Annotated in this window: 56 protein-coding genes and 1 tRNA gene (2 of these 57 cut by a window edge); 19 read left to right on the top strand and 38 right to left on the bottom strand. The window is 57.9% G+C overall.

Annotation, left to right across the window (positions count from 1 at the left end):
* The 4 genes from soxA to ACXAGA_RS07845 form a co-directional block, all read right to left on the bottom strand.
* Positions 1 to 270, bottom strand: the 5' portion of a protein-coding gene (soxA, locus tag ACXAGA_RS07860) for a sulfur oxidation c-type cytochrome SoxA (protein ID WP_475116937.1). Its footprint begins 579 nt before the window's first position; only the first 270 of its 849 coding nucleotides appear in the window; it begins with the start codon at positions 268 to 270; its stop codon lies off the left edge, out of view.
* A 24-nt stretch (positions 271 to 294) separates the two neighbouring features.
* A complete protein-coding gene (gene soxX / locus ACXAGA_RS07855; RefSeq protein WP_475116936.1) occupies positions 295 to 771 on the bottom strand; it encodes a sulfur oxidation c-type cytochrome SoxX in 477 nt (158 codons plus the stop codon).
* A gap of 355 nt (positions 772 to 1,126) precedes the next feature.
* On the bottom strand, positions 1,127 to 2,335 hold the full coding sequence (locus tag ACXAGA_RS07850; protein ID WP_475116935.1) for an MFS transporter: 1,209 nt from the start codon (positions 2,333 to 2,335) through the stop codon (positions 1,127 to 1,129).
* A complete protein-coding gene (locus ACXAGA_RS07845; protein WP_475116934.1) occupies positions 2,332 to 3,264 on the bottom strand; it encodes an NADP-dependent oxidoreductase in 933 nt (310 codons plus the stop codon). The genes ACXAGA_RS07850 and ACXAGA_RS07845 overlap by 4 nt, the downstream gene beginning before the upstream one ends.
* 321 nt (positions 3,265 to 3,585) lie before the next feature.
* On the opposite strand from ACXAGA_RS07845, the gene ACXAGA_RS07840 reads away from it, so the two are divergent.
* Entirely contained in the window at positions 3,586 to 4,557 is a 972-nt protein-coding gene (locus ACXAGA_RS07840; RefSeq protein WP_475116933.1) for a helix-turn-helix domain-containing protein, read from the top strand.
* A gap of 3 nt (positions 4,558 to 4,560) precedes the next feature.
* Here the strand turns inward: ACXAGA_RS07840 and ACXAGA_RS07835 are convergent, their stop codons facing one another.
* The 20 genes from ACXAGA_RS07835 to ACXAGA_RS07740 all read right to left on the bottom strand — a co-directional run bounded on the left by ACXAGA_RS07835 (position 4,561) and on the right by ACXAGA_RS07740 (position 25,796).
* Entirely contained in the window at positions 4,561 to 5,937 is a 1,377-nt protein-coding gene (locus ACXAGA_RS07835; protein ID WP_475116932.1) for an amidase family protein, read from the bottom strand.
* Positions 5,938 to 6,648, bottom strand: a complete 711-nt coding sequence (locus tag ACXAGA_RS07830) for an ABC transporter ATP-binding protein (RefSeq protein WP_475116931.1) — start codon at positions 6,646 to 6,648, stop codon at positions 5,938 to 5,940.
* The gene (locus ACXAGA_RS07825; RefSeq protein WP_475116930.1) at positions 6,645 to 7,382 is read right to left on the bottom strand and encodes an ATP-binding cassette domain-containing protein; all 738 of its coding nucleotides are present in this window, start codon (positions 7,380 to 7,382) and stop codon (positions 6,645 to 6,647) included. The genes ACXAGA_RS07830 and ACXAGA_RS07825 overlap by 4 nt, the downstream gene beginning before the upstream one ends.
* Positions 7,379 to 8,401: an ABC transporter permease subunit gene (locus ACXAGA_RS07820; protein ID WP_475116929.1), complete on the bottom strand. Its 1,023-nt coding sequence runs from the start codon at positions 8,399 to 8,401 to the stop codon at positions 7,379 to 7,381. Before ACXAGA_RS07820 ends, ACXAGA_RS07825 begins: the two co-directional genes overlap by 4 nt.
* A complete protein-coding gene (locus tag ACXAGA_RS07815) occupies positions 8,398 to 9,264 on the bottom strand; it encodes a branched-chain amino acid ABC transporter permease (RefSeq protein WP_475116928.1) in 867 nt (288 codons plus the stop codon). The genes ACXAGA_RS07820 and ACXAGA_RS07815 overlap by 4 nt, the downstream gene beginning before the upstream one ends.
* A gap of 20 nt (positions 9,265 to 9,284) precedes the next feature.
* Complete coding sequence (locus tag ACXAGA_RS07810) at positions 9,285 to 10,520, bottom strand: ABC transporter substrate-binding protein (RefSeq protein WP_475116927.1); 1,236 nt, start codon at positions 10,518 to 10,520, stop codon at positions 9,285 to 9,287.
* A 106-nt stretch (positions 10,521 to 10,626) separates the two neighbouring features.
* On the bottom strand, positions 10,627 to 13,137 hold the full coding sequence (locus ACXAGA_RS07805; RefSeq protein ID WP_475116926.1) for an ATP-binding cassette domain-containing protein: 2,511 nt from the start codon (positions 13,135 to 13,137) through the stop codon (positions 10,627 to 10,629).
* Positions 13,138 to 13,144: 7 nt separating this feature from the next.
* On the bottom strand, positions 13,145 to 14,089 hold the full coding sequence (locus ACXAGA_RS07800; protein ID WP_475116925.1) for an ABC transporter permease: 945 nt from the start codon (positions 14,087 to 14,089) through the stop codon (positions 13,145 to 13,147).
* A gap of 40 nt (positions 14,090 to 14,129) precedes the next feature.
* The gene (locus ACXAGA_RS07795; protein ID WP_475116924.1) at positions 14,130 to 15,245 is read right to left on the bottom strand and encodes a substrate-binding domain-containing protein; all 1,116 of its coding nucleotides are present in this window, start codon (positions 15,243 to 15,245) and stop codon (positions 14,130 to 14,132) included.
* Positions 15,246 to 15,349: 104 nt separating this feature from the next.
* Positions 15,350 to 16,732, bottom strand: coding sequence for an amidase (locus ACXAGA_RS07790; RefSeq protein ID WP_475116923.1), 1,383 nt, complete (start codon positions 16,730 to 16,732; stop codon positions 15,350 to 15,352).
* Positions 16,733 to 16,741: 9 nt separating this feature from the next.
* Positions 16,742 to 17,449, bottom strand: coding sequence for a cysteine hydrolase family protein (locus ACXAGA_RS07785; protein ID WP_475116922.1), 708 nt, complete (start codon positions 17,447 to 17,449; stop codon positions 16,742 to 16,744).
* Positions 17,450 to 17,559: 110 nt separating this feature from the next.
* Positions 17,560 to 18,036, bottom strand: a complete 477-nt coding sequence (locus ACXAGA_RS07780) for a nitrile hydratase accessory protein (RefSeq protein WP_475116921.1) — start codon at positions 18,034 to 18,036, stop codon at positions 17,560 to 17,562.
* Entirely contained in the window at positions 18,036 to 18,704 is a 669-nt protein-coding gene (gene nthB / locus ACXAGA_RS07775) for a nitrile hydratase subunit beta (RefSeq protein ID WP_475116920.1), read from the bottom strand. Before nthB ends, ACXAGA_RS07780 begins: the two co-directional genes overlap by 1 nt.
* A complete protein-coding gene (gene nthA, locus ACXAGA_RS07770; protein ID WP_475116919.1) occupies positions 18,701 to 19,330 on the bottom strand; it encodes a nitrile hydratase subunit alpha in 630 nt (209 codons plus the stop codon). The genes nthB and nthA overlap by 4 nt, the downstream gene beginning before the upstream one ends.
* Positions 19,331 to 19,449: 119 nt before the next feature.
* Positions 19,450 to 20,127, bottom strand: coding sequence for an energy-coupling factor ABC transporter permease (locus tag ACXAGA_RS07765; protein WP_475116918.1), 678 nt, complete (start codon positions 20,125 to 20,127; stop codon positions 19,450 to 19,452).
* A 276-nt stretch (positions 20,128 to 20,403) separates the two neighbouring features.
* The gene (locus tag ACXAGA_RS07760) at positions 20,404 to 21,378 is read right to left on the bottom strand and encodes a sugar ABC transporter substrate-binding protein (RefSeq protein WP_475116917.1); all 975 of its coding nucleotides are present in this window, start codon (positions 21,376 to 21,378) and stop codon (positions 20,404 to 20,406) included.
* 26 nt (positions 21,379 to 21,404) lie between these two features.
* Positions 21,405 to 22,382: an ABC transporter permease gene (locus ACXAGA_RS07755; RefSeq protein WP_475116916.1), complete on the bottom strand. Its 978-nt coding sequence runs from the start codon at positions 22,380 to 22,382 to the stop codon at positions 21,405 to 21,407.
* A 14-nt stretch (positions 22,383 to 22,396) separates the two neighbouring features.
* Complete coding sequence (locus ACXAGA_RS07750; RefSeq protein WP_475116915.1) at positions 22,397 to 23,389, bottom strand: ABC transporter permease; 993 nt, start codon at positions 23,387 to 23,389, stop codon at positions 22,397 to 22,399.
* Positions 23,386 to 24,912, bottom strand: a complete 1,527-nt coding sequence (locus tag ACXAGA_RS07745) for a sugar ABC transporter ATP-binding protein (RefSeq protein WP_475116914.1) — start codon at positions 24,910 to 24,912, stop codon at positions 23,386 to 23,388. Before ACXAGA_RS07745 ends, ACXAGA_RS07750 begins: the two co-directional genes overlap by 4 nt.
* Positions 24,909 to 25,796, bottom strand: a complete 888-nt coding sequence (locus ACXAGA_RS07740; RefSeq protein ID WP_475116913.1) for an arginase family protein — start codon at positions 25,794 to 25,796, stop codon at positions 24,909 to 24,911. Before ACXAGA_RS07740 ends, ACXAGA_RS07745 begins: the two co-directional genes overlap by 4 nt.
* 333 nt (positions 25,797 to 26,129) lie before the next feature.
* On the opposite strand from ACXAGA_RS07740, the gene ACXAGA_RS07735 reads away from it, so the two are divergent.
* Positions 26,130 to 27,056: a helix-turn-helix domain-containing protein gene (locus ACXAGA_RS07735; protein ID WP_475116912.1), complete on the top strand. Its 927-nt coding sequence runs from the start codon at positions 26,130 to 26,132 to the stop codon at positions 27,054 to 27,056.
* Positions 27,057 to 27,156: 100 nt separating this feature from the next.
* The gene (locus ACXAGA_RS07730; protein ID WP_475116911.1) at positions 27,157 to 27,501 is read left to right on the top strand and encodes an EthD domain-containing protein; all 345 of its coding nucleotides are present in this window, start codon (positions 27,157 to 27,159) and stop codon (positions 27,499 to 27,501) included.
* Positions 27,502 to 27,552: 51 nt separating this feature from the next.
* Here ACXAGA_RS07730 and ACXAGA_RS07725 read toward each other — a convergent pair whose 3' ends face one another.
* On the bottom strand, positions 27,553 to 28,920 hold the full coding sequence (locus ACXAGA_RS07725) for an aminotransferase-like domain-containing protein (protein WP_475116910.1): 1,368 nt from the start codon (positions 28,918 to 28,920) through the stop codon (positions 27,553 to 27,555).
* Between the two features lie 273 nt (positions 28,921 to 29,193).
* Here ACXAGA_RS07725 and ACXAGA_RS07720 point away from each other — a divergent pair, with 273 nt between their 5' ends.
* The 9 genes from ACXAGA_RS07720 to ACXAGA_RS07680 all read left to right on the top strand — a co-directional run bounded on the left by ACXAGA_RS07720 (position 29,194) and on the right by ACXAGA_RS07680 (position 37,581).
* Positions 29,194 to 29,676: an MSMEG_0572/Sll0783 family nitrogen starvation response protein gene (locus tag ACXAGA_RS07720; protein WP_475116909.1), complete on the top strand. Its 483-nt coding sequence runs from the start codon at positions 29,194 to 29,196 to the stop codon at positions 29,674 to 29,676.
* A gap of 95 nt (positions 29,677 to 29,771) precedes the next feature.
* Positions 29,772 to 30,767 carry a Nit6803 family nitrilase gene (locus tag ACXAGA_RS07715; protein ID WP_475116908.1) on the top strand — a complete coding sequence of 332 codons (996 nt, stop codon included), beginning with the start codon at positions 29,772 to 29,774 and terminating at the stop codon, positions 30,765 to 30,767.
* Entirely contained in the window at positions 30,760 to 31,896 is a 1,137-nt protein-coding gene (locus ACXAGA_RS07710; protein ID WP_475116907.1) for an MSMEG_0568 family radical SAM protein, read from the top strand. The genes ACXAGA_RS07715 and ACXAGA_RS07710 overlap by 8 nt, the downstream gene beginning before the upstream one ends.
* Positions 31,893 to 32,444 carry an MSMEG_0567/Sll0786 family nitrogen starvation N-acetyltransferase gene (locus ACXAGA_RS07705; RefSeq protein ID WP_475116906.1) on the top strand — a complete coding sequence of 184 codons (552 nt, stop codon included), beginning with the start codon at positions 31,893 to 31,895 and terminating at the stop codon, positions 32,442 to 32,444. Before ACXAGA_RS07710 ends, ACXAGA_RS07705 begins: the two co-directional genes overlap by 4 nt.
* Positions 32,441 to 33,394, top strand: coding sequence for a sll0787 family AIR synthase-like protein (locus ACXAGA_RS07700; protein ID WP_475116905.1), 954 nt, complete (start codon positions 32,441 to 32,443; stop codon positions 33,392 to 33,394). The genes ACXAGA_RS07705 and ACXAGA_RS07700 overlap by 4 nt, the downstream gene beginning before the upstream one ends.
* Before the next feature lies 1 nt (position 33,395).
* The gene (locus ACXAGA_RS07695; RefSeq protein ID WP_475116904.1) at positions 33,396 to 33,683 is read left to right on the top strand and encodes an MSMEG_0570 family nitrogen starvation response protein; all 288 of its coding nucleotides are present in this window, start codon (positions 33,396 to 33,398) and stop codon (positions 33,681 to 33,683) included.
* Between the two features lie 11 nt (positions 33,684 to 33,694).
* Positions 33,695 to 34,975 (top strand): MSMEG_0569 family flavin-dependent oxidoreductase, encoded by a 1,281-nt coding sequence (locus ACXAGA_RS07690; protein WP_475116903.1) that lies wholly within the window; start codon positions 33,695 to 33,697, stop codon positions 34,973 to 34,975.
* A complete protein-coding gene (locus tag ACXAGA_RS07685; RefSeq protein ID WP_475116902.1) occupies positions 34,972 to 35,745 on the top strand; it encodes a Pnap_2097 family protein in 774 nt (257 codons plus the stop codon). The genes ACXAGA_RS07690 and ACXAGA_RS07685 overlap by 4 nt, the downstream gene beginning before the upstream one ends.
* A 345-nt stretch (positions 35,746 to 36,090) precedes the next feature.
* Positions 36,091 to 37,581: a tyrosine-type recombinase/integrase gene (locus tag ACXAGA_RS07680; RefSeq protein ID WP_475116901.1), complete on the top strand. Its 1,491-nt coding sequence runs from the start codon at positions 36,091 to 36,093 to the stop codon at positions 37,579 to 37,581.
* 1,665 nt (positions 37,582 to 39,246) lie between these two features.
* Here the strand turns inward: ACXAGA_RS07680 and ACXAGA_RS07675 are convergent.
* Positions 39,247 to 40,149: an AbiTii domain-containing protein gene (locus ACXAGA_RS07675; RefSeq protein ID WP_475116900.1), complete on the bottom strand. Its 903-nt coding sequence runs from the start codon at positions 40,147 to 40,149 to the stop codon at positions 39,247 to 39,249.
* A gap of 340 nt (positions 40,150 to 40,489) precedes the next feature.
* On the opposite strand from ACXAGA_RS07675, the gene ACXAGA_RS07670 reads away from it, so the two are divergent.
* Positions 40,490 to 41,125, top strand: coding sequence for a recombinase family protein (locus tag ACXAGA_RS07670; RefSeq protein ID WP_475116899.1), 636 nt, complete (start codon positions 40,490 to 40,492; stop codon positions 41,123 to 41,125).
* 94 nt (positions 41,126 to 41,219) lie between these two features.
* Here the strand turns inward: ACXAGA_RS07670 and ACXAGA_RS07665 are convergent, their stop codons facing one another.
* The 5 genes from ACXAGA_RS07665 to ACXAGA_RS07645 all read right to left on the bottom strand — a co-directional run bounded on the left by ACXAGA_RS07665 (position 41,220) and on the right by ACXAGA_RS07645 (position 44,880).
* Positions 41,220 to 42,125, bottom strand: coding sequence for a TIR domain-containing protein (locus ACXAGA_RS07665; RefSeq protein WP_475116898.1), 906 nt, complete (start codon positions 42,123 to 42,125; stop codon positions 41,220 to 41,222).
* Entirely contained in the window at positions 42,122 to 42,403 is a 282-nt protein-coding gene (locus ACXAGA_RS07660; RefSeq protein ID WP_475116897.1) for a hypothetical protein, read from the bottom strand. The genes ACXAGA_RS07665 and ACXAGA_RS07660 overlap by 4 nt, the downstream gene beginning before the upstream one ends.
* 64 nt (positions 42,404 to 42,467) lie before the next feature.
* The gene (locus tag ACXAGA_RS07655; RefSeq protein ID WP_475116896.1) at positions 42,468 to 44,261 is read right to left on the bottom strand and encodes a restriction endonuclease; all 1,794 of its coding nucleotides are present in this window, start codon (positions 44,259 to 44,261) and stop codon (positions 42,468 to 42,470) included.
* Between the two features lie 379 nt (positions 44,262 to 44,640).
* Positions 44,641 to 44,730: transfer RNA gene (locus tag ACXAGA_RS07650), tRNA-Ser, on the bottom strand.
* Positions 44,692 to 44,880, bottom strand: a complete 189-nt coding sequence (locus ACXAGA_RS07645; protein ID WP_475116895.1) for a hypothetical protein — start codon at positions 44,878 to 44,880, stop codon at positions 44,692 to 44,694. Before ACXAGA_RS07645 ends, ACXAGA_RS07650 begins: the two co-directional genes overlap by 39 nt.
* Here ACXAGA_RS07645 and ACXAGA_RS07640 point away from each other — a divergent pair.
* Both ACXAGA_RS07640 and ACXAGA_RS07635 read left to right on the top strand, forming a co-directional pair.
* Positions 44,870 to 45,538, top strand: coding sequence for a DUF4130 domain-containing protein (locus ACXAGA_RS07640; RefSeq protein WP_475116894.1), 669 nt, complete (start codon positions 44,870 to 44,872; stop codon positions 45,536 to 45,538). The genes ACXAGA_RS07645 and ACXAGA_RS07640 overlap by 11 nt on opposite strands.
* Before the next feature lie 48 nt (positions 45,539 to 45,586).
* Positions 45,587 to 46,261 (top strand): hypothetical protein, encoded by a 675-nt coding sequence (locus ACXAGA_RS07635; RefSeq protein ID WP_475116893.1) that lies wholly within the window; start codon positions 45,587 to 45,589, stop codon positions 46,259 to 46,261.
* A gap of 43 nt (positions 46,262 to 46,304) precedes the next feature.
* On the opposite strand, the gene ACXAGA_RS07630 is transcribed toward ACXAGA_RS07635, so the two are convergent.
* Together ACXAGA_RS07630 and ychF are read right to left on the bottom strand one after the other, a co-directional pair.
* Positions 46,305 to 46,760, bottom strand: coding sequence for an NUDIX hydrolase (locus ACXAGA_RS07630; RefSeq protein WP_475116892.1), 456 nt, complete (start codon positions 46,758 to 46,760; stop codon positions 46,305 to 46,307).
* Positions 46,761 to 46,909: 149 nt separating this feature from the next.
* Positions 46,910 to 48,007, bottom strand: coding sequence for a redox-regulated ATPase YchF (gene ychF, locus ACXAGA_RS07625; protein ID WP_475116891.1), 1,098 nt, complete (start codon positions 48,005 to 48,007; stop codon positions 46,910 to 46,912).
* A 248-nt stretch (positions 48,008 to 48,255) separates the two neighbouring features.
* On the opposite strand from ychF, the gene ACXAGA_RS07620 reads away from it, so the two are divergent.
* On the top strand, positions 48,256 to 48,873 hold the full coding sequence (locus ACXAGA_RS07620) for a 50S ribosomal protein L25/general stress protein Ctc (RefSeq protein ID WP_475116890.1): 618 nt from the start codon (positions 48,256 to 48,258) through the stop codon (positions 48,871 to 48,873).
* A gap of 118 nt (positions 48,874 to 48,991) precedes the next feature.
* Here ACXAGA_RS07620 and ACXAGA_RS07615 read toward each other — a convergent pair whose 3' ends face one another.
* Entirely contained in the window at positions 48,992 to 51,148 is a 2,157-nt protein-coding gene (locus ACXAGA_RS07615; protein ID WP_475116889.1) for a DEAD/DEAH box helicase, read from the bottom strand.
* A 110-nt stretch (positions 51,149 to 51,258) separates the two neighbouring features.
* Here ACXAGA_RS07615 and pth point away from each other — a divergent pair, with 110 nt between their 5' ends.
* The 3 genes from pth to ACXAGA_RS07600 are packed head-to-tail and all read left to right on the top strand — an operon-like array spanning position 51,259 to position 53,372.
* Positions 51,259 to 51,957, top strand: a complete 699-nt coding sequence (gene pth, locus ACXAGA_RS07610; protein ID WP_475116888.1) for an aminoacyl-tRNA hydrolase — start codon at positions 51,259 to 51,261, stop codon at positions 51,955 to 51,957.
* The gene (locus ACXAGA_RS07605) at positions 51,954 to 52,985 is read left to right on the top strand and encodes a DUF2332 domain-containing protein (protein WP_475116887.1); all 1,032 of its coding nucleotides are present in this window, start codon (positions 51,954 to 51,956) and stop codon (positions 52,983 to 52,985) included. The genes pth and ACXAGA_RS07605 overlap by 4 nt, the downstream gene beginning before the upstream one ends.
* Positions 52,986 to 52,997: 12 nt before the next feature.
* Positions 52,998 to 53,372: a DUF2237 family protein gene (locus tag ACXAGA_RS07600; protein WP_475116886.1), complete on the top strand. Its 375-nt coding sequence runs from the start codon at positions 52,998 to 53,000 to the stop codon at positions 53,370 to 53,372.
* Here the strand turns inward: ACXAGA_RS07600 and ACXAGA_RS07595 are convergent.
* The 4 genes from ACXAGA_RS07595 to trpB all read right to left on the bottom strand — a co-directional run.
* Positions 53,357 to 53,890 (bottom strand): helix-turn-helix transcriptional regulator, encoded by a 534-nt coding sequence (locus ACXAGA_RS07595; protein WP_475116885.1) that lies wholly within the window; start codon positions 53,888 to 53,890, stop codon positions 53,357 to 53,359. The two genes, ACXAGA_RS07600 and ACXAGA_RS07595, sit on opposite strands and share 16 nt — an antisense overlap.
* Before the next feature lie 2 nt (positions 53,891 to 53,892).
* Positions 53,893 to 54,318: a hypothetical protein gene (locus ACXAGA_RS07590; protein ID WP_475116884.1), complete on the bottom strand. Its 426-nt coding sequence runs from the start codon at positions 54,316 to 54,318 to the stop codon at positions 53,893 to 53,895.
* 70 nt (positions 54,319 to 54,388) lie between these two features.
* Positions 54,389 to 54,997 carry a hypothetical protein gene (locus ACXAGA_RS07585; RefSeq protein WP_475116883.1) on the bottom strand — a complete coding sequence of 203 codons (609 nt, stop codon included), beginning with the start codon at positions 54,995 to 54,997 and terminating at the stop codon, positions 54,389 to 54,391.
* A 136-nt stretch (positions 54,998 to 55,133) separates the two neighbouring features.
* On the bottom strand, positions 55,134 to 55,705 hold the final stretch of the coding sequence (gene trpB / locus ACXAGA_RS07580; protein ID WP_475116882.1) for a tryptophan synthase subunit beta. 685 nt of this gene lie beyond the right edge of the window; only the last 572 of its 1,257 coding nucleotides appear in the window; its start codon lies off the right edge, out of view — the gene reads right to left on this strand; the stop codon is at positions 55,134 to 55,136.

The following is a 55,705-nucleotide window of genomic DNA, read 5'->3' as shown; positions in this document are numbered from 1 at the left end:
GACGGTGTTAAACGCTTCGATGGCTTCCTCGACAAAGATCATGCCGGGGTTATCAAAGTCATCCATCTGCATCGCTTGGGTTTCATCCGAACGGAACACCCAGCCTGAATAAATATCGCGCAAACCGTCAACATGGTCAGGCGCCGATGTACGAACGGTGATTTCGATTTCGCCATTAACCAGAAGGTCTGCGTCTTCGTCCGCATGCACAGCCGAGGCGATTGCAAATACTGATGCAGCCAACGCGGTTGCTTTCAGGAACTTTTTCATAGTGTGTCTCCTCCCCGCTAGCCGTTAGTATTCGTTTAATGTCATCAGATACGCGACGACATCTTCGATCTCTTGGGCCGTCAGCAGCGGGTCCAATTCACCCTCTGCCGCCTTGCCGGTGAACGCATTGCCAGGGCGGTTAAAGCCCGAGGTTTTGTAGAACGCTGGCATCACTGTACCGTCAAAGGTCATTTTCGCATTTGCTACCAGTCCGCGCAGTTCAGCTTCGGACCAACGCGCGCCGACACCATCCAACGATGGCCCTACCTCGCCATGGAATGGATAATCTTCAAGCGCGGACACAGCGTGACATGCAATGCAATTGCCTTTGCCGCGCGTGACCATGATTTCCAGTCCGCTCTCAGCGTTGCCAGGCACCCCCGACAAGGATGCTTCGATCGCACCGTATTCACCGAATTGAACATCGCCGGGCGCAACCACCTCGGCCTTTGCAACGGTCGCACACGCCAAAACGGCGGCCGTTAAAAACATCTGTTTCATGGTCCCTCCCTAGATCACGAAAACTCTATTACGCAGCCTAGGCGACAGATTCAGATTCACGCAATAACAAAAATAATTATTTGAATGTTTGTATGTGTAAGTATAATATTTTCAATATCTTAACCCAAAAACCCAACCGACAAATCCTACCATAACCCACTGCCCAAAGGGGGCATTGGGCAAATATACGAAAGAGATTGAGGTATACTTTTGGGTATAATTTGATTGGTAGACAGCACTCATGGTGCCGCGCAACGGCATCTAACCGCTGCACTCCTCAGGCTGGATCATCGCGCGCGCGGTTTGGCTCAGGCCCGTGACGGACACCTATCCGCTCCCATAGAACGACAATTTTTTAAAAAGTGCGTTGAGCCGCCATTCGCCTTCGATATCCACTCGCCTGAAGGGCGGCCAAAAGGGCCAAGACGATTAGCAACTCCGAGAACAGGTAGAAGGTCAATTTCAATCCCATCACATCACTGAGCAGGCCGAGTGCGAGGGTTGGCAGGGCGTTGGACAGGTATCCCACGGTATAGAACCGCGCGACATAGGTGGAGCGGCGTTCGGGATCGACACTGGCATTGACCAGCGCCAAAGCTCCCACGAAAGCCGCCCCGTAGAAGAACCCGCAAAACGGCATTATCAGCAGCAAAAGTAGCGCGTTCTGGATCATAGCGGCGGCTAATAGAATGGCCTGCGTCGCAGCAATCCCTAGAGTGCCGTAGGCGATCGCCTTGAGACTCGACGTGCGCCCCCATGCGTATTGCCCGACCCCTGCGAAAAGTTGAAACAGCGCGGGGACAAAGCCCGCGACACTGGCGGAAGCGAGGCCATAGACCTCTAGCCCGAGGCTCGGCCCAAGCGCCATCAGCACAGACCCGATCACCCAAGCGACCCCGACACTCAGACAGGCCAGGAAAAACAAAGACGCGAAGGGCAATGCCGAGGTGAATGCGGGGGGGCGGCCATCAGAGGGCTCGGGGTCAAAGCTCTGGATTTCGGTCGGCCAGAGCGATTGGCACAGCCCTGCAAAGGCAATCATTGCGAAGCTGGCGATAGCCACAAAAGGCGTAACAAACGGATAAAAATCCGCTCCGATTGCGAGCGAAGTCATCATCGGACCGCCCGCAGCCCCACCCGTAAAGGCAAGCGTGGCGACCATCGCGGCGGTTTTGCGGGCTTTGGGCGGGGCCAATTCATAGAGTGCGGCAGAAGACAGTCCCGTGATGATCCCCGTCCCTGAGCCGTTGAGGAAGCGGCCTAAGAGCAGGACCTCGACGTTATGCGCGGAGGCAAACATCAACGCACCTAAGGCCGTGAGCGCGAGGCCTGGCAGGATGACAAACCGCTCGTCGCGGGCAAAGCGGACCAGCATGGGCGCAAGGAAAAGCGCCCCGAGCGTGCCGAGCGCATAAATCGCAAAAATGGCCGTTGCCATGAGACGGCTCAGGCCGAACTCTTCGATGTAGAGCGGATAGAGCGGACTGGGCGCAGTGCTGCCCAACAGGGCGGAGAAAATAGCCAAAGCCAGCGAACACCGCGCAAGTAGGTTGCGTTCGTTCATGGCGCAATTACCACGCCGACCTTGCCGCGCCCCCCGCCTTGTTCCAGTCGGGATTGTGCCGAAGCGAGGTTCTCCAGATCAAAGCGCGCGCCGATTACCGGCTTGACGTGACCTTTGTCCATCATCGTCGAAATGGTCTTCAAATCCTCGCCGGAAGAGGTAGCGACAAAGAACTTTGACACGGCCAAGCTATGGGCATTCGCGGCTGCCACATCTGGCTCGGCCACCGCCGAAATGAGCCGCCCGCCTTTGCGCACACATGGGATCGATCGGGACAAGGTCCGCCCCCCAACCGCGTCAAAGATCAAGTCCATGTCCCGCGTGTGATCTTCAAAAGCTACGTCATCATAGGCCAGCACCTCATCCGCACCGAGAGCCAGTGCCATATCGCGGTTGCGCGTGGCGCAGGTTGTCACGACTTCCGCCCCTGCTGCCTTGGCGATCTGCACGGCAAAATGCCCGACCCCGCCCGTACCGCCGTGAATGAGCACCCGATCACCCGCCGCGATCATGCCTTGTGTGTGCAGCGCCTGATAGGCTGTCAACGCGGCCAGCGGCACGGATCCGAGATCGGCATCGGCAATCACGCGGGGTGCGATCGCCGCCTCAGCGGGCCGAACAATGACGTAATCGGCGAAACTGCCGCGATCCATTTCCGGCACGCCGAATATCCGCTGCCCGAGCCAGACCGGATCGACACCTGCGCCGATTTCCTCGACCACGCCCGCTGCGTCGCGCCCGCCTGTGTATGGCAGGATGTCCTCGCCCAGTCGGGCATAGCCGCCTTTGCGGATCATCAAATCAACAAAGTTCACGGAGGTCGACAATTGCCGCACGAGCATTTCGCCGGCCTTCGGCTCTGGCCGCTCAACCTGACAAAGTTGCAGTACGGTCGGGTCACCAAATCGGTGGAATCGGAGCGCGCGCATAGGTCTCTCTTTGTGGTGCAGCATCGGTTTACATAGAGGGGATCGCACCAAGTACGACAACCGCACATGTTCCATTGGCGCACAGAGCAAAGTGTTTTGGCGCATAGAGAAAACCACCCTGTCGTGGCGCAGAGGCCCGACCGATTTTCAGACACGAACCGCGCTTTGCACAACGCCCAAAACTTGAGCGGCAACCGCGTGAATTCTGCAATGCAGCACAGTTAACAGGCAGATGCGTCATAGGTGCGACTCCCGCCGCCCTGCTGTCTTGAGACTCGCCTCGCGCCGTCGCACCTTTGCTACATAGAAACGGAGACGCACATGCAACGGCAACCGCTCACGCAGGCCACGCAACACCTCACCACGATTGATGTGACAGCCCTCAGACCGCAGGAGAGGTTTTCCTTCTGGCACGATGTGATCTGCTCGCATTTCTCGCCCTCGGAAAATAGCACGGACGAGCCCTACGAGAACTTCAAAGCGCGCATGTCCTATCGTGGCATGGGGCCGATTTCGCTCTCTCACATCCATTCCTCTCCGACCATAAGCACCCGCGATCACAACTCGTTGCGCGCCAAACCGCTCGATTGTTTCTTTGTCGCGTGCCTGAACCAAGGCGATGCGATCCTGCGCCAAGGCGGCCGCGAGGCGCGCCAGCATGCGGGCGATTTCGTCATGTATGACAGTTCCGCACCCTTCGAATTCATCAATCCTACCGAATTCAACGGCTACTGGATGCGCCTACCCCGCTCCATCGTCGCGAACCGCATGAACCAGCCCGAAAATATGACTGCGCGCGTGATTTCCGGCAAAGCCTCTATCGGCAAAATGGTCACCTCGCTGATCACAGAGGCACACGGGATTGACCTCAAGGGGGAAACCCCGGCCGCCAATCGTCTGGCCTCCTCGATTGTCGACCTGCTCGCCGCCGCCTTTGAGACGCAAGCGGGGCTGACGGATCACGACAACCTACGCCACCTGTCGATGTTAGAGCGCGCCAAGTCGCTGATCCTGTCTAACATTGAAAACCCCGATCTTGATTGTGATTTCCTCGTGCGCGAGCTTGGCGTGTCGCGCCGCACGCTCAATCGCCTTTTTGCCCAAGAGGGGGCAACGCCGATCAAATGGGTCTGGAGCCAACGCCTCAAACGCGCGCATGAAATGCTCGCCAGCCGTCGCGATCTGCGCGTGGCCGATGTGGCGCTCGCCTGCGGGTTCAGCAACTTCTCGCATTTCACCCGCAGCTTCAAAGCCGAATTCGGGATCACTCCTAAGGCTATGTTGGTGCACTAAGGCCTAGAGGCTTTGTTCCAGATACGCGCCGAGCGACAGCAGACTGTCATCGGCACCGCAGGGCGCATCAAGCAGCAGACCAACGGGTAGCCCATCCGCGTCAAAACTAAACGGCAGCGAAAGCGATGGCGCGCCGATGAGCGAAGCGGGCGCGCAATTACGGCTGATGGTCAGGAAGGTCGGATGGCATTCACCGTCGATCTCCAATTCCTCTGCCTCACTCCATCGCGGCGGCTGAACAGTAATCGTAGGCGCGGCAATGGCGTCGATGGCATAATCATCATAGAGCGCCATGATCCGCGCCTTTAATGCGTCAAGCGCGCGCCGAATACGCGGCAGATCACCCGCCACCTTTTCTGCTACCTCGGGCATCTCGGCAAAGGCGCGTTTGACATCGCCGCTGCCAAGCCGTTCGGTAAACACAGGCAGGCTGCATCCCAACTCATCGGCGCAAAACGCCTCCCAATAGGCATGCGCCTCTGCAAACACGATCGGGAATCCAAAGTCCTGTTCCAGCCCGTCATAACCCAGAGGCGGCAGGTTCACGACCTCGATCACGCCCTGCGTCTCTAGCCGTTCAAGCCCCGCGCGGAAGGCACGTTCGACCGCCCCGGACAGTCCAGGAAGTGCATCTTTGGGCAGGCCGAGCCGCACCTGACGCTGGGGCCATTCTGTTTGGGCTGCGCCGACGACACTCATCGCTGCATCCACCTGCGCGATATCTGCGGCTTGCGCGGCAAAAATTCCTATGGTGTCGCGGGTTCGGGACAGTTGCAAAACGCCTTCGGCCTCATAGCGTCCGGTGCTGGGCCGAAACCCCGCGATGGCGCAAAAGCTGGCGGGCATGCGGGCCGAGCCGCCCGTATCGGTGCCAAGCGCCACGGGGACAACCCCCGTCGCCACAGCTGCCGCCGATCCGCCCGAAGAGCCCCCCGATGTACGATTGGGGTCAAACGGGTTGCGCACAGGACCAAACGCCGCGTTGTCAGAGGTCGCGCCAAAGGCCAGTTCATGCATGTTGAGCTTGCAGCACAACACCGCCCCTGCCGCGCGCAATCGAGCCACGGCGGGCGCATCGGTCTGGCGGATGTTCTGCGACAACGCGGGCGAGCCGCCCGTCGTCACCCAGCCCGCAACGTCGATGTTGTCTTTCACCCCGATTGGAATACCGGCCAATATCCCCTGCCCGCTGCCCGCCTCGGTCGACATTTCGCCAATCAGCGCGTTGTTGACCACGGCGAGGCTGCGGGCCTTGAGAGTCTTGAGCATTCCGTCCACGCCCATCTGGGCACTGCGCGCGCGCACGTCTTTGATCGTCAGGGGGCGGTAATCGGTGGGGGTCGTCACTGTCGTCATCTCTTCGCTTTGTCCTGCCCGCATTCACATCACCTGCGCAGCAAAGGCTTCCATTGCGGGGGTATCGCCGATCACCTCTTGCGGAGCCTGCCCCGTGATCCGTCCGCGCTTGAGCACGAACACCCGCTCGGACAGCGCTGTGATAAAGTTGAGGTTCTGCTCGACCAGCAGAATGGTCAGTGCCTTTTCGGCCTTGAGCTGGTGCAAGGTGTCGATCATTTCCTCAATGATCGAAGGCTGGATGCCCTCGGTCGGCTCATCGAGAAGGATCAGTTTGGGATCACCGCACAGGCACCGCGCCAAAGCCAAAAGCTGCTGCTCCCCGCCCGAGAGCGCGCCGCCACTGCGGTCGAGCAGACGTTTGAGGCGTGGGAAGTTGCGCAAGATATCATCGATCATCTCAGCTTCGGGCTTTTCCGCAAGTAGACAGCCCATGCGCAGGTTTTCAAGAACCGTTAGCGTAGGGAAAATCTGTCGCCCCTGCGGGACATAGCCCAGCCCCTCGCGCGCGCGGCCTTCGGTTGGCGTGGATTTCAGATCGCTCCCGTGCAGGGTGATCGCGCCCTTGGTGGCGGGCAGCAGCCCCATCACGGTTTTCAGCAGCGTGGATTTGCCCATGCCGTTGTGCCCAAGAACAGAGACGAATTGCCCCTCTTCGATCGACAGATCGACACCGAACAAGGCAGGCACACGCCCATAGCGGGTTTCAAGATCGGAAATGGTCAGAGCATTCATGCGGGTGTTTTCCCCAAATAAACGTCGCGCACCTGCTGATTGGACAGCACTGTGTCGACGTCGCCTTCGATCAGGACCGCGCCTTGATTGAAGACGGTGACGGTCTTTGCGATTTTGCGGATGAACTGCATGTCGTGTTCGACGACGATGACAGCGCGCGAACGGTTGATCTCGCGGATGATCTCGGCGGTGCGATCCACTTCCTCATCAGTCATGCCGGCAACGGGTTCATCCAGTAGAACAAGATCGGGCTCTTGGGCGAGCACCGTTGCGATCTCTACCCACTGGCGCTGGCCGTGCGACAGGATGCCGACCTCGCGGTCCGCGATGTGGGTCAGGCTCAAACGCTCCATGGTCTCCTCGACAATCCCGCGCGCATAGGCCCGCGTGCGCAAGCGTTCAGCGCTCACGAGGATGTTTTCGCGCACGGTCATTCCGTCAAAGACATTGGGCGTCTGGGTCTTCACCCCGACCCCGCGGCGCGCGATCTCAAAGGTTTTGGCCCCCGCGATACTGTCGCCGCGATGGAGCAAGGTGCCCGCGCTCGGCACCAACTGGCCCGTGAGCATTTTGAAAAACGTACTCTTGCCCGCACCGTTCGGCCCGATCAGGCAGCGCAATTCCATTTCACGCAGGATGAAATCGACGTTGTTGACCGCGACCACACCGCCAAAGCGCATGGTCAGGCCTTGGGCCTCGATCAGGGGGAGCGAAGATGTGGGGATGGTCGTCATTGTGCGGCCTCCTTTTTGGCTTGGCCCGCGCGGCTGCGATCGCGCAGACGCGGCAACAGATCGTCGCGCAAAAGCGGCACCACACCTTTGGGCACCAGCAAAACAAAGAGGATCAGCACGATCCCCATAAAGAGGTTCGCGTTCAGTGCGCTTTGCTGGCCCACGGCCGTGATCAGCCATTGCAGGAAAAACGCCCCCAGGATCGGCCCGATCAGGGTACCGAGACCGCCGACGAGCACAAAGATGATCGCCTGCGCCGAGATCGCGAGGGAGAAAACAGTGGGCGAGATATAGGCGCCCCAGTTGGTAAAGAGCACACCAGCCAGCCCCGCAATCGCCGCCGACACCATAAAGGCGAGCAGTTTGTAGAAACGGGAGTCATAGCCCAGCAGGTTCACCCGCGTCTCGTTCTCGCGGATTGCCACGATTACCCCCCCGAACTTGGTGGTCAAAAGCCAGCGCAGTGCAAGATAGACCGCGATCAGCCCCCCCATGGTGACATACCACAGCCCGTCCGGCCCGAGCATCCGGTCCGGCTTGCCGAGCACCGTCAGCGTGGGGATCGACGGAATTCCGTTGAACCCGCCAAGCGCGGCCTCACCGATGCGGTATTTGTCGCCTGAGGTGGAGTTCACGAGGTTAAAGAGGATGATGCAGACCGTCATCGTGATCACCCCGACATAGGCGTCACTGATCCGTCCGTAGAACATGAAATAGCCCAGCAGACCCGCAAAGATCACGGGCACCAGCACCCCGACCAGCAGCGCGGCGTTGGCGCCGTCCATGTTAAAGGCGGCCACGGCATAGGCATAGCCGCCCAGCCCGAGGAACATCGCCTGACCGAACGACATGATTCCCGCATTCCCCCACACAAAGCCTTGGCTCAGGCCGAAAATGGCCATGGCGGCAAAGCCCGTGAGTTGCATAACAGTAAACAGATCCAGCGTTTTCGGCACCCCGAAAAGCAGAGCGAGGCCCACGGCCAATACGGCAAATAGACTTTTGGCATTCTGGGTCATAGGCTTTTCCTGAAAAAGCGTCCGGTGATGCCTTGGGGCAGCAGACGGATGATGAGGATTGCGGCCAGCAGCATCGCCACCTCGCCGATGATCGGCGTGGCTTGGAAGGAGACCAGTTCATTGATCGGGCTGAACAGAGCCGAGGCCAGCCCCGTGCCCGTCACAATCGCGGGCCCGCCCCCAAGCACGGTGATAAAGGCCTTGGCGATATAGGCCCCGCCCATGGTCGGCGCGACACCCGAGAGCGGCGCCAGTACCCCTCCCGCCAGCCCCGCCAGCGCGGCACCAACGGCAAAGGTGCCCATGTAGACAAGCTTGGGCGCGACCCCGAGGGCCGAGGCCATGTCGGCGTTTTGCATGGTGGCGCGCACGATCAGTCCGATGCGCGAGAATTTGAGCACCAGCGCGGTTGCCACCAGCACGACCGCGGCGGCGGCCACCACGACGATCCCGTGCACACCCACATCGAACCGCCCGATAGACATCGAGCCGACGGGTGCGGAAATACCGCGTGTCTGGTTGCCGAAAACGGCGGTCATCAGACCGATCAACAACAGGCTCAGGCCCCAAGTCGCCAGCATCGTATCGATGATCCGACCGTAGAGGAACCGCATCAAAAGCCGTTCCACGACGATCCCGACACCGCCCGCAACGAGCGGGGCAAAGATGAACATCGAAAGCCAGATGTTCACCCCTGCGCCAGAGGAGATGACGACCGTATACGCGCCGAGCATCATGAATTCACCGTGGGCGAGATTGATGATTTTCATCATCCCAAAGATCACCCCCAGCCCGATCGTAATCAGGGCAAGGGTTCCGATCCCCACGAGTATGTTGAAGGCAAGAAGCCCTGCGACGTCCATGGTCTGTTTCTCCTTTTGAGTTACATCTCGAGCACGAACTGTTTGTTCGTCTCTGGATGGGCGATCAGGTCACAGACCTCTGCCGTATCGACAGGCACCACGTCGGCCAGACGTTTCTCGATGGCGAACGCTCCGTCTTCGGCACGGCCGATAAAGGCGCTGCGCACGGTGTGGTGAGTTTTGGGATCAAGGAATACGCGCCCCGAGGGGCCATCGACTTCGATGCCCGTTTCCAGCGCTTCGATCATTTTCATGCGGTCCATATCGCCCGCGATTTCGGCGGCTTTAGCCCAGATCATCATCGCCTCATAGGACGAGGTCGTTATCTCTGTGCAGGCGGTGCTTGGCGGAAGCAGCGGCGTGACCTCTTCGAGGAAGGCGTTGCTGGCTGCCGTGTCGATGGTGTCGAAATAGCCACCCGCCGCGACGATGCCGTCGGTTGTCGATGACTCGAGCGTCAGCAATTCGCTGTTCACGCCAAAGTTCGAGGACCCCAGCGGGATCTTGTCCATCAGACCCGCCGCTTCCCACTGGCGGTAGAAGCCAAGGTGATTGGCCCCCACAAGCGCGGTCAGCAGCAGATCGGGCGCGGCGGTCTGGATGCGGGCAATCGCGGAAGAAAAGTTGGTCACGTCGAGCGGGAAGAAATCCACGCCCGCAACTTCACCGCCATTGGCGATCACGGCATTCTCCATCCACTTTGCGGTGATGTGGCCGTAGTTGTAATCGGCGGCGATGATATAGACCTTTTTGCCCCAGCGGCTTAACACATCCTCGACCAGCGGCAGCACGGTCTGTGCAGGGGTAGTGCCCGTGCAGAAAGTATTGCGATCACAGACACCGCCCTCGTACAGCACGTTGTAGAAATAGAGTGTCTGATACCGGTCAAAGATCGGGCGGATTGCTTCGCGCGAAGCAGAGGTCAGCCCGCCGAACACAACATCCACCTTATCCCTAAGCGCCAGTTGCTGGGCGTATTGCGTGTAAAGCTGCATGCTCGACTGGGTGTCATAGCTCACCAGTTCGATCTCGCGCCCAAGCACACCGCCCGCAGCGTTGAGGTGTTTGACGGCCAACTCCATCCCGGGGGCGACAGCCTGACCGCCTGGGCCGATGGGGCCTGTCATATCGAGGATGTTTCCGATACGGATCGTGTCATTGGCGGCAAGCGCGGGCTTGGCCACAAAAGGCGAGGCCAGCGTGGCAGAGGCCGCTGCGGTCGTCATTAAAAAGCGACGTCGGGAAATGTCTGTCATTGGGAAATCTCCTGTTGGGAAGAATGTGAGCGCGTTTTGCGCCTTTGGTGGTGAAGGGGGTCGTGAAAAAGGGGCCGCGGCGGATATGCCGTGGCCCCTTTATCGGTTAGCCGTGCCCGCCCGTGGCGGAAGCTTTGCGCATGTAGCTGAACAGTCCGGCGGCAATGAAGGTGGAGCCACCGATCAGCCAGTATTGCCAGACCGCTTGCAGATTAAGGAACGGCAGGGCCGCAACGATGGACTGGATGAAAAGCGCGCCCGCGATGGTGGCGAAGAACGATCCGCGCCCACCTGTGATCTGCGCCCCGCCAAGCACCACAGCTGTAACGCTCATCAGCGTATAGTTGATGCCCGTGGTGGCCGACCCGATCCCGACCTGAGCCGACATAAGAAGCCCCGCGACCCCTGCCAAAAAGCCTGAGGCCATAAAAGCGAGGATCACGATGCGGCCACGGCGCAGGCCGATCATCTCGGCGGATTTGGGGTTAGAGCCGACAGCCCGCAAAGCACGGCCAAAAGGACGGCGTTTGAGCGTGAATTCAAAACCCACCGTCAGCGCCAGCGTCAGTATAAAGACCAGCGGCAACGGACCGGCAAGTACCTGAACCGCAGACATGTAGCTGTCAGAGATCAGCCCATCAGGGGACGGACGCAGGATCAGCGACAGCCCCTGAAGCCCCGTGTAGGTTGCCAATGTCACAACGATGGCGGGCAGCTTTAGCCCCTCGACCAGCAGGCCGTGCAACAAACCAACCGTTGTGGTCGCCAATAGGATCACGATCACCCCGCCGACAAACCCGACAGGCGCCCCGTCGCCCAAAAGGAAAGACGCCAGCACAACACAAAACCCCATCAGCGGTCCGACCGACAGGTCAATCCCGCCCGTGAGCACAACAAAGAGTTGAGCAAAGCCCGCGATGGCCAAAATGGCGGTCAGCGTGGTGATGCTCTGCAGCGAGAACGGCGAGAGGAAATAGGGGTTCAGGGCCTGCGTCACCCCGATCACGCCAAACGCCAGCGCGAGCAGGACCAACGCGGGCAACGTATCGGACCCCGCGAGCTTTTTCAGGCGCGAGGTGGTCGCCGCTTCGCTTTCGCCGTCACGGATACCTGTGGCTTTCAGGTTGGCTTCGGTGATGCGGGTGTCGTTTACATCCGCGCCCGTCAACTCGGCCACAACCGAGCCGCGCGAGAACACGAGAACGCGGTCACACAGGCCTTCGATTTCGACCCCGTCAGCAGAGGCGACGACCACGGCCACACCGTTTTTGGCCAGCTCGCGCAGTTTGTTGTAGATGTCACTGCGCGAACCGACATCGACGCCTTTGGTTGGTTCATCGACCAGCAGCACGCGCGGGGACATGGCGATCTCGCGCCCGATCAGAACCTTTTGCTGGTTGCCGCCCGACAGGGCAGACACTGGGGTTTCGACCGTTGGCGCCTTTACCCGCAGATCGCTGTGGATCTGTTCGGCCAGTGCGCGTTCTTTCGAACCTGAAATGACACCGTTTTTCGAGATGGCGGCAAGCTGGCCGATGCCTTCGTTTTCACGGATCGACATCGACAGGACCAGACCTTCGTGGTGGCGGTCATCGGGCACAAAGCCGACCCCCGCCTTGCGGAACGCTGCCGCGCCGCCGCCATGGGGCAGCAAGGTCGGGCCGACTTTGATGTCGCCGTCTGTGGCCCCATCGACGCCCGAAAGCGCCCGCAGGAATTCGCGTTGTCCCTGCCCTTCGACCCCAGCGAGACCGATGATCTCACCGGGTTTTACTTCTAGATCGACATCGGCAAACCCATGCCCCGACAGACCAACAATCGATAGCACAGAGTTGCCCTCGGTGATCGTACCCTTGGCAGGGAAAACCTGTCCCAAAGGGCGGCCCACGATTAGATCGACGATCTCGTCGGTGGTCAACTCGGACGCCAGACGGGTTTCGATCAACTCGCCATCGCGCAGCACCGACACACGATCGGCAATCGACATGACTTCGTGCAGACGGTGAGAGATATAGATAATCGCCGTGCCTGCGGCCTTCAGCTCTGCGATCAGACCGAAAAGGTGCCGCACCTCGGGATCCTGAAATGGCTCTGTCGGTTCGTCAAAGATAAAGACCTTGGGATCAGAGGCCAGCGCGCGGGCGATCTCAAGAACATGGCCTTGGGCGAGCGACAATTCGGACACGCGGGTGTCGAGTTCCATCGCCAGCGTCTTGGTCGAAACGCGGTCGAGCAGCGCTTGACCCGCCTCATCGCTCAGGTCGGCTTTGGCCAGACGCAGGTTTTCAAGAACGGTCAGATCGGCGGCAAGCGCGGGGTGCTGGAACGCAACCGATAGACCCATGGCGCGCACGGCGGCGGGCTGGGCGGGCGCTTTGGCCCCCGCAATTTCAACAGAACCTGTGTTGGGATCATAGACCCCGCAGGCACAGTTGATCAGGGTGGACTTGCCTGCACCGTTTTCGCCGACGATGGCGTGCACTTCGCCGGGGTAGGCGATCAGGTCCACGCCCTTGAGCGCTTTTACCGCGCCGAAGGATTTGGAAATGTCGGATAAAACCAGCGCGGGATCGGCCTGCGCGGCGGTGGTTTGGAAGGTCATGGTTTGATCTTTCATGGCAGCCTCACGCAGCTTTCAAACGGTTGGTCAGGGACGGAAGCGAGACACCAAGCAGCACGATCACGGCTTGGATCATGAATTGGACGGAGGTGTCGAAACCTAGCGAGATAACAAGCTGGCCAAGATAAACGAGGAAGAACGCACCGATCCCCGTGGCCAGAACGGACCCGCGCTCGCCGGTGATCGAATTGCCCCCGACAATGAACGCGGCAACCGAGGCGAGCATGTATTCATTACCCGCAAACAGCGTCGGCACATCCGACAGCCCCGCAAACATCACACCTGCGACGGAAAACAGGATGGCGGCAGCGACATAGGCGCCGATCTGGAACCTTTCGACCTGAAAACCTAGCGCCGCGCCCGTGACGGGGTTCAAACCCGCGACCTGAAAACGGCGACCCAAGGTGGTGTAGTTCAGCACATAAGCCACAAGGCCAACCACAATCAGCGCGATTACAAAGGGGTTGGGAATGCCCAAGGTGCGCCCCAATGAAAAGTCTCCAATCGCGGGGACGACCGAACGGGCCGTGCCGCCCGACACCTGCAAAACGATGCCGAACGCGATGGAATTGACGGCGATGGTCACCACCAGCGGCGGCACACCAAGGCGCGTGACGGTCAGGCCATTGACCAGCCCGATCATCGCCCCGATCACGAGCGCCGTGCACAAAAGCGAGAAAGCTTCGGAAGTGGTGCCACTGCCCGATTGAAGGGCAGTGACGATAACCGCAGCAAGGGAAAAGACGCCCGCAACCGAGATATCAAGGCCACGTTGCTGGATCACCAGATGCTGACCCACGGCGGCCACCGCGAGGATCCCAGCGAAGGGCACAAGCCCCCCGAGCGCAGAAAGCGCGATGGTGGAGGGGGCCATTATGCCCCCGACTATCAGCAAAAGCACAAGTGCCAGCAGTGCGCGGACCTCGTTACGTTGGGGAAGGTTGGTCATGTGACTGTCCTTTCTAGCGGGCGTCTTAGGGCGTCAGGCGTCAGTTAAAGACGGCCTGAAGCTCTTCTTTGGTCATGGTGAAGGTCGAAACATGCGCACCTGGAGGCAGATCAGGATCACAAACCGGCGCGAATTGCGGATCATCCGACGCGGTGTTGTCGACCACGGTGTCAATCAGGATCGACGGTTCGTCGTTTTCGATGTCATTGGCCGCGGCCACACCTTTGCGCAGGGCCAGACGGGTCAGCCAAGTGCCAGCAGAGGTGGTGAACAGATCAAAGTCTGGGTTGGCTTCGTGGTTTGCTTCCCAGAAACATGCCAGTTCGTTGCCGTCGCGGGTGGTCCACAGCGGGATCGGGGTATCGGTGGCTTCGAATGCGCGCAGCCCGCCCATAGAACCGATGCCATAGTCCGACATCACAGCGTCAATCTGGGGGTGTTTGGCGATGAGCGAGGTCATGGCCTTTTGGTATTGTGCGCGGTCCCAGTTGGTGGTCACGGGGCCGTCTTCTAGCATGGTGATACCTGGATAGTCGGCAAAGACTTCCATTGCGCCGTTGTAGTAGTTCAGCGTCGAAATCGCACCCGGCGCACCGCCCAGCATCAGCACATTGCCTTCGCCGCCCAGCTGCTCGGCAATGAACTCCCCTGCCAGTTTGCCTTCGTAGTTCTGGTCGGCCGTGACCATGGCAACATAGTCTTCGCCCGCTGTCCCAGGGAAAGACGTACCGCCGTAGAACGGCACAACCATGGAGCCCATTTTCATCGCTTGGCTCATGGCGCGCAGCAGGCTTTCGCCGCCGTCAGGGTAGACGATGATCACGTCAAAGCCCTGAGCGGCCAGACCGGTGATGTCGGAAATCTGTTTTTCAACCGACCCTTGCGCATCGGTGTAGCGGGTCTCGACGATGTTGGGGCATTGCGCGGCTTCCAGTTCGAATTCGGCTCTGGAAATCTGCCGCCACGGGTCGGACGAGATACCCGAGGAATAAGCCACACGTAGGTCTTTATCGCCGCAAAAATCGGTGATCGGGCGAAAATCAGCAGTGGTGCCGACCTTGGTCGGGTGCTGGTCAGCTTCGGCGAATGCGCCGCTTGCCATGCTCATTGCAACGCCTAGCGCGGCAACTGTGCTTTTGAGAAGGGTAGTCGTCATGTTAGTCCTCTGTCGGTTAAATGATCGGCACAGTTTTGAGCGTGTGCCTTTGGGGTTGGAAAAGTGCCCGCACGCCAAGGGACCGCGCGCGGGCAATGGGAAAATCAATCGTCGGGATGGCGCAGGTGCCAATCGGTCGCCTGCTGGAACGCCGCCCCTGCCCGCACAAGACGGGCCTCGGTCAGTTGCGGGCCGACCAGTTGAACGGCCACGGGCATACCGTCGTCATCAAACCCGCCGGGCATGGTGATGGTGGGCGAGCCCGACATATCGAAGGGGCCGGTGAAGCGGATGAACTGCGAATTGTCGCCTTCCGCCTCTTCGTCCCAACGGGACAGCGAAGGCGTGCGCCAGATGGTGGCGGGGATCAGCATCAGATCGACGGCGGTAAACAGTTTGGCCAGCGCCGCCGAGAAATTCAGGCGCGCCTGATGTGCAGCCGCCATATCGAGCGTGGTAAAGCCGTCGGCCATGTCGATGAACTGGATCATGTTCGGGCCGTAGTCGGACTTGCGTTCGGGGTAGCACCCTTTGTGCGCCAGCGCAGTTTCGGCAGAACACAGCGCAAGCCATGCGGTCGCGGCCTCTTTCCAAAACGGCACCGTGTCGATCTCGACCAGAACCGCGCCTTGGGCCTGTAGCACGGCGGCAGCCTCTTCCCATGCTTTGACGATGGCAGGGTCCACTCCATCACAAGCGTAGCTACGCGGCAGGCCGATGCGCATCCCTGCGATGGATTTGCCTGCTTCGCTGCCGTAGTCGCCTACGCTGGCCTGAACCGCCGTTGGGTCGTTCACGTCTGCCCCTGCCATCGCCGACAGCATCAGGCCCGCGTCTTCGGCAAAGCGCGTCATCGGGCCGATGTGATCAAGCGACGCAGCCAGTTCGAACACGCCGTAACGGCTGACGCGGCCCCATGTGGGTTTAAGACCCGTGATACCGTTGGCCGCCGAAGGAAAGCGGATCGAACCACCCGTGTCAGATCCAAGCGCCCCAAAGGCAAGACCCGCAGCCACAGAGGCACCCGACCCCGAAGAGGACGAACCCGACCAGCGGTCATCATTCCACGGGTTAATTGGCGCTTTCACATCGGGGTGGTGGGCTGCATAGGCCTGTTCGGTTGTTTTGAGCTTGCCCAGCGTGATCGCGCCGGCCGCCTCTAGTCGATCTACAACGGTGGCGCTGAAATCGGGGGTGAAATCCTTGTGAATACGCGTGCCCGCCGTGGTCTTGGCAAAGTCGGTGTAGATGATGTCCTTGTAGGCGATCGGCACGCCATGCATCGGGCCGCGATACTTGCCCGCCATGATCTCGGCCTCGGCGGTCTTAGCCTGTTCCAGCGCGCGCTCGGCGGTCACGGTCACATAGGACATGATGCGGGCGTCCACGGCCTCGATCCGCGCGAGCATATGCTGGGTGACCTCGACGGGAGAGAGTTTGCGGGCCGCAATATCGCGGGAGATAGAACGGATAGATGAGTAATGCATGTCTGGCTCTTAGGCTTCGGCTGTTGTGGGGAGTGCGGCATTGACGAGGTCCACGATCTCTTCGGTGGTCACCACATCGGCGAAAACCACATAGAGATTGCCGAGCGTCGCGTTGTGCTCTTCGTCGGTGATGGTGCCCGTGCTATCGGCACCGAAAATGACGTTGTAGCCATATTGCAGCGCATCACGCGCCGTGCTTTCGGCGCAGCAATTGGTCAACGTGCCCGAGATGATCAGAGTCTCGATCCCGCGCGCTTGCAGCTCTTCATGCAGACGGCTGACACCTGGGGCAAAGGCGGAAAAACGGGCTTTCTCGATGATCGGCTCATCATCCGTTCGATCCAGCAGCGGCGAGATCACACTGAGGGGATGGTCGCGGTCCAACTCGGTCTTGAGTGCATCGGAAAACGGTTTGCCGTTGAACGCCTTGTAATAGGCATCCCAAACGACCTCTTCGTCTTCGGTATAGATATTGCGGATAAAGACATTCAGCCCGCCCTTGGCGCGCACCGCTTGCGAAATCGCGTTGATGTTGGGGATCGCTTCGCGGGCGTTAGGCACCACAGCGCAGGCCCCGTCTTCTAGGTAGACACGCTGCATATCGACGATGACATGGGCGGTTTTGCTCATGTCGAGCGAGGTATGGGATTGCTTGGCCCCGTCGCGGTTCCAAATACCGCGCTCTAGCAAAACAGGGTTGATATCGATCTTGTGCATCGTGGTGGTCTCGTTAGTTAGACAAGCCGCCTCCGTTCCCCTGCACGCAGGGCGCGCAGAGGTCTGGGGGGATAAGTCGGAAAGGGGGCGCCTAGGGAATAGGCTTGGCGTTAGGCGTGCGCGGGGCTGACCGAGACAGGCTCGGGCGGCGACTTGGGCGCGTGGTGGTGGTGGTGATCGGGGATGTCATCCTTGATCGGTGGTAGATCACGGCGAAACACGATCGGCTGGCCGTGTTCGGTGACCAGATAGGATCGACGCCAGTGTTCGACGGTCTCGGCCATTTCTTCGTCGTTCATCAGGCCAAGTTCGCCAAGAAGGTAGATCAGCGCCTCGGACCATTGCCGGTAATAGGCCTCCTCCGAGGTCTCCATCCCCTGCTGCGGGTTGCGGCGGATTTCGGCAGAGAACGTCTCGACCCATTTGCCCCATGTGAACACCCCCGCTTGGGCGAGAGCCATGGACAGGCCAAATACCTGCGCGTGCCACGGCTCTCCGAATTTGGGCGCGCCGATGTCGTCCGAGGCAAGCGAGCTCAGATCGCTGCGGCATGGGTCTAGCGCTTCGATGATGCTGGCGTATTCCATTACGCATCCTCCAGATAGGTTTCATACAAATCGATGTAGACGGCATCTTTGACGCCTGCATCAGGGCCCCACAAATCGGACGCCTCAAACCGTACGGTGTAGGTGTGATCCACAGCACCGTAATCGCCCAAAGACCGCCCATCGGCATAGAGGCACGCGCCGCGATAGGCGACGATGGTGCACGGCTTGCCACGAGTGTAGCGCGGTAGACGCGTGTGGGTTTTTGGGTTGATGTTCAGCGTCATCACGCGGTCACCTTCGGCGTATTTCGGCGCGGTGTCGGCCTCGCCCGTGACGGGGTGGTTGGTGGTGAATAGGTCGTGGGTTTTCTCGGGCGTCAGCGCTTCTAACTTTTGCGCCCACTCGGGCAGCGGGGCTTGCGCCTTGCCGGTTTCCAATTCCTCTTTTGTGACGATGCCTTTCTCGACCAGAAAGGTTTCGGTGCCGTCCAGCCAATGTTCATAATAGGGGGACGCCAGCCAGTGCAGCGCGGGAATGCGTTCCATCGAATGACGCGCCTCATCAGCAACGGCCAGACCTGTCATCAGAGTTAGCAGGTGAAAGCCACAGGTGCGAGATTCCCATTCTTCGGCAAATTTCGGCTCGTCCACATCCAGCACAATCGGCCCCATGCCGTGCATTCCGCCAAGGTCGTGAATAGAGTTCATGCGCTCTCTCCTTTTGCGAGGTCTTTGGGGGACAAGGCAACGCCCGTGCCGATCATCGAATTGCGGGTGACGAGTTTCGCGAGCTCTTCTTCGCTCCAACCCTCGGTGCCTTCGGGGCGCATTGGCAGGACAAGATAGCGCAGTTCGTTGTTGCTGTCCCAAACACGCACTTCGACCTCGTCAGGGATTTTCAGATCGAACTCTTCCAGCACCGCACGCGGCTCGATCACCACGCGGGAACGGTAGGGCGCGGCTTTGTACCAGTTTGGCGGCAGGCCAAGCACGGGCCACGGGTAACAAGAGCACAAGGTGCAGACGACAACGTTGTGAACCTCGGGCGTGTTTTCACAGACGACCATGTATTCGCCCTGAAATCCCGAAAAACCGAACTCTAGAATGGCGTCCGAGGCGTTCTCCATCAGCCGCTTTTTATACTCGGGGTCGCTCCAGGCCTTGGCGACAACCATCGCGCCGTTCTTGGGGCCCAGTTCGTGTTCAAAGATATCGACGATAGCGTCGACCGCGCCGGGCTGGATCAGTCCCTTTTCGGTCAGCAGTTGTTCCATGGCGCGCACGCGCAGGGCTTTATCCGAGGGTGGTTTGGTTCCGTGGTGGTGGTCGGACATGTCTGTCTCCGAAGTCTTGCGGCGCTATGGCCTGATGTTTCCAGTATGCCAGCCTTTGCGCTGGCGTCTGTTCTCAAAGGGCCAATCGACTTGCCTCGGTCGGCCCTATCTATCTTGCATTAGGCCGCGTGGTGCAGACGCGCGGTAAACAGCGGGCCACGGGTCAGATCGCGCGCAGATTTCGCCGCTGCCAGAACCGCGAGGTCCACCAGCGGCTCGATCAGAATGACCAGCATATAGGCCGCGCCAAAGGACATCACCGATGTCACATTGGCCGCGCCAAAGCCCTGACCATAGAACGCCCAGAACCCGACCCAAGTCACGATCCCCGCCTGATAGGTTGTCGACAGCGCCAGCGCCTGCGCGTAGCTGACATCCACATAAGCGGTCTTTGGGGCGATGATTTTGCTCGCCAACGCGTGCAGGCCAAATAGAGGCACCAAAAGCGTGGTCATGTTCATCCCGTACTGCGGCAGATCCAGCGGCGCAAAGAGCACCCCCTGCGCCAGCAGCCCCAGCGCAAGACCGAAAGCGGCTGGCGCGGCCCCGAACAGCAGGAACAGGGTCGAGCCAAGGATCAGGTGCACTTCGCTGACCCCCACTGGGTGATGCGGTAGTAACTGAAAAAAGCCTAAGACAAGCGCGGCGCTTAGGGCGCTGCGGCCCACAAAGGCAAACGCGCCCGACTCTTTGACGGTTTCATATGCCGCCTTGATCCCGAATACGCCAGCACCTGCCGCGGTGGCATAGGACAGCGCCAGTTTTGCGCCCGTAACGATACCTGGTTCGATATGCATGATCTTTCTCCTGTTTGCGGGGCAGTGATGGCTGGCGGCCCGCGGTCGTTGTGTTCGCCGTTAAGGTCAGAAAACGCGACTCGCGGGGGGCAAACAATGCGCCCGAACAGTTTGACGTTTTCGGAACAGTTGCTTGGCACGGTGGGGCAACATGGTGCTGAAAAATGCACCACATCAAAAACTTCGCCCCCCCCGTGCGCGCACTTACAAAACAACAAAAGGCAGCGACTGACGCCGCTGCCTTTTGCCTAGTCGGTCAGGGGAAAACCGCGCAAATCATCTGGTCGGCCATGGCTGGCAAACCTCGTCCACGTTTTCCGCTGTCACCATCGGGTGCGGCACGTAGACCGACTTGGGCATCTCGGCGCCCGAGAACAGATCGACCATGGACTGAACAGCATAGGTGGCTTCGTCCACGGGCGATTGCAGGACGGTGCCGTATTGCAGGCCCGCCTTGATGTTCTTGACGCCGACAGGCTCGCAGCCGTCCCCGATCATCGCCATCTTGGAGGGATCAAGCCCCGCACGTTCAGCCGCGATCAGAACGCCCTGCATCATGATGTCTTCGGCGGCATAGACCCCGACGATCTCGTCACCGAACTTGGTGAACAGACCTGCGGCGGCCTGCGTCGAGGTGCCCGTGTCCCAATTGCCGGGCTGAGCGCCGAGGATTTCGAGATCGGGAGCGATCTCGGCCAGCGTTTCGGTAAAGCCCTGGGTCATCGAAATGGTCTGGGCCTGACCCACATAGCCGGTGATCAGGAATACGCCGCCTTCGAGCGGCTTGCCCTGCGCTTCGAGCGCCTGAACCATCAGCTGCGCGGCTTTCGAGCCGCGTTCCTCATAGTTGCCGCCTGTGTATTGCACCCACAGGTCCTCGCGCGCCTGATCGGGTTGCACGTCGGTCAACAGCAGCGGAATGCCTGCCCGCTCGATCTTGCGCATAGCGGGGAACAGCGCGGTGCCATCGATAGTCCACATCAGGATCGCATCGGGCCTTTTGGCAATCGCTTGATCGACCTGCGTGGCCTGCTGGGCGGCGTCGAATTTGTTGGTCACGACTTCCAGCTCGATGCCTTGCTCTGCGGCAAGCTCACGGATCTGGTCGTTATAGACCGCGCAGTATTCGCAGATATCGTCGGCACCGAGAAAGATCACTCTTTTGCCTTCGGGACCATCTGCGGCCAAGGCAGAAGAGGCCAGAACAGAGCCGGTCAAAAGCGCGCCAAGTGTGGATTTGATAATGTTCATCTACATGTTTCCTGTTGGTTGAGAGGTTATTTGGTTTTGATTTGGGACAGTTGGGCGCGGGCCAGTCGGGCCTGCAGCCATGTTGCCGGAGCCCCTCCGGCGAGGACCGCGACCAACAGCACTGCGCCGTTGAACAGCAAGATCGCGGCCGAACTGGCACCGATGAGCCCCAGCCCGTTGTTGAGAACGGCAAGCACCAGCACACCGATGGCCACCCCAAAGGGACGCCCGACCCCGCCCGAGAGCGCAACGCCCCCAAGGATCGCAGCCGAAGCCGCCTGAAGCAGCAGGTTCGCGCCAAAGGTCGAGGACGCCCGCCCCAGAGTGAACGCCAGCAATGCCCCCGCCAGCGCGGCGAACACACCGCTGAGCACAAAGCTGGTGACAATGGCGCGGTCCACATCGGCCCCTGCCATACGGGCGGCCTTTCGGTGGCTGCCCGAGGCGATGATGTCGCGGCCAAGGCGAGTGAATGCGAGCAGCAGACCCGTGGCGAGAAACATCACCAGAGTGATGATCGAGCGCAGCGAAAAGATCCCAAGGTAGTCCATGTTGAACGCATCGGTGAGGTCGTAATTGGCAAATGACACGGCCTGCCCGCCTTCCAGCCAGACCGCAAAGCCCGACAGCAGGATCATCACGCCAAGCGTGGTCACCAGCGAGGACACGTCGAGACGCAGAGTCACGAGACCATTGAACAGGCCGACTCCCGCGCCAAAGAGCATCGCCACGCCAAAGCCAAGCAAAGCGTTATCAGCCCCGAGCTTGAGTGTGATAAGACCCGACACGGCGACCATCGCTCCGCCCGACAGATCGAACTCCCCTGCAAGCATAGTAAGCGCCAGACCCAGCGCCACCAGTCCGAGCAGGGCAAAGTTTTCGCCGAGCGAAAAGATATTGCCCGCCGACAAGAAGTAGGCATTCGCCGAGGTAAAGCCGATGGCCATCAGCCCCAGCAGGAACCAGCGTAAAGCGAGCAAAGGGTTTTGAAGGAGTTTGAGCATATCTGTGTCCTGTTTCAGCGGCTCTTGCGCGGCAGCAGCGCCCCGGCTGTCACCGCGACAAGCACCGCGAGACCTTTGACCATGAGCTGGATTTCGTAGGAGAAGTTGTTGATCAGCAGGATGTTGGTCAGCACCGCAAGAAACAGGGTGCCCGCCGCCACATCAATGATACGCCCGCGCCCGCCGCCGATGGCGATCCCGCCGACCAGCATCGCGGCAATGGCACTGAAATCAAGATCGGCCCCGACCCGCAGGTTGCCCGTGCCTGACTGCGCCGCGATCAGCGCGCCTGCCACAGCGGCCCCCGACCCTGCCAGCATGTAGGATAAGATGACCATCCGCGTGACCCGCAGGCCCGCCAGTTCAGCAACATCGGCATTGGTACCGCGCAGACGCAGCTCCCATCCGGCGCGGGTGCGCTGCATCAGCACTTCGCCAACAATCACGACCACGGCAAAGATCACCGCCTGCCACGGCACGCCCGCGACCACGGCGCCACTGCCAAGCCATGTGGCTCCGCCCTCGGCCAAAACGGTACGCCCGCCCGAAACCCACGTGGCCGCGCCCGCGATCAGGGAACTGGCGGCGATGGTGGTGATGATGGCGTTGCAGCGCATCCAGCCGACGACCAGACCTTGGCCCAGTCCAAATAGCAGACCCAAACCCAAGCTGATGGCCAGCGCGGGCAAGACGCCCCAGCTTGAGGCCCAGATGAAGACGATGGAGGCAAAAGCTGCCGTCGCGCCCATCGACAGGGCAAAAAGGTTGCCCGAGAGGGTGACACAGGCCAGACCGACCGCCGCGATTCCGACCGTGGACGCGGCAAAGAGGATCGACGAAATGTTGGAGGCCGTGGCGAAGTTTTCGACAAACAGGCAGGCGAGCGCAAACATCACCAGCGTTGCGATCTGGATCACTGTGGCCTGAACACGGCTGGGGCCGAACAGGGCGGACAGGCGCGCCGCTGGAGCGGCGGGCCGTGCGTGGGAAAGCGTTGCCGCGCTCATGCTGCGACCTCCTTTTCGGTTTGGGTTTTGGTGTCGGGGCCGTGCAGGATGTCGTGAAGGATCGCATCGGCATCCATATCGCGGCGCAGGGCATCGCGGACCAAAGCGCCCCGATAAAAGGTCACGATCCGGTCAGAGGCATCGAGCACCTCTTCGAGATCGGTTGAATAGAAGATGATGGTCAGCCCCTCGGCCGCTGCAAGTTTGCGCAGCTGGCTGTAGATTTCCGAGCGCGCACCAATATCGACGCCGCGAGTCGGCTCGTTGAGTAGCAGCAATCGCGGCCCAAGCGCAGCGGCTTTGCCGAGCGAGACCTTTTGCTGGTTGCCGCCCGACAGGGTCGACACATCATCGGGAATCCGCGCGGGGTCGATGGCGAAGGCTTTCGCCAGAGCTTCGGCTTTGCGCTGCACCACGGAGCCGATCATCCACCCCTTGCGCGACACCTGACCCAGGATCTGCGACACGAGGTTGGTGCCGATGGGCGCCTCTAGGAACACCCCGTGTTTGGCGCGATCCTCGGAGACATAGGCGATGCCTGCACGGTAAGCTTCGGCTATCCCGCGCGGGGTGCTTTCGACCCCGTCGAGCGACACGCGGCCAGTGACATGGTGCAGTCCTGCGATGCTTTCAAGCAGCGCATCCGCCCCCGATCCAAGCTGGCCGACAAGAGACACGATCTGTCCGGGCGGCACATCAAGATCGACAGGCGCGAATGATCCCGCACGGGTGAAACCGCACAGGGAGACCCGCGGTTCCACGCCCATGCGCTCATGACTTGGGGCGATTTCCCCCGTCACGATTTCATGGCCGATCATCGCCTCGACGAGGGAGGCATTGGTCAGATCGGCGGTGTCGGCGGTCAGCACATGCTGACCCGAACGCAGCACCGTCACGCGGTCGGTCAGCGCGAAAATCTCGTTCAGACGGTGGGAAATGATGACAATCGTGGTGCCTTGCGTGGTCTTGAGATTGCGCAGCACGGCAAAGACCTTTTCGATCTCGCCATCCGACAGGGTCGCAGTCGGCTCGTCGAGCAGCAAAACCTTGGCACCGCGCGCAATCCCGCGCGCGATCTCGACCAGTTGGCGTTCGGCCAAGGGCAGCGTTTCGGCCAGCGCGCCCAGATCGACATGAGCCAGACCCACGGAGTCGAGCACCGCCCGCACATGATCGCGGAAATCGCCACGGCGGTAGATTTGGCCAACCTCCCGCGCGCCAAGCATCACGTTGTCTAGCACGCTCAGATGCGGGATGATCGACAGTTCCTGATGCACGATCGATAGCAACGCAGGATCAACGGGCGTGCCCAGTTCGATCATCATCCCGTCGATACCCAGCTCGCCCGCGTCGGGCATGACAAAACCGCCAAGGATTTTGACCAGCGTGGATTTACCCGCGCCGTTTTCGCCGCAAAGGCCGTGGATTTCACCGGGGTAAAGTTTGATGTCCATGCCGCGCAGGGCACGCACACCACCGTAGCTTTTCTTTAGCCCGCAGGCCGTGAGGATTGGGGCGATCATTCCGCCTCCGATCCGCCGACCAGCGGCAGGTCTTTCAGCACATCGGCCAGATCAATCATCTCCCACGGCAGGAATTCGGTGATCGCCAATCCCACGACATCAGCCTCTTCGGCCACACCGCGCAACATTGTGACGACTTCAGGCAGGTCCAGCTTGCCCGTGGCGACCTCGTCGAACGCCCCCTCGGGCACATGCGGGCTGTTGAACAGCAGGTAGTCGCGCCCCTCGGGGGTCAGCACATCAAGGTCAAAGTGCACCGCGATCTTGCGCGCGCCGCTGGCCTTTACCCAATCGAGCACAGCCTGCGGATTGGCGCGAAACGCCTGCGGGTCGATGTTGGTCATCGCGCGCGCGGCGAGATACTCGCCCTCGAAATCCATCATATCGTTGACGCCGACATACAGCACCTTGGCGGGATCGACGGGGCGTGAAACGTATTTGACGAAATCCGCATCACCGTCGCCCAGCAGCATCGCCAGCACATGGGCATGGGCGTGGCTGAACTGGCTTTTGTTCATGATGTCGGGGTGGGCATCGACCCATATCACCGCCAGATCATCTCCGTATTTTTCGGACAGGTAGGCAATCGGCGCAAGGTCGACGAGGCAGTCACCGCCCACGCTCATCACCGTATCGGGCTGGTGTTTGGCGATGGCCTCCACCGCGCCCTCTAACTGGGCGAGCAAAGCCGCCCGCGATTTGATCCCATCCTGCTCTGAACGGTCCGCGCCCGCCTCACAGGGAACGGCAACGGTTTCGACCGCCCCGATCGGATCGGGCAGCAACGCATCAAGCACCTTGGCCCCGATGCGATAGGCAGGCAGATCGCCGCCTTGCCATTGCGGCATCACCAAACGCAGGGAGGTGAGGGGGGAATTGGTCATGTCGTCTCCGTCTTCAAAACTTGTGGCTTAAAGATCAGACTGAACTGGAAAGGGGCGGATCGCTCGGCTCGAGCCGACAGATTTTCGGACTCAACGGCCAAAGTCGCACTGCAGGGCCACGCGAGTCACATTAGGCGCCGCGTTGGACCATAGCCGTGCCGCCGCGCACAAACCGCCCCCAAAACGCACAAAAAATAGGCAGCAATCAAGGGGAACGCACATCAATGCGGCAAAGGTTAACGAAGATAGATCGAAAACCCGACCATCCCCTCGCGCGCGCCCTGCCCCTTGCCCAAAGGTGAGAGAGTGATCCGAAACCAAAGAAGATCAGCTATGCAACACCTCAGCACAAGCCACCTGTCGCCCGCATCCCAGTATGATTTCTGGCATTCTATTGTGGAAGATTCCTTCGCGCACTGCGACGGGATCGCGCCCAATCGGCGCGCTTTCAACGCCGAAATCGACATCGCGCGCTGCGGAGAAAGCGAGCTGACATCGCTGAGATCGGACGCCGTGCGCTACCTGCGCTCCGAGCGACATGTCAAGCGATGCGATACCGACGCGTTCTTTATCTCCATCATGCTCGAAGGCGGCGGCCACTTTCGTCAGAATGACCGCGCCGTCAATCACAGCCCCGGCACGGTACTGATCTATGACTCCGCGCGCCCCTACGAATATGACTACCCCGGTACCTATAAAACCGCGCTACTGCGTGTGCCGCGCCACATGATGGATTCGCGGATGCTCGGCGTGCGTGAACTAGGCGGCTCGCTTCTCAGGGCGGACAAGCCGCAAGCCGCCTTGATCTGCGGACTTGTGACCAACCTGCTAGACACCGCCCGCATCGGCGATCTGCCCGAACAGTTCATCGCGCCGACCCTTGATTTGGTCGCGGGCGCATTCGGGCTGGGAAATGAACTGTGCGACGTCAAAGGCCCGAACGACAAACTCAACCGAATCAAAGCGTTCATGCTCGACAATATGCGGCAAGAAGATCTTTGCGTGGCCGACATCACCGAGGCGCACCATATCTCGGCCCGCTCTCTCGGACGTCTGTTTGCAGCCGAAGGGACGACCCCCATGGGCTGGCTGCGCGACCGCCGCCTGATCGAAGCCCACACCATGTTGTCCGAGGGCCGCGTGAGTTCCGTCACGGATGCAGCCTATGACTGCGGTTTCCGCGACCTGTCCTATTTCGGGCGGGCGTTCAAAAAAACCTACGGCAAAACACCGCGACAGGTGCACAGCCTGCGCCACTGACACTGACCTGACCGTCACGCACCACAATCTGACCGTTCAAGACGAGCGCCGCCCGTTCACGCGTGAAAAGCTGATCAAGACAGCAGCTCAGGAGAATGCCATGTATACCGTTTGCTACATCATGAAACGCAAACCCGGAATGTCGCTAGAAGACTTCCTTGCCTACTACCGCGACCAACACGGCCCGCGCATGATCGAACTGTGTAAGGACAAGGGGATGATCTCTTACGAACACTTCCCCGTCGCGCCGCAGGAAAAGGGTCGCTATCTGGCCGAAGGTGGTCCCGCCTATGATGCCGTGTCCGTCTACACCTTTGAAAGCGAAGAAAAGGCAGAAGCCTGCTGGGCCATGCCCGAAGTGATCGAAGACAGCGAAGCCTTCATCGACTTCGACACCATCGTCACCCTGCCCGCCGACCGACGCACGGTGTTTATGTTTGGCTGAGACCTGTGTGGGGGGGGGGGGGAGCCGCTCCCCCTACCACTCACCTATCTTTCACCCCATAAAGTTTTCGAGCGAGAGCGCATTGCCGAGCATGTGCAGGTTCTCGCGCAACATGTCGCGGGATTGCGATCCGCCCAGACTGACCCGCAGGGCCTCGGCGGGGGTGCCCGCAACGGTGAAGGCATCCGAAGGCATCAGCCCCAAACGCCGCCCCGCGAACCGCGCCACGACATCGGCGCGGCCCAGCCCCTCGGGGAGGGTGAGCCAGATATTGAACGCATTGGGCGCGGATTTGAAATCGAACCCGTCGAGCGCCTCGGCGGCAATCGCCTGACGCGCCGCGCTTTCGTAGCGGATAAATCGGCGGATAGAGTCGGCGGTGCCGTCTTCGATCCAGTGCGTGGTCAGAGCCACCGATATCGGCGAAGGCATCACAGAGAGAGCGCGAATGGCCTGCGCCAGACGGAACGAGCATTTCACAGACGGCGCCACCGTAAACGCCAGCCGCAGCCCCGCGCCGATGCATTTCGCCAGCCCGCCGATGTGCCACGTCAATTCGGGAGCCGACAGGGCAATCGGGGCGGGCGCGCGTTCGGGGATAAACCCGTAGGCGTCATCCTCGATCAAGGTCAGGTCATGGCGGCGCAGCACTTCGGCCAAGGCCAGGCGCCGCGCTTCGGGGATCGTCAGGGTGGTCGGGTTCTGCAATGTCGGATTAAGGTAGAGCGCCTTGGGCCGATGCTCTGCAATCGCCGCTTCCAGCGCCTCGGGCGTCACCCCCGCCTCATCCATGTCCAAGCCGATCAACTCGACCCCGAACCGCCCCGCGATGTTGCGCAGGCCCGGATAGGTCACCGCCTCGCATAAAATCCGATCACCGGGTTTGGTGATGATGCTTAGGATCGCGGCCATCGTCGCATGGGCGCCGGGGGTTACGGCGACACGCTCCAGCGAAGGGATCATCCCGCGCTGCGACAGCCACGTCGACGCGGCCATGCGATCGCGCTCTGTTCCGATCGGCGATTGATAGCGCAGCAGGTCCACGAGGTTCGTCGAGACATAACACAGCGCATCCTGCATCCGAGCGCGCAACTCGGGGTCCGTTGGCTCGGGCGGCATGTTCATCGACAGGTCTTCGGCCGCTGCGCGCTCGGGATCGGGCACGGCGCGGCTTTTGGGCGCGCTCACGAAACTGCCCCGCCCGACATGGCTTTCTATCAGCCCGCGGCTCTGTGCTTCGGTGTAGGCACGCGAGACGGTAGTGAAATCAATCCCGAGCGCTGCGGCCAGTTTGCGCTGTGGCGGCAGACGGTCGCCTTGCTTGAGCCGCCCCTCGTCAATGTCACGCGCCACCGCATCGGCAATCGCCAGATAGCGCGGCAGCCCGTCCGCCATGTCCTCGGGAATCCAGTCAATCATGTGTCACCTCTTGGTCTGTGACCTTGATACCAATTGATTCCCGAAATTGAAGGGGCATTGTATGGATTTGCGCCATTTCGTTTCAATTTAGACACGCACCACACAGAAAAGACTTTCAAAACCGCTTACGAGACAGGCGGCCACCCCCCGATTGCGCAAAATTTATGCATACAATTCGGAATTATTAACATTTATTGTATGCACATTGAACTGCTAATTGATTGCATCAATGTCGACTGCCCATCCTGATCCTACCAAATAACGGAGGGCAACATGCCGAAGGTAACAAAAGAAATGCACAAAGACGGAGATTTCTTCGTCGATTATGAAGAAAAAGTCTTTGAAGACGTCAAAGCAGACGAAGGCGAGAAAGCGCTGGTCACCTTCCACACCGTGGCCTTCGAAGGCTCCATCGGTCTGGTGAACATTCTCAACGCCATCCGCCTGAACCGCAAAGGCTACGAGACCTCCATTCTGCTTTATGGCCCTGGCGTCACCCTTGGCATCCAGCGCGGTTTCCCGACCATCGGCGACGAGGCTTTCCCAGGCCACCAGAACTTTAACGCCAACCTCAAAAAGTTCATGGACGAGGGCGGCAAGGTTTATGCCTGCCGTTTCGCGCTGCAGGCACTCTACGGCCACGGCGAACATTCCCTGATCCCCGGCATCACGCCGATCGCGCCGCAGGACGTGCTCGACTGCATCCTTCTGCACAAGAAAGACAACGCCGTCATTCTTGACACTTGGACCGTCTGATCGGCTGCAAAACCGATTGACACCCAATGGCCGGGCCGCTCGTTCCCTGGCGGCCCGATCCCAAAACCAAACCGCACAGCACGAAAGAGCCACCCATGAGAACCGACGTCATTCGTGCCGCCGCCGTCCAGATCGCCCCCGACCTGACAGGCCGCGCAGGCACCATCGATCGCGTGATCGCAGCGATCAACGAAGCTGCTGACAAGGGCGCAGAGTTTATCGTCTTCCCCGAGACCTTTGTTCCCTACTATCCCTATTTCTCTTTCGTCCTGCCGCCCGTCCAGCAGGGCGCCCCGCATCTTGATTTGATGCGCGAGGCGGTCGTCGTCCCCTCTCCCGAAACCAAGGCCGTCGCGGACACCGCCCGCAAACGGGCCGTGGTGGTGGTGCTTGGCGTGAACGAGCGCGAGCATGGTTCGCTGTACAACACCCAACTGATCTTTGACGCCGACGGAACACTGGCGCTCAAACGCCGCAAGATCACCCCGACCTACCATGAGCGCATGGTCTGGGGTCAGGGCGATGGTGCTGGGTTGAAGGTGGTCAACACCAAGGTCGGCCGAGTCGGTGCACTGGCCTGTTGGGAGCATTACAATCCGCTGGCCCGCTACGCGCTGATGACCCAGCACGAAGAAATCCACGCGGGTCATTATCCCGGCTCTTTGGTCGGCGATATCTTCCGCGATCAGATCGAAGTCACCATGCGCCATCACGCGCTGGAATCGGGCTGTTTCGTGGTCAACTCCACAGGCTGGCTGACCGAAGAGCAGATCGCGCAAATCCATCCAGATCCCGCCCTGCAAAAGGCGATGCGATCGGGCTGCATGACCTGCATCATCAGCCCCGAAGGCCGCCATCTGGCCGATCCGCTGACCGAAGGCGAGGGCATCGTGATCGCCGATCTGGACATGAAGCTGGTAGCGAAACGCAAACGGATGATGGACAGCGTCGGCCACTACGCGCGGCCCGAATTGCTCAGCCTGCTGCATGACACCCGCCCCGCCAAAACCCGTCACGTGATCGAGCCCGCACCGAGTGAGGCAGGCGATGCCCCGATCCCCTTCGAAGAAATGGAGGCCGACAATGGCTGAACTTGCCCCCTCTGATCTGATCAACGAATTGCAAACCCACGGCATGCGCCTAGTCGATCCCAAAGCGGGCCACGAAAGCCGCCGGGGCGGCGCAGGGCCGTCTGACCACAAGGCGATCACGATCGGCGAAAAGACGGTGATGATCCCCGTGCACACGGCTCCGAGTTTCGACAGCCCCTATCTGGTCGAGAGCCCCGACGCCTCTGGCACGGCCCGCGTGCTAAAGGGTGGCGACGAGGTTGCCAAAGTGCGATTTCCCGCCCGCGCGAAATTCTATGACCTAAGCACGGCGGACGGCATTCCCTACAGCCACATCGCCACGCTGCATTCGCGCGATGTTTTGGCCACCACTGTTCTGCAAACCTGCATCCGCTACGAGAGCCGCAAAAAGACCTGCCAGTTCTGCTCGATCGGGCAATCGCTGGCCGCAGGCCGCACCATTGCGCATAAAACGCCCGCGCAACTTGCCGAGGTGGCCAAAGCCGCCGTAGCACTCGACGGGGTCAAGCATATGGTTCTGACCACGGGCACCCCCTCAGGCAAGGATCGCGGCGCGCAAGTTCTGTGCGATAGCGCCCGCGCCATCAAGGCGGCCGTCGATTTGCCGCTTCAGGGGCAATGCGAGCCGCCCGAGGATGACGCATGGCACCAGCGCATGTTCGATGCGGGCATCGACACGCTGGGCATGCACCTAGAAGCGGTCACTCCCGAAGTGCGCCAGCGCATCATGCCGGGTAAGGCATCTGTCCCGCTTGAGAAATATTTCTCCAGCTTCGAGGCGGCGGTCAAAGTCTTTGGGCGCGGTCAGGTCTCGACCTATATCCTTGCGGGTCTGGGCGACACGGCCGAAGCCATTTTGGAGATGAGCGAGAAACTCTGCGCCATGGGGGTCTATCCCTTCGTCGTGCCGTTTGTGCCGATTTCGGGCACGCCGCTGGAAAGCCACCCTGCCCCCTCCGCTGACTTCATGGCCTCGATCCTGCGCCCCTTGGGCGAGATGGTCGCAAACACGGGTATCCGCTCCGAGGATATCAAGGCGGGCTGCGGCAAATGCGGGGCCTGCTCTGCCCTGTCGATGTATGAAAAGTTGCGCACCCCCAAATCCACCCCCACGGAGCTACGCGCATGATCGAAATCGAACCCCGCGCCTTCCATTGCCCTGGATACTACATCCGCGCCGCCTCCAAACCCTTTGAAGCACGCGGAGCCGCCGCGCTGCGCCGCCGTGTTTTCGTCGAGGAACAGGGCATTTTCACCGAGAACGACCGCGACGACATTGATCTTGTGGCCACCCACCTTGTCGCGATATCGACCTACGCCCATGAAGCCGACCAGATCGTCGGCACCGTGCGCATTCACGAGGAAACCCCAGGCGTGTGGTGGGGGTCGCGTCTGGCCGTGGACCGCGAATTCCGCGCGGTCGGTCGGCTCGGGGCCGAGTTGATCCGCCTCGCCGTATGCACCGCCAACGCGCACGGCTGCACCCGCTTTCTTGCCCATGTGCAGGCCCAGAACGAAGTGCTGTTCAAACGCCTGCGCTGGAACCCGCTCGACCACATCGACCTTTACGGCGTTCCGCATGTGAAAATGGAGGCCGATCTGGCCGCCTATCCCCCCTGCCCTGACCCCGTTGCGGGCTGGTATCTCCGCAATCCCGCCAAAACGGTCGCCGCATGAGCGGGCTATCGGACATCGCACAGGCCCTGCGCGCGCACCCATCGATCCGCTCAAAACTGGCGATCAGGTCTGCCACCGCACAGCTTGGCCTGACGGCTGCCAGCACCGGCAAACCCGGAGATGATGCCGCGATCCTGCCGCGTCTTGACGGGTTCGACCTCATCGCGGGCGAAGGCTTTATCCCAGCCTTCATCGCCGATGATCCGTGGTTTGCGGGCTGGTGCGCGGTGATGGTCAACCTCTCTGATATCGCCGCCATGGGGGGCACCGCCCGCGCCATCGTCGATCAGATCTGGGCCCCCGATGCTCAGGCCGCTGTCCCCATGCTGGACGGGATGAAAGCCGCGTCCGAGGCCTATGGCGTCCCGCTGGTCGGCGGGCACACCAACTTTGCCGCGCCCGATCTTGGACTGGCGGCCACAGTGCTTGGCCACACGCGCCGCCCCATCACCAGTTTCGAGGCCCGAAAAGGCGATGTGCTGATCACAGCCATCGACCCGCGCGGAAGCTACCGCAACTTCGACAACTTCTTTGCCGCGGGGAACGCCCCCGCCGAGCGTTTGCGCGCCGACCTCGCGCTTCTTCCCGAAATCGCAGAAGCGGGACTGGTAACGGCGGGCAAGGACATTTCCCAAGGCGGGATCATCGGCACCGCGCTGATGCTCGCCGAATGCTCGGACGTGGCCATCACCCTAGACGTGGACGCGCTTGCCGTGCCGCAGGGCATTCCCCCCGAGCGCTGGCTGCGCAGCTTCCCCAGCTTCGGGTTCTTGCTCAGCACCGAACGCGACAATGCAGACGAGCTTTGCGCCCGGTTCCGCGCGCGGGACATCACCGCATCGGTGATCGGCGAGGTCAGCGGCGGTCACACCGTCGCCCTGCGCAGCGGCGCCGAAACCACCCTCTTTTGGGACTACGCCGACACCCCCTATCTCGACCTAGGAGCCTGACATGCCCGAAACCCACTGGACCGTCCGTTGGCCAAATGGCCAAGAGGAAACGCTCTATTCGCCCTCCTCCGTGATCGCCGATTTGTTCACCGCAGGCGAAACCTATCCCCTGCCCGATTTCCTCACCCGCTCGCGAATCGCGCTGGAGCGCGCCTCGGACCGCGTCAGGCGCAAATACGGTTTCGCCTGTTCCTCCGCCCTCGACCAACTTGACCGGATCGAGGCCCGTGTTGCGGGTTTCGAAACCCTTCCCGATCCGCAGGTCACCTGCCTCTCCATAACCCAATAAGGAGCTTTCCTATGACTGCATCCATCCCCCACATCCCCGTTGTCATCGTCGGCGGGGGCCAAGCCGGCCTGTCCGTATCCCATACACTGGCCAAGAAAAACATCGCCTCCATCGTGTTCGAGCGGAACGAAAAATTCCATTCGTGGCGGGTCAACCGCTGGGACAGCTTCTGCCTCGTGACCCCGAACTGGCAATGCCGCCTGCCCGACTTCCACTATGACAAGGAATACGGCGGCACCGACCCCGACGGCTTCATGCTCAAGGACGAGATCACCGATTACCTCGATGCCTTTGCGCAGATGGTCGGCGCCGATCTGCGCGAAAACGTCGATGTGACCCGCGTCGCCCCGCGCGAGGGCGGCGGCTTTACCGTCGAAACCTCTATCGGCACCTGGACCTGTGATCAGGTGGTTATCGCCACGGGCGGATACGACACCCCGATCGAGCCCGCCTATGCCAAAAACCTCGACCCCTCGATCATGCAGATGCATTCCGTCGACTATCGCAACGTGGACCAGTTCCCCGATGAAGGCGGCGTGCTGATCGTCGGCACGGGCCAGTCGGGCGTGCAGCTTATGGAGGACTTCACCCGCGCAGGCCGCGATGTTCATCTGGCTGTCGGTCCCGCCCCGCGCAGCCCGCGCAAATACCGTGGCCGCGATGCCACCGATTGGCTCTATGACGCGGGGCACTATGGCGTGACCATCGACACCCACCCCGACCCGATCAAGGCGCTGACCCAGACCAACCACTTTATGTCGGGTCGAGACGGCGGCAAAGAAATCGACCTGCGCCGCGCCCATCTCGACGATGGCGTCTCTCTTTACGGCTCGCTCGCCGATATGGACGGCACCACGGTGAAATTCCTGCCCGACCTGCGCAAGAACCTAGATGACGCCGACGCCTCTTATGTCGGCATCCGCACCCAGATCGACGCCTACATCGAACGGAAAGGCATCGACGCGCCGACCGAACCGCCGTTTGAGAAATGCTGGGAACCCGACAGCGAGACCACCGAGATCGACCTTACCGAGGCGGGGATCACCTCTGTCCTCTGGGCCATCGGATTCAAACCCGATTACAGCTGGATCGAAGCGGATGTCTTCGATGAGCGCGGCAAGCCTGTCTACAAACGTGGCGTGACCGATCATACGGGACTACATTTCATCGGGCTGGGTTGGCTCAACACGTGGGGCTCGGGCCGTTTCCTTGGCATCGAGCAAGACAGCCTCTACCTCGCCGAGCAGATCGCCGCCCAACTGGCCGAGCAAAACCAAGTCGCCGTCGCATGATCCAGTCTGAAATCGATGTGCCTGCCCCTGAGGGGCGGGCCGCTTTTCGCTCCACGCATGTGGACCTCGGCATGGCTCAGCTCTGCGCATTCGGCCTGTCAGAGGACTGGCTCTTGCGGACCTGCGGTGATCTGCATTGGCAGATGATCGCGCAGCGCGCGGGCCAAGCTGGGATCGCCCTGCGTGACGATGCGGGCCGACCCGTCTACGCCGCCTTTTGCGCCACCGATCTGGAACTGAAGGGCGCGCATGGTCAATTGCTCGGCACGCGGATCACGATCTCCTCGACGCTAAATCGCATGCGCGGCAACCGCCTTGGCTCCACGCACATAGTGAAAACGCCCCCAGGCAGGACCGTGGCGCGGCTTTACATGATCACCTGCTTTCTGCGCCATAACGAGACAGGCTCAAACCGCCGCCTCCTGCGCAGTGGCCTGTCGGGTCTGGACGACCTGCCTTGCGCATCGGGCGCTCTTTTGGATGTGGATCGGGCCGCCCGCGCGACCGCGAAAGAGGCCCATCCCCGCGCCCCGCGCTGTCTGAGCTACGCCCCCACCCCCGCGCTCGATTTCAATGCAGTGGGTCTGCTTTATTTCCCCACCTATTCCAAGATCGCAGGTCTCGCCATGCCCCGCACGTCCCCTGCCCTTCGCCGCAGTGTGACCTACCTGTCCAACCTCGACCTCGGCGAAGTCGTTCATGCCGAAGGCCAGAGCGGCGACTTGGTCCTACGGGCGGGTGACGGGCGGGCACTTGCAGTTATCCGTTGACCGCCCCGCGCGCGGTGCAGCACTGCCCGACGGCACTCAGCACTGGATTGGAAAAGCCCGGTCGCCTTCAAACGGAAAGTGGCCTGAAAGAGCCCTAGGGGCGGCACAAAAACGCGACAGGTCCGCCTTTGCCTGACTCGTGTGTTTTCTGGCTCATGTGGTCCATCATGCACCACGCCCCTTGGCGTGCCACATCGATTTTTCACCTTAAAAATGAGATGCTTATAAATAATGGCGGAGACGAAGGGAAGAGAACCCAAACCCACAAATACCCTTTTATTTATTTACTTCCAAAGCCTTACACCTATGTTTTTGGTCTGATTGATTGGTCTGAATGAGAATATAATGGCACGTAATGGCAGCAGAAAGCCGAATAGACACCTTACGCTGAAGGGAAAAACTTACTGGGCCAAGATTGAAGTCCCCAAAGATTGCCGCGCAACTCTTAGAAATAAGACCGCAATAGTTGAGAGCATGGAGACCGGTGATATAAGCATTGCCCGCCAAAGGCGTGATGAATGGGAACTATCAATTAAGAAAATTTATCAATCCATCAGAAACAACACCTATGACCCCGCAGGCACTGCTACTTCAGCCGCAGCTCGAGGTGAAATTTGGCGTGAGGCACTGATGGCGCTTGAGAGAGCAAAAGAAATTGAAAGTTACAGCCAGAATCATAGACACCAAGCTAAGACTGATGATGTACCGCTCTCAGTCGAAGAAATGGATGAAGTTTATTGGGCCAGCGAGGACGATCTTTCTGAGGCTGTGTATGCCGAGGAAGCTTATAGAGAAAATCTCAGAGGAGCCGATGCAGAAGCATACGACAATGCTCTGCACCAAAGAGTTCCTTTCGATAATTTTGTCGGACAGTACCTTAAGTCTGCAAATCTCGCAGAAAAGACCACAAAAGAGCGACGTGGCTTACTAAAAATGGTGAGCGATTGGTACTCCACCAAAAACATCAATTTAGCTGACCTCAACAGGAAGTTAGCTGGTTTCTACGTATCTGAAGTCTTAGAAACACTGGACCCCTCCACTGCAAACAAGCGGCTTGGAGCCATTCGCGGGTACTGGAACTGGCTTTATGCCAGAGGACATATCGATGAGACCCTTCATCAAATCTGGGAGGGGCAACTTCTTAGGCGAAATAAGAAGCGTATCGAGCGAGGTGAAATGCGCGGCCACAAAGAGCGGCCATTCACAGATGATGAGGTCGCAGCCCTGCTCTATTCAACTTGGCCAGACAACATGAAAAAGGTTTCAGACCAAGCTTTAATACTTGACGCTCTAAAAACGTCCCTGCTTTCTGGTATGCGCATCGCCGAAATCATTAATTTGCGAGTAGAAGATATTCAGCAAGACACACAACAGCGCCTCTATTTTACAATTCAGGAGGGAAAAAACGCGAGCGCCATCAGAAAGGTTCCAATTAGCAACCTCGTCTCTGAGATGATACATACCCGCCTCTCAGGAAAGAAGCCCTCTGACATGGTCTTTCATGAACCTTGGACCGGCAGAACACAGCGACAGGGTTCTGCAGCTGATCAGTTCGGAAAAGCTTTTGCAAGATACAGAAAGAACATCGGAGTGCATGACCAGCCAGAAGGCAAGCGTCGCAGTTTGGTGAACTTTCACTCTGCTAGACGCTGGTTCATCACTGAAGCTAGGCGTCAAAACATTCCGTTGGACCAAATTGCTGCAGTCGTTGGACACATGGACGATACGCTCGGAAATAAGATCACACGACACTATTTTGGTGGGTTTAGCGATGAGCAACTTTGGGAAGTCGTTAATGCAGTCGCTCTTCCGAGTAATTCCCACCTCATTTCATAGACCAATTAAGCTCATGCGGCATTCACCTAGCACCAAATCGTAAAGAGACACGAACACCGCATCTCTGAGCTCTGGAACAACGCGACCCTAACAGGGCATCGGCGCGACTAGGTCTGGTTATCCCACGCATTTGGACAAAATCCATATCGACGAGAGATCACCAAATGACCAAATCACATCAAACTGCTGGTTCTACCAGTCAGGACCAAAAGTGCTGTGCGCACTGCAACAAAGCCTTCCAACCAAAACGAAAGGACCAAAGGTTCTGCGCGAAGCCATGCGCCAAAGCTGCCACTAGAAATGCGAAACGAGGGTCGCGAAAGCTTTTAGACAGTCCGTCCGAAAAGCGCCGCAATGAGCAACGAAGCAAACGAATGACCTCATTACGTAATGCCTTCTACGAGACGCCTCCAGCTTATCGTCCTGCGTTCCTACAGGCCCTAATAAAAGAGGCAAGAGGTAGCAGAGAGCTTACCTGGTTAGCTACAGAACGCTCCAAATTGAACCCTAAGGTCAATTCGTCTGCTTCGGGGCGGAAGCATATTGCTTCAATCCTCGACCATTACTGCCAAGAGGTCTACCGCATGAGATCGTTCGAGGTGTTAGATCGTGAAAAGACCCTTCCCTCAATGGCCCAGCTAGTCTTTCCATCCGAGTATAGAGACCCATTTGCGGTGCCCGTTTACGAAGATGGAAGCTTGAAACGAAGGCCATGCCCTTGGGAGACGTATAAGCTCCGAAAGTCCCTCCACCATATTAAAGGGGAAACCTTAACGACAACTAGTGGAGCAACTTAGCGTGTCCCTTGCGCTGCCCAAGCAGGTGAAGACCAGTCGTTTTGACGTAGCAACATCGGAGATTGTCCGCCTTCGGTGTTGAAAGCACCGCTCAAGACCCATCTCAGGTGGGTAATTGTTTATTATTTATCAATTACTTATCAATTAACCCACGCATTAGAACAAGTATGAATCAAGGTTATCTATAAAGTGTTACTTAAGGTTCTAGTTTAAGTATCACCCAGAAGGGTACCTGAAGGTTCCCCCTCCTCCTCCTTCTTCACCTAGAAAAGTAACATAAGGTCTCTATAGGAGGTGGAGGCCATAGGGACGGAAGGCCATCCCATTTACATCATAGAAATCTGAGACCCTGATAATGATGGATGCAACCGTTCAAGCCCCCCTCGGGGGTGACCTTCGCTTGGCTATCTTCACAAACCAATAGTCTGCCACTTGCGTTTTCATATGATGAAGGGAGGAGGAGGTCTAATAGCAGAGGCCTCGACCTCTCTAGGGTCTCAACCAGTCTTGCTACTTCGGCAGCTACACCAAAGATGCTTAAGCATGTTCAAGGCCACTAGCGTCACACCAACCAGCCCTGTGATTACTAGAGACCAAACGCTCTACCGAACATTGGCTAGATGGTCCTCACCTCGAAGCAGGTCAAGCTTGGGGGTCCCAAATAGACTAGACATCCTTCCAAACCACAAGTTTCCTAACGCTTGTAGCTATAATAACAGACCCAACGCCGAAGCTCCTATCGGACGCAACTTTTGGCCCTATTCATCATTATAGCACGAAGAAGGTTGGAGCTCACTGTCCTTGGTCTACTCCACAAGATTTCGTCTCGCGGCCACTACGCGCACTACACTTTTACTAGAGCAACCGCCTAACCGCCCCCTAAAGCTCTTAAAACCCCTCCAACCAACTGCATCGCACCTTCGGCAGTGAGATTGCCGGCAGCGCCCGACAGAGCAGACCGAATATCGATAAATAGACCTTTTAGCTTCGTTGTGTCCGGCGCATCCTTGGCGGTCTCTATAACGGCAGCATCAACAACGCTTGATAAACTATCACTCGCACCGGCTTGAACGAGAACAGGCACAACGTTGCGCAACTTATCCAAAGCTTCTGAGATTTCTGTGACTTTATCGACAGTTAAATTTACGTCTCCGGTACTGTTACCCGACCCCATATTACCTGCGAAATTATCGATATTACCTATATTAAATGTCGTCATGACGATTTTAGCACTTTCAAGTTCTCGGTCGTCAAAGGACAGCCCTTCACCGACGACTCCGTTTCGCTCCATTTCAAGAGCCCAATCAAGGACTTTGTTGCGAACAAAATCAAGAATACCAACAATCCCCCCCCTTGGGAGTTTCAAAATCATTTTTGAGGTTTCGAAATCTAGATATTTATTCAATTCTATTACAGCTTTGTCAGGCACCGGGTAATGATACTCACCACTATCATCTCTGTGGGAAATAAGGTCGCGGAGCCCACCGATGCCCTGCCGAACCTCGGCCGTACCCAACATTTCTGCTAGCTCAGCATCTCTAAATTGGACAGGAATCCACCCATGATAAGGGTTCCACGCCTCAAGCCGACCGCGCAGAATTCGGTGTCTCGGGAGCTCACCACTGTAGCCGTTAAGCTCGCTTTCAACCCAGCCCTCCAAGTCACCCAGTCTCAGTTTGGTAGCGGCCAATTTTAAACGGCGCAGCAAGGACTCGACGGGAACGGTATCATCAAGGCAGGCTTTCTGAATTTCTACGATTAAACCACTCATGAAAAATTCCTACTCGGTGCTCACGATCAAAAATTTATAACTAATTACAATCTAATACCGCATTCGTTCTTAGATCTCAATTATCGCCAATTAAGAGAATACACTGCAGTGGTTTCGCCCCTAACTATTACCGCAAGCTGCTTGACACCTGCAAATCTGAGGACCCCATTTTCCCAACTGGCATCACTAAAAAATCATCAGGAAACATTTTTTGTCCGATAGGCTATAGCTTTACGGACACTTCAAATGGTGACCGCTCAGGTGTCCATTAGGGTTGACTTCGATCAACGGACAGCCCATTTATCGGACACAACCCTAACGAACACCCTAAGGAAACCTTATGGCGACCATCCTCTATGCCCGTGTCTCGACTTCTGAACAAACAATTGACCATCAAAAGTCTCAGGCGGAGGCAGCAGGCTTCGCGATAGACAAGGTGGTAGCGGACCATGGTGTGTCTGGGGTCTCGACTACCCTCAAAGAACGTGAAGAAGGCCGAAGGCTGTTTGACATGCTCCGCGAGGGAGACACGCTAGTTGTGCGATGGGTGGACCGCCTAGGTCGGAACTATCAGGACGTGACGGACACTATCAGAGAGTTCATGCGTGGTGGCGTTGTCATCCGCACTGTCATCAATGGTCTGACCTTCGACGGGGCGACCACAGACCCGATGCAGGAAGCCGTGCGAGACGCTCTCATTGCCTTCATGGCCGCAACGGCTCAAGCCCAAGCAGAAGCCACGAAAGAGGCCCAGAAGGCCGGAATAGCGGCTGCACGCGAACGTGACCCCAAGAGCTACCGAGGTCGCAAGCCAAGCTACAGCCGCGATCAGCTAACATTGGTCTTAGAGATGCTATCGCAAGGCGAAGGTACCTCTTCGATCTCAAAAGCCACGGGACTTTCGCGGCAGGCGGTTTTACGCATTAAGGAAGACCCAGCGAATGCAGAGGCGGCATTGGAGGCATGGAGCGCTTGAAGCTTTGATCATTGAGCCATACGCATGAGCTTAAGGTTCACACTGAAACTTGGCCATCAGTAACCGGCTTGATCATTGCTGACACAAGCAACAGCTAGCCCATGACCCTATTCCAATCGATCTTATGGCCGGCCGCTTGCAATTCACGACTTAGCGAAGACTTCCAAGCTCCGGCGACATCCATATTCTCCCACACAACTCCTGCAAAATCTGTCGGAATGGAAACATCTCCGCGCTTTAGAACGCACACTTTGTCTCGGTTGAGCTTCGACATAAAATACCCAAGTTCAAGAAGAACATTTTGGCGAGCACGAGGCTCTAGCTCTGAGTCACCCTTCGCTTTACCGAGATCATCGGGCGTCAACAATACGACGGCAAAACCAACATCAGAATAGGCCTCGATCTTCTCAATGACCGACATGCCCTTGTTGGCTTGCTCATTCAGAATGATTGGCTCGAAGCCGATCTTCATCAGAAACCGCGCCACTTCCTCTCGCGCACCGGTATCGTGCCCGTGAACAATGAATACTTTGTTTGTCAGCGGAATTATCAGTTCGGGACTTACGTTACCACGGCTCTCGACGTATTCTTGGTAGTCGCGGAAAAATGGGATGATTAATTGACCTACCACCGCGTGAACGGCACTGATGATCTTATTAGAGCCCGTCCAGTAGTAGGTGCGACCAAAATGCGAAATAGCCTCAGGGTCGCTACTGAACTTCAAGACAAGCAACAGCTGAAGGCCCATTGTTTTCAGATCATCATCTGGCCAAGGAAGTTTCGCGCTACCAACCATTGAGCTTTTCGAGCTTTCTCCTGAGGCGAGAAATGCGTCGAGGTCTAAGCCTGAAGTCAGTTCTTGATTGTACACCTTTAGATCATCGTGCTGGAGCAGACGCCCCAGTTTGGCAAGATGTTGGTGATAAGACTGAAAGTCGGCCTGTTGAAGATCTAAAAGTGTATTTTTGATCTTTTTGAATATGCTCTGCGCCTCACTCATTGGTCATCCTCAAGGCGTGCTTGAGCTGCGCTTTCAAGAATTTGCTCTCGAAACTTATCTTTCAATTCCTGAACTAATTCTTCGACGAACTCATTGCGATGGGTGTCAGCAAGCTTGTCGTCGACCATCCGTTCCATTGTGGATATGGCTTGCTCAATGCTAGCTGGGTCTTCGGGGTCGAATGAAACCGTCCCAAAATCTCCTTCTATCTCCTCTAATGCTTTAACAATACGGTCGAGACCCTGCTGTAACTCATCGAGACCTTCGATTTTCAACACTCTTCAACTCCAATTCCACCAAAGATAAACAAATGGAGAGCGTTTCCCTCCGAACAAGTCTTTACTATGACAATTTTGCATTTGCGTAGCCAAGTTCTTGTCGTGCTGCCTTGAGATCAATTTGCGCGTTGACACCATGCTTGGAAAGCAGGTGGAGAAGGTTGGCCCCGTTGAGCAGCGTGATGGGCTTATCAGCAGCAAACTTGTAAGCGTCCGGTCCATAATCCGCAGTGGTGACCAAGATGCCCTTGCTGGCACCTTCATTCATCACGGTACCATAAAGGTCTCGCACCGCAGAGACCCCAACAGTTTTGGTGTAGCGTTTAGCTTGAATGACGATCTTACCGCCGGTAATCGGGTCCGGGTCAAAAGCAACCGCATCCACTCCACCATCCGAGCTTGATTGGGTTACTTTTACTTCACCGCCACGACTCGCGAATTCTTTTTCAAAGATTTCCCTTACAAGGTGCTCGAAGTCGTCCCAGCTCATCGCCGCGACATTCATGCCCTCATCTACCCCAGCAGCAACTTCACGCCCCTCGATAAACCGCCTATCAGCTGTATCGAATTGAATAACTGGAGCAATCGCTGCGAGGCCACTTAGCGAAGCCGCAGAGACCCCCTTGAAACTCTTAAAGCAGGCCTTTGGGTCTACCGCAGCGAGGTTTACTTCAAGAAATTTACCCCGTTCAAAGACGGCAGACATGATTGTTAAGTCTTCTTCTTTGCCAGTAGCCGGGTCGGTATGGCGCACAACACCATTAAACAACACAGAGTCTATATTGTTTGGTGTATCAGCCTCGAAAAGCTCATGAACGGTACGTAGGGCAACCTGATAGCACAGGCTATCATACAGTCGTTTTTGCTCTGCTTTCGATATGCTGGTGGTTTTAATTTCTCCGGTGGAAGCAATAAATCGAGCCGTCTTGGGGACATCAACAACTGATGGAGTTGGGAGCATAAATTCCACCCTCATCAACCTATCGTCTTCATCAAACTCTAAGCGGTAACTTCCCTGAAACCAGTCTGGATATTCCGAAGCATCCAGTACGAGTGAGGCATGCTCTACAACAGCGGCAGGCGAGCCAATAGACCATTGTTCTTTGAGGTCTTGGATACTTCTGTTGTGCTGATCTCGCTCTTTGGAAACACGAAGCGCTTCGGTCTCCTCTTGTTGCGCCCACGCTTCACCCTCAAGCTTCCAAGCTTGTAGATTCGCCTCGTGAGCAGAGGCTATTTCCAATAACTTTTGCTCATATTCTTTAAGATGTTCTTCATGCTCACTGCGTACTTTTTCACACTTGGCTTGATAACGCCCTCTTTCGTCCGCGATCAATTTAGAGGCTTGCCCCAACAAACGTTGGAAAAAAGATATTTGCGGCGGGAAGTATCTTGGAAGAATCAGCTCTGGTTTCTTTGGAGCATTTGACGATTTGGGTTCCGCCTTGGGAAATGGCCTAAACTCATATTCCTCATCTGACGTCAAACTGTCCCAATCGACAGTATCATCAACTTGAAGCGTTTGGTTTAGAAGCCTTTCGAGTTCGCCCAACTTTTGTTCAGCCTCAGTGACTAACTCAGCCGCTAACTCTTTACCTGCCTCTCGGTCGCCTTTTGCGATATGAGCTTGGTACTTCTTATCCCAAGCTAACATTAACTCGTTTAGTTTTTCTTGAAGTGTGTAACGATCAGCACCGCTAATTTCTTTGAATAGCCCAAGCTTATTGTGGGTGACTGGAAGATAAATCCGTGTGATGGCACCTGATTTATTCTGTGTAACACGTGGCTTACCAAGTCGGATTAGCTTGGTGTGTCGCTCTTCGACTTTCAGGGTAAAGGAATGGGTATAACTATTCATTTATCAAAACTCACAAGTTGTTGTCGTGAGTTTAAGCGCATCAATCACGCTAAACTAGATAGAGATTTATTTTTACACGCAAGAGGTGCGACCGCAGGTTCGCGGCGGTCCGCTATCCGTTAAAACTTCCACATACGGACGAATTGACCACGCAGACTATCAGAGACCTTTCCTCAACTCACCATACCTTTCAACCAGAGGCCCCGGCAAAGCTATGAGCAAGACTCCATGACTCGAGACCAGTCCGCCCAGCGCAGCAAGAGCAAGAGAACGCAATAAATTGGAAAATAAAAGTTGGTCTGATTGATTGGTCTGGATTGGCAGCGCCGGCCCCATCAACACGTTGATAAATATACGCTTTTGCCAATTTTCAGAATAGTGGCGGAGACGAAGGGATTCGAACCCTCGAGACGGTTACCCGCCTACTCCCTTAGCAGGGGAGCGCCTTCGACCACTCGGCCACGTCTCCGTCGACCCGTTTATCTGCGACCAAAGGGGAAAACAAGGCTGGAAAGTAAGAAAATTCATCGCGGCGGGTAGTTTGTTCTTTTTGGGATTTGCACGCACGCAAAAAGAACATAAAGTGAACAAAAAAACCAGAGCCTACCATGGTCGACATCACTTTACCCTTTGCCGGAACCGTTTCTGCGTGGCGCCAAACTGCGCGGCGGCTTTTGGCTGCGCGTATCCCACCCGAACATTTGCAATGGAAAATCGGGACGGCGCTGGACATCCCGCGCCTGCCTGCGGAAAAATTCAAGGTGCGCGTCCCCGAACGGTTTGTGCATTTGTCTGATGTGGCCGGCTGGCACGAAGCGCAGGACCGCTTTGCCCTGTTGTATCGCACGGCGTGGGGATTGCGTCTGAAACCCGCGCTATTGACCGATAGCAGCGACCCCGACATTACCGCACTGACAACCATGGAGCAGGATGTTCTGGCATCGCTGAAACGGTTCAATCAACGGCTGCGCCTGCATGAATTGCCATCCGGTTCGTCGCGGCGTTTGTTCGCCGGTTGGTGCGATATTCCGCAGGATCCGCTGGAAATCGCCCTGCCCCGGCTCAGGCGTCAATTTTCGGAATTTGATTGGGTGATCTACACGCCCGCCCGCGCGATCCGGTCGACCGCGGGCGAAGAATTCATTTTTCGCCCACCCGAACGCCCCGACCTGCCCCGCGACACGACCGATGACCGATGGGCGGAATGGCTAAGGGCGCAGGAATGCCCCGCGTACCTAGAAATAACCAACCACTGGCCCGAAAATTACATAAGCTGAACACAATCCACGCCGACACTGCCTGCATTGATTTCTATGGGGTGTACGATGCTAGGTGGATTTAGCGCGTTACCAACAATCTATGAGTTCATCTATGAGCTTCTATCGGGCGCCAGCGACTTCCCGCAGATCGTCAACACGGTACTCGTGCTTGCGATTATGGTCGCTGTTCTGCTGCTGTTGGTTTGGCTTGTCGGCCGATATCAAGAGTTTCGCCAAAACGATGCGAAATCACCCCGCGAAAGGGTACAAAGCCCGCGCCAGAAAGAGCCGCAAAGCCCCCGCACCTTTGCCGATGCCGTCGAGTTGGTCGAAACCGGCACAATCCGGAACAAGATTTTGGAAACCAAAATGGTCGATTGCGCCGTGCCGATCGAAATGATGTTCACCGATGCGGACCACGGGCTTGTCTACCAATTTGAACTTGGCCATGTGTCAAAAGACGAGGTGATGGATTGGTTGCAGGTGACGCGCGCTCTAGAGCTGACCGAAATTTCCGAAATTTTGGAAGAAACCGGGATTATGCATGATGTGATCTGCCATCCGGATGCCGACTTTGAGCTAGACATTGGAGGCGAGACATTGGGCGTTAAGCTCTGGAATCGGGCCTATGAATTGAACGTCAAAATGGAAGAGATCGATGGAATAGCCAAGCTGCGGTCCGCGTGCGAACGTCACTTACGGCAAAACGCGCCTGACATGCTGCCTCTTCCGACCTGGTAAACCGAGTTTGGACACATGTCAGCAGTGCGGGCAAAGCTGTCGTTCAGCCTTCCCCCAAAAGATGCGCTTTCAGTCCCGAAGGATACAGCTGCGGGCCGCCGGCAATGTCTAAGCTTTCCAAAGAGAACCATTCCGCAAAGCCGATGGTCCCATTATCTTCAGTGAATTGGATGCGCTTTTCCGCGGCAAAGGTGTTAGGCGGAAAAGACACGTCAAAGATCGCAACAATCTCATGCCCAAGACTGCCTTCATGAACGAAAATGTTTTCCATGAAAGTAGGAGGCGAAGCAATTTTCACCGTGATTCCCAGTTCCTCTTGAAACTCTCGAACGACCGCAGCCTCTACCGTTTCACCAAACTCGACTGCTCCACCAAGAGGTCGCACGCCCGTCACGCGCCCCGCGTCATCAAGAACTTCAGCCGCAAGAAGCCGACCGTCGCGCCAATGCAGGCCTAACGCCTTGAGTCGTATTCTGGATGCAGGACGCCATGTGCTCATGCAGAAGGATTACAGCAATGCGCGAACGACCGCAAAGGGCCCACAGCCGACACGCACATGGGTAGCGTCGCACCGTACGCGCCAAAAGGCCGCTGAAATGCCCGAAATGGCAAAACCACCTCGGGCATTTCAATAACTGCTTTACGCGATCAGTTGTTAAACAAGAAATGCATCACATCGCCGTCTTTGACGATATATGCCTTGCCCTCTGCGCGCATTTTGCCGGCCTCTTTGGCACCGCCTTCGCCCTTAAATTCGACATAGTCGGCATAGGCGATCGTTTCCGCACGGATAAAGCCTTTTTCGAAATCACCGTGGATCACGCCAGCCGCTTGCGGGGCGCTGGTGCCTGCCTTGATGGTCCACGCGCGGGCCTCTTTCGGGCCAACGGTGAAATAGGTTTCCAGCTTCAGCAATTCGTAACCTGCGCGGATCAGGCGATCCAGACCGGCTTCTTCCAGACCCATCTCGCCTAGGAACATTTCAGCTTCTTCAGCGTCCAGCTGGCTGATTTCCTCTTCGATGCGGGCGGAAATAACCACGGTACCTGCGCCCTGCTCTTCGGCCATTTTGGCGACTTCGGCGGACTTGGAATTGCCCTCAGCAGCCGAGGATTCCTCGACGTTGCACACGTACAGGATTGGCTTCTGGGTCAACAACTGAAGCATTTTCCACTGCTTCATGTCCTCGTCCGAAACCTCGACCGTGCGCGCAGGCTGGCCGTTTTCCAGTACCTCTTGCGCAGCGGCCAGCAGGCGATCCTGCTGCTGGGCTTCTTTGTCGTTGCCCTTTAGCTTGCGCACCAGATTGGCGCGGCGTTTTTCGATGCTTTCCAGATCGGCCAGCATCAGTTCGGTTTCGATCACCTGCGCGTCCGCAACAGGATCTACGCGGCCCTCAACGTGGGTGATGTCGTCGTCTTCGAAACAGCGCAGAACGTGAGCGATAGCATCACATTCGCGGATGTTGGCCAGAAACTGGTTGCCCAGACCTTCGCCTTTGGATGCACCTTTGACCAGACCCGCGATATCGACGAACGTCATGCGGGTTGGAATGATCTGCTTGGACCCTGCGATTTCCGCCAATGTGTCCAGACGTGCGTCAGGCACAGCCACATCACCGACGTTCGGTTCGATCGTGCAGAATGGAAAATTCGCCGCTTGCGCAGCAGCTGTTTTTGTCAGCGCGTTAAAGAGGGTCGATTTACCGACGTTCGGCAGACCCACGATACCCATCTTGAATCCCATAGGACCCTCCTATCTAGTTGATTGGCTTCTAAGGCCGGGCGCTGGTATGCGCAAGTATTGCGCGCCCAAAGCCGAGTGGGGGCTTGCCCCCGGCGACGCTTTGGGCTCTTCCCGCGCGAATATCGCGAAACATGGGAGAAACGGGGCGTTTTGACCTTTGCAAAATAGGGATTCGCGTGTAAGGGGACGGCTTCTAACCGGGCTGGCACACCCTTGGAGGACAGCCCCTTTATTTTTGGAGAATTAAAATGGCACGTGAGATTCCTGATCTTATCGCCACGGAACGTACGGGGACAGGCAAGGGGGCCGCTCGTCAAGCTCGTCGTGATGGCCTGGTACCAGGTATTGTTTATGGTGGCGGCGCAGACCCTCTGCCGATCAACCTGAACTACAACAAACTGCTGCAGAAACTGAAACAAGGCCGCTTCCTGTCGACCCTGTTCAACCTGCAAGTCGAAGGCCAAGAAGACGTTCGCGTCATCTGCCGCGGCGTTCAGCGTGACGTTGTAAAAGACCTGCCAACTCACATCGACTTTATGCGCCTGAAACGCACCAGCCGTGTGAACCTGTTCGTGCACGTGGAATTCGAAAACCACAAAGCAGCACCAGGCATCAAAAAAGGTGGCGTTCTGACCGTCGTTCGTTCCGAAGTTGAACTGAACGTTGTTGCAGGCGACATTCCTGAACAGATCGTTGTTGACCTGACCGGCAAAGAAATCGGCGATGTGATCCACATCTCCGAAGTGACCCTGCCAGAAGGCGTGAAACCAACCATCGAGCGTGACTTCGTTATTGCGAACATCTCGGCTCCATCGGGTCTGGTTGCAGGCGGCGACGACGAAGAAGAAGCAGCAGCAGAAGAGTAATCTTTGCGTTTCGACTGAATTTAGAAAACGGGGTCTTCGGGCCCCGTTTTTTATTGGCCCGCTGTTAGATACGACAGCGCCACAAAAAAGGGGCCGCAGCGGGCCCCTTTTTCAATTCTTATTTTCTGAACGATTTGCCGCCGCCCTTTTTCGCGAAAGGTTTGGCATCAGCGCCTTTGCCTTTCACGCGGACGCCTTTGCGTGGTTTGCGGCCTGCAGATGGGTCGTTCACGTCAAACTTTGGTTTGTTCGACTTTGGCGCGCCATCGGTCTTTTTCTTGAACGAACGGTCCTTATCGGATTTGGACACGGCGCTTTCGAATTTCGAAGGACGTCCGCCCTTGTCATCCCTGCGCGTCTTGCGGTCTTTGAAATCACCCTTTGGACCACGATCGTCGCGCGATTTGAAATCACCGCGAGGCTTGCGATCCTCACGCGGTTTATCGTCATAGCGTGGCTTACGATCTTCGCGCGGTTTGTCGTCGTAACGTGGCTTGCGGTCTTCGCGTGGCTTATCGTCGTAACGTGGTTTGTCATCACGCGATTTGTAATCGCCGCGTGGTTTGTCGCCGCGACCTTTGAAATCGCCGCCCGAACGGTCACCACGTGGGCCGCGATCGTCGCGCGATTTGAAACCGCCGCGTGGGCCACGGTCATCACGTGGTTTACGTGGACCACGATCATCACGAGATCCGCGATCAGGGATGGATGGCGCTCCGTCCATTTTCGACAGGGTCAGGCCCTGCTCCATCCCGATGGTTTCACCTTCGCGTGCAACCAGCGCCGAAGCGTCAGCTTCTTTCAGCTCGATCAGGGTCGCGTCATCGGTGATGCGGATCTTGCCGATTGCGGTTTTGGAAATGCCCGCCTGTTTGCAGATCATCGGCAGAATCCAACGCGGCTCTGCGCGGCCATTGCGACCGATCGACAAAGAGAACCAAGTGGACGGACCGAAATCTTCGCGCGGCGCGCGTTCACGGGTCGCACCGCCCAGCTCTTCTGGTGCGCAGCGACGTTCCTGATACAGGCGCAGATAAGCTGCAGCGACCTGTTCCGCCGAATATTTATCCAGCAGTTTCGCAGCGAACTTGGACTGATCTTCGTTCAGGGCTTCGCTGAAAACAGGGCTGCCGATCAGGCGCTCTTCTTCGCGGGCTTGCACTTCTTCTGCGCTAGGCGGATCGATGTTTTCTGCGTCCAGCTTCGCCCATTTCAACAGGCGGCCAACCTTGTGGCGGTCACGTGGGGTCGCCAGCAATGCCGAAATACCTTTGCGGCCCGCGCGGCCGGTACGGCCCGAACGGTGCAGCAGGGCTTCGGTGTTTTGCGGGGTTTCGGCATGGATCACCAATTCCAGACCCGGCAGGTCGATACCGCGTGCAGCAACGTCGGTCGCCACACAGACCTTTGCGCGGCCATCGCGCATTGCCTGCAATGCGTGGCTGCGTTCGGTCTGGGTCAGTTCGCCCGAGAGCGACACAACTTGGAAACCACGGTTCGACAGACGAGCCGTCAAACGGGCCACAGCAGCGCGGGTGTTGGCAAAGATGATCGCGTTGTTCGGGTCATGGAACAATAGCAAGTTGATCATCGCGTTTTCCGCATCATGCGGTGCGACGTTCAGCACCTGATACGAAATATCGGCGTGCTGTTCGGTTTTCGACTGAACCTCGACGCGGACTGCGTCTTTTTGGAATTCTTTGGCCAGTTTCGCGATCATCGGCGGCACAGTGGCCGAGAACATCAACGAACGCTTGTCCTCGGGTGCTTCGCCCAAGATGAATTCCAGATCTTCGCGGAACCCTAGGTCCAGCATTTCGTCGGCTTCGTCCAGAACGATGGCGCGGGCCATCGACAGGTCCAGCGCGCCGCGTTCGATGTGGTCACGGATACGGCCAGGGGTGCCCACAACGATATGCGCACCGCGTTCCAGCGCGCGGCGTTCGTTGCGTGGGTCCATACCGCCAACGCCCAGCGCGATCACAGCGCCGGTTTTTGCGTATAGCCATTCCAATTCGCGGCCGACCTGAAACGCCAGTTCGCGGGTTGGTGCAACGATCAGCGCGGTTGGCAAACCTGCGCGACCTGCGTTGCCGTCTTCGTCCAGAATGTCGGATGCGATTGCGATACCAAATCCAACTGTTTTACCCGATCCTGTCCGTGCGGAAACCAGCAAATCCTGCCCTGCCAATTCTGGGTTGGATACGGCTTCTTGTACGTCGGTCAATTTGTCATACCCGCGCTCGGATAGCGCGGCGGATAGGGTCGGGATCATGTCAGGAGGCTTTCGGGTCAAAAGGTCAAGGCCGCCGAATACACGGGGCAATGCCTTATGTATATAGCAAATATGTTGGCTCTGCCATGCCCTGAGGGTATGGGTAGGATATGAAGTTATTTGTAGGCCTCGGCAACCCCGGCGCGAAATACGCGCAGAACCGTCATAACATCGGGTTTATGGCATTGGATCGCATTGCAGACGACCACGGGTTCACCCCGTGGCGGTCGAAATTTCAGGGCCAAACCAGCGAAGGCAGGTTTGGATCGGAAAAAGTCATCCTGCTGAAACCCGACACATTCATGAACCTATCGGGTCAATCTGTGGGCGAAGCCATGCGGTTTCACAAACTGACCCCTGCGGATGTCATTGTTTTCCATGATGAATTGGACCTAGCCCCCGGCAAATGCCGCCTGAAAACGGGTGGCGGGCATGCGGGCCACAACGGTCTGCGGTCGATCCATCAGCACATCGGTGCAGACTATGACCGCATCCGCATGGGCATCGGCCACCCCGGCCACAAAGACCGCGTTGCGGGCTATGTCCTGTCCGACTTTGCCAAGGCCGATCAGGATTGGCTGGACGATATGATCCGCGGATGCAGCGATGGCGCGGCCGATTTGGCGGCAGGTGACGGCGCAAAATTCATGAACGCAGTCGCCTTGCGGGTGAACCCGCCGCGATCGGGGACAGGCCAACAAGGTAAAAAAACCGCGCAACCTGCCGAAAACAAGAAAAAGGATTCGCCTACCGAACCCGAAATCGACAACCGCAGCCCATTGCAGAAACTGGCAGACAAATTCAAATGACCGAACGCCTGACCGAAGCTTTGTTAGATCAGGCGAAAGCCTGCGAAAAACTGGGGTCGCCGTTTATGCGAACCTTGTTAGAGCTTTTGGCAGAACGTTTACGCCCCGACACGCCGTTGAAGAAACGGCTATTCAACTGGCCCGGCGATTTAGGTCCGGCGGCTGAATCTTTGCCGTTGCGCCTGACGGGGGCGCTTCATGCTTTGCGGATGTTGGACCGCTGCGGATTACAGGACGCTTATCCGCCGAATGACCTAGACATCGAAATCCTATGGGGGGCCGTTGATTGGGCGCTGGACAAAGAAGCGGCCTATATTTCGACCTTTATCGACAGTCCGCCCCAAACGAACGAAGTCCGACGAAGCGCTGGCCTGATCGCGGCAGGGCAATGGCTACATCGCCGCTATGGGCTGCCGATAGATTTGCGGGAAATCGGGTGCAGCGCCGGTCTGAATTTGATGTGGGATCAATTCGCGCTGAACGTAGACGCCGCGGTCTTTGGCCCTGCAGATAGCACCGTGCAACTGACCCCTGATTGGCAAGGCAATCCCCCGCCTGCGGGCCCCGTTACAATCAGCGATCGGCGCGGCGTTGATCTGGCCCCGATTGACGTTCACGGCCCGATCGACCGGTTGCGTCTAAAATCCTACATCTGGCCCGACCAGCCGCACAGGATGGACCTGACAGATGCCGCGATTTCCATGTTCAACGCGAAAATCGATCAGGCCGACGCCGTCGATTGGCTAAGTAAATCGTTGTCGACGCGTAAAGGTCATTTAACTTTGGTCTATTCGACAATCGCATGGCAGTATCTGCCCAGAGACGCGCAATACCGCGGCGAAGCGATCATGGAAATGGTTGGACGCGCGACCAATGCAGATGCGCCTCTTGCGTGGTTGCAGATCGAAAATGACGGCAAAGGCGATGGGGCTGGGATATCGTTGCGCCTGTGGCCGAATGATTTGAAACTATCGCTGGGGCGCATGGATTTTCATGGTCGGTGGCTTCACTGGGCACCGCCCGTTTAAGAAAGGCATCAGATGTACGAACAAGATCCATCCGTGAACGTCTACGGTGACCCTTTAATCCCCTGCTCTGCCGATCCGTTGACAGGGTATTTCCGTGATGGGCACTGCAACACCTGCAGCGACGACACCGGCAGCCACACGGTTTGTGCCGTCATGACGGATGAATTTCTGGCCTATTCCAAATACGTCGGAAACGATCTGACAACGCCCGTTCCTGCGTTCAATTTTCCCGGCCTAAAGGCGGGCGACAAATGGTGTTTATGTGCCGGACGTTTTCTGCAGGCCGCCGACGAAGGCTGCGCCCCGCTCGTTGACCTAAAGGCGACGCACAAAAACGCCCTAGACATTGTACCGTTGCAAATTCTGGAACGTCACGCCGCCGCCTGACGGATGGGCGCTGCGGTTTCGGCGTCTAACAAATCTTCGATAAACAGGCTGATCAACTGAGGGCGGCCCGATACACCTGCCTTGCGATAGATCGATGCGGTCTGTGCCTTGACCGTGCCTTCGGATGTGTTGCGCAAAGATGCAATTTCAGCCGTTGTCATGCCTTTGATCGCAAACAGCGCGACATCGCGCTCCGCTGGCGTCAAAGCCCATTGTTCAAACCGTTCTTCGACCAGTTCACCAAAGGCACCAGAGGCTGCGCGCAAACGGTTTTCAGCATTTTCTGCGCGGCATTCGGATTTCCGCAAAAGACGTGCGCCCAGAATAATCCCAGCGATCAAACCAACTGCGGCAATGATTTGAACGATTTCAAATAACTGCCAAGGAATAGGCGGCAATACCCCGCCCGTCACCGACGACAGCAGTTCCCAGACAAAAACACATGCACACACAACCTGCAGCGAAATGACCATCACGACGCCCAGAGACGCTGCCTGTAGTCTGTTTACAAAATCCATATTCAACGTTCCCGTGGGGGCCGATCATCGCCCTTATCATCATTGTCGCGATCAGGCGGTTCAGGCCTATCGCGGTCTTGGTCATCTGGTGGCTGGGGGCGATCGGGGCGTTGGTCGTCGTCATCCCTTTCATCAAAAGACGGAGGAGGCGGCGATCCATTGTCACCCTGCGGTTCAGGGCGCGGATTATTGTCCTTAACGCGATCCCGCAGGATCGCACCGGTGGTCGGTTGAATTACGATTTCACGACGACCATCGGCACCAATTGCGACGATCCTAACACGCCCCAACAGTGTTCGTTCGATCTGCACATCGGTGTAACCTTCGGCAATCAATTGGGCTGCAATCTCCTCTGGAGTTGATTGCGCATGCGCAATACCGCCCCACAACAGACCAGCCCCCAAAAGTGCCATTCGCAAAAGTTTCATAATGTGCCTTACCTAGCAGTCATCGCCGCTAATTATCGCGACGATGAGGGTTTAACGAATAAACGAAAGATTACCGTCGCCCGTTGGGGCCATTTTTTTCGCCGCCGCGCCCGCCATGACCACGGTCATTGCTGCGATCGGTACGTTCCGGACGGGTTTCATCAGTTTCGTCAGTGGTTTCAGTAGAATCGGTTTCATCAACATCGCGCGCGGGGCGGCCACCGTTATGACGTTCCGGACGGGTCGATGTTTCTGTGGTCGTCGTACCGGTCGCGCTGTCATAGTCAACGTCGTACAGCGTTTCGCCGTCTGTCGCCAAAACGGTCACGCCGCTGTCGGTCGACCGTACCGACACAACGGTATAGCCCGCCGCTTCGGCCGCTGCGATGGCTGCTGCCACATCGTCAGACGATGCCGCGGTAACGTCATCACGGACGGATACGGTTGCGGTGACGGATTCGCCCGACGTCGTATCATAGTCGATATCGTAATAGCCCGATCCATCTGTGGCTAAGACCGATACGACCGTTCCATCGCGCGATGTGCGAACGGCAACAACGCTATAACCTGCCTCTTCTGCGGCGGCGATTGCTTCGGTCACGGTAAGTGCATGAACAGGCGCTGCAAACACCCCTGCAAACAGCGCGACGGTCGGGAAAACTCTGGTAAAAATAGACATTGGACTGGCCCTCGTGGTTTGACTTTTTCGCCGCCAACATGGGCAGACACCGAACCACAATGAAATTCGCCAAACGAAATAAGGGCAAAGGTTTGCACACCTTTGCCCTTTCGTAGTTCGTCCGTTTAGTACGCGATTAGTCGGTATCGCGACCTTCGGTTTTGCCGCCCATTTCAACGCCCAAATGGCGCGCGACAGTAAAGATATCTTTGTCGCCGCGACCACACATGTTCATCACCAGAATGTGGTCTTTGGGCAGAGTCGGCGCGATTTTCATCACATGTGCCAGTGCATGGGATGGTTCCAGCGCAGGAATGATACCTTCGGTACGGCAGGCGAATTGGAATGCCTCTAGCGCCTCTTTGTCGGTGATCGACACATATTGCGCGCGGCCGATGTCATTCAGCCAAGCGTGCTCTGGCCCGATACCAGGGTAATCCAGACCGGCCGAGATCGAGAAACCTTCCAAAATCTGACCATCGTCATCTTGCAGCAGATAGGTGCGGTTCCCGTGCAGAACGCCCGGACGGCCACCCGTCAACGACGCGCAGTGCTCCATCTTTTCGTTGACGCCTTTGCCGCCGGCTTCGACCCCGATGATGTTGACCGATGGATCATCCAAGAACGGATAGAACAGGCCCATCGCGTTCGAACCGCCGCCAATCGCCGCGATCACGGTGTCAGGCAAACGGCCTTCGCCTTCTTGTT

Source organism: Marivivens sp. ABH4_498 (assembly GCF_056160585.1).
Note: the sequence above shows the minus strand (reverse complement) of the source record. Positions and strands in the feature narration are given on the sequence as shown.

Excerpts from the sequence above, each read along its gene's own strand:
- soxX (WP_475116936.1), bottom strand. The coding sequence starts at position 771 with ATGAAACAGATGTTTTTAACGGCCGCCGTTTTGGCGTGTGCGACCGTT.
- ACXAGA_RS07850 (WP_475116935.1), bottom strand. The coding sequence starts at position 2,335 with ATGAACGAACGCAACCTACTTGCGCGGTGTTCGCTGGCTTTGGCTATT.
- ACXAGA_RS07845 (WP_475116934.1), bottom strand. The coding sequence starts at position 3,264 with ATGCGCGCGCTCCGATTCCACCGATTTGGTGACCCGACCGTACTGCAA.
- ACXAGA_RS07840 (WP_475116933.1), top strand. The coding sequence starts at position 3,586 with ATGCAACGGCAACCGCTCACGCAGGCCACGCAACACCTCACCACGATT.
- ACXAGA_RS07835 (WP_475116932.1), bottom strand. The coding sequence starts at position 5,937 with ATGCGGGCAGGACAAAGCGAAGAGATGACGACAGTGACGACCCCCACC.
- ACXAGA_RS07830 (WP_475116931.1), bottom strand. The coding sequence starts at position 6,648 with ATGAATGCTCTGACCATTTCCGATCTTGAAACCCGCTATGGGCGTGTG.
- ACXAGA_RS07825 (WP_475116930.1), bottom strand. The coding sequence starts at position 7,382 with ATGACGACCATCCCCACATCTTCGCTCCCCCTGATCGAGGCCCAAGGC.
- ACXAGA_RS07820 (WP_475116929.1), bottom strand. The coding sequence starts at position 8,401 with ATGACCCAGAATGCCAAAAGTCTATTTGCCGTATTGGCCGTGGGCCTC.
- ACXAGA_RS07815 (WP_475116928.1), bottom strand. The coding sequence starts at position 9,264 with ATGGACGTCGCAGGGCTTCTTGCCTTCAACATACTCGTGGGGATCGGA.
- ACXAGA_RS07810 (WP_475116927.1), bottom strand. The coding sequence starts at position 10,520 with ATGACAGACATTTCCCGACGTCGCTTTTTAATGACGACCGCAGCGGCC.
- ACXAGA_RS07805 (WP_475116926.1), bottom strand. The coding sequence starts at position 13,137 with ATGAAAGATCAAACCATGACCTTCCAAACCACCGCCGCGCAGGCCGAT.
- ACXAGA_RS07800 (WP_475116925.1), bottom strand. The coding sequence starts at position 14,089 with ATGACCAACCTTCCCCAACGTAACGAGGTCCGCGCACTGCTGGCACTT.
- ACXAGA_RS07795 (WP_475116924.1), bottom strand. The coding sequence starts at position 15,245 with ATGACGACTACCCTTCTCAAAAGCACAGTTGCCGCGCTAGGCGTTGCA.
- ACXAGA_RS07790 (WP_475116923.1), bottom strand. The coding sequence starts at position 16,732 with ATGCATTACTCATCTATCCGTTCTATCTCCCGCGATATTGCGGCCCGC.
- ACXAGA_RS07785 (WP_475116922.1), bottom strand. The coding sequence starts at position 17,449 with ATGCACAAGATCGATATCAACCCTGTTTTGCTAGAGCGCGGTATTTGG.
- ACXAGA_RS07780 (WP_475116921.1), bottom strand. The coding sequence starts at position 18,036 with ATGGAATACGCCAGCATCATCGAAGCGCTAGACCCATGCCGCAGCGAT.
- nthB (WP_475116920.1), bottom strand. The coding sequence starts at position 18,704 with ATGAACTCTATTCACGACCTTGGCGGAATGCACGGCATGGGGCCGATT.
- nthA (WP_475116919.1), bottom strand. The coding sequence starts at position 19,330 with ATGTCCGACCACCACCACGGAACCAAACCACCCTCGGATAAAGCCCTG.
- ACXAGA_RS07765 (WP_475116918.1), bottom strand. The coding sequence starts at position 20,127 with ATGCATATCGAACCAGGTATCGTTACGGGCGCAAAACTGGCGCTGTCC.
- ACXAGA_RS07760 (WP_475116917.1), bottom strand. The coding sequence starts at position 21,378 with ATGAACATTATCAAATCCACACTTGGCGCGCTTTTGACCGGCTCTGTT.
- ACXAGA_RS07755 (WP_475116916.1), bottom strand. The coding sequence starts at position 22,382 with ATGCTCAAACTCCTTCAAAACCCTTTGCTCGCTTTACGCTGGTTCCTG.
- ACXAGA_RS07750 (WP_475116915.1), bottom strand. The coding sequence starts at position 23,389 with ATGAGCGCGGCAACGCTTTCCCACGCACGGCCCGCCGCTCCAGCGGCG.
- ACXAGA_RS07745 (WP_475116914.1), bottom strand. The coding sequence starts at position 24,912 with ATGATCGCCCCAATCCTCACGGCCTGCGGGCTAAAGAAAAGCTACGGT.
- ACXAGA_RS07740 (WP_475116913.1), bottom strand. The coding sequence starts at position 25,796 with ATGACCAATTCCCCCCTCACCTCCCTGCGTTTGGTGATGCCGCAATGG.
- ACXAGA_RS07735 (WP_475116912.1), top strand. The coding sequence starts at position 26,130 with ATGCAACACCTCAGCACAAGCCACCTGTCGCCCGCATCCCAGTATGAT.
- ACXAGA_RS07730 (WP_475116911.1), top strand. The coding sequence starts at position 27,157 with ATGTATACCGTTTGCTACATCATGAAACGCAAACCCGGAATGTCGCTA.
- ACXAGA_RS07725 (WP_475116910.1), bottom strand. The coding sequence starts at position 28,920 with ATGATTGACTGGATTCCCGAGGACATGGCGGACGGGCTGCCGCGCTAT.
- ACXAGA_RS07720 (WP_475116909.1), top strand. The coding sequence starts at position 29,194 with ATGCCGAAGGTAACAAAAGAAATGCACAAAGACGGAGATTTCTTCGTC.
- ACXAGA_RS07715 (WP_475116908.1), top strand. The coding sequence starts at position 29,772 with ATGAGAACCGACGTCATTCGTGCCGCCGCCGTCCAGATCGCCCCCGAC.
- ACXAGA_RS07710 (WP_475116907.1), top strand. The coding sequence starts at position 30,760 with ATGGCTGAACTTGCCCCCTCTGATCTGATCAACGAATTGCAAACCCAC.
- ACXAGA_RS07705 (WP_475116906.1), top strand. The coding sequence starts at position 31,893 with ATGATCGAAATCGAACCCCGCGCCTTCCATTGCCCTGGATACTACATC.
- ACXAGA_RS07700 (WP_475116905.1), top strand. The coding sequence starts at position 32,441 with ATGAGCGGGCTATCGGACATCGCACAGGCCCTGCGCGCGCACCCATCG.
- ACXAGA_RS07695 (WP_475116904.1), top strand. The coding sequence starts at position 33,396 with ATGCCCGAAACCCACTGGACCGTCCGTTGGCCAAATGGCCAAGAGGAA.
- ACXAGA_RS07690 (WP_475116903.1), top strand. The coding sequence starts at position 33,695 with ATGACTGCATCCATCCCCCACATCCCCGTTGTCATCGTCGGCGGGGGC.
- ACXAGA_RS07685 (WP_475116902.1), top strand. The coding sequence starts at position 34,972 with ATGATCCAGTCTGAAATCGATGTGCCTGCCCCTGAGGGGCGGGCCGCT.
- ACXAGA_RS07680 (WP_475116901.1), top strand. The coding sequence starts at position 36,091 with ATGGCACGTAATGGCAGCAGAAAGCCGAATAGACACCTTACGCTGAAG.
- ACXAGA_RS07675 (WP_475116900.1), bottom strand. The coding sequence starts at position 40,149 with ATGAGTGGTTTAATCGTAGAAATTCAGAAAGCCTGCCTTGATGATACC.
- ACXAGA_RS07670 (WP_475116899.1), top strand. The coding sequence starts at position 40,490 with ATGGCGACCATCCTCTATGCCCGTGTCTCGACTTCTGAACAAACAATT.
- ACXAGA_RS07665 (WP_475116898.1), bottom strand. The coding sequence starts at position 42,125 with ATGAGTGAGGCGCAGAGCATATTCAAAAAGATCAAAAATACACTTTTA.
- ACXAGA_RS07655 (WP_475116896.1), bottom strand. The coding sequence starts at position 44,261 with ATGAATAGTTATACCCATTCCTTTACCCTGAAAGTCGAAGAGCGACAC.
- ACXAGA_RS07640 (WP_475116894.1), top strand. The coding sequence starts at position 44,870 with ATGGTCGACATCACTTTACCCTTTGCCGGAACCGTTTCTGCGTGGCGC.
- ACXAGA_RS07645 (WP_475116895.1), bottom strand. The coding sequence starts at position 44,880 with ATGTCGACCATGGTAGGCTCTGGTTTTTTTGTTCACTTTATGTTCTTT.
- ACXAGA_RS07635 (WP_475116893.1), top strand. The coding sequence starts at position 45,587 with ATGCTAGGTGGATTTAGCGCGTTACCAACAATCTATGAGTTCATCTAT.
- ACXAGA_RS07630 (WP_475116892.1), bottom strand. The coding sequence starts at position 46,760 with ATGAGCACATGGCGTCCTGCATCCAGAATACGACTCAAGGCGTTAGGC.
- ychF (WP_475116891.1), bottom strand. The coding sequence starts at position 48,007 with ATGGGATTCAAGATGGGTATCGTGGGTCTGCCGAACGTCGGTAAATCG.
- ACXAGA_RS07620 (WP_475116890.1), top strand. The coding sequence starts at position 48,256 with ATGGCACGTGAGATTCCTGATCTTATCGCCACGGAACGTACGGGGACA.
- ACXAGA_RS07615 (WP_475116889.1), bottom strand. The coding sequence starts at position 51,148 with ATGATCCCGACCCTATCCGCCGCGCTATCCGAGCGCGGGTATGACAAA.
- pth (WP_475116888.1), top strand. The coding sequence starts at position 51,259 with ATGAAGTTATTTGTAGGCCTCGGCAACCCCGGCGCGAAATACGCGCAG.
- ACXAGA_RS07605 (WP_475116887.1), top strand. The coding sequence starts at position 51,954 with ATGACCGAACGCCTGACCGAAGCTTTGTTAGATCAGGCGAAAGCCTGC.
- ACXAGA_RS07600 (WP_475116886.1), top strand. The coding sequence starts at position 52,998 with ATGTACGAACAAGATCCATCCGTGAACGTCTACGGTGACCCTTTAATC.
- ACXAGA_RS07595 (WP_475116885.1), bottom strand. The coding sequence starts at position 53,890 with ATGGATTTTGTAAACAGACTACAGGCAGCGTCTCTGGGCGTCGTGATG.
- ACXAGA_RS07590 (WP_475116884.1), bottom strand. The coding sequence starts at position 54,318 with ATGAAACTTTTGCGAATGGCACTTTTGGGGGCTGGTCTGTTGTGGGGC.
- ACXAGA_RS07585 (WP_475116883.1), bottom strand. The coding sequence starts at position 54,997 with ATGTCTATTTTTACCAGAGTTTTCCCGACCGTCGCGCTGTTTGCAGGG.